Genomic DNA, 56,361 nt, shown 5'->3' with positions numbered 1-56,361 from the left:
CGTGGTCGACATGTGGCCGCCGACACCCTCGATTACCGTCATGACCATCCCCCGAAGAAGTGAGCCCTCGCCCACAGATGACTTGCTTCCCAGCAAGATCACTTCCCACACCTAGAGGGATACCCCCCCAGCGCGGAGTGTGAAGGGGTGCCGGGTGGGGCGGTGTAGGCGACGAGGCGTTGGCCTGGGGCTTGGGGGGCGTGCAGGACTTCGTAGTCGAGGGACATGCGGCCGGCCGTCGGGTGGTTCAGTTCCTTGCGGCCGCTGACCTTTCGGCGCAGTTCACGGGTGGGCCACAGGCGGCGGAACTCCGGGCTGGCCTCGTGCAGTTCGGCGACCAGTGCATTGAGTTCGGGGTCGTCCGGGCGGTGCCCGGCGGCGGCGCGCAGGTGGGCCACCGAGTCCGACGCGATGTCCGCCCAGTCGACGAAGAGCTCCTTGGCCCGCGGGTCGGTGAACACATAGCGCACGTTGTTCGGCCTGCGGGGCCCGTCGACGAGGTGGCCGAACAGGGCGGCGGCGCTGTCGTTCCAGACCAGCACGTCGCTGCGCCGGTCGATGACGTAGGCGGCGGTCGGCGGGGCGAGCAACTCCAGCATCCGGCGGGCGCCGGAGGCGAGCACCTCCGGCCCCGACTCCGGCCGAACCTCCTCGGCCAGCGCGAAAAGGTGGTCGCGTTCGGCGTCGGACAGCCGCAGCGCCCTGGCCAGTGCGCCGAGCACGCTCGGCGACGGGTGCGGCGCCCGGCCCTGCTCAAGCCGGACATAGTAGCCCTCGCTGACCCCGGCCAGCCGAGCCATCTCCTCCCGGCGCAGCCCCGACGTGCGCCGGGCGCCCTCGGCCGGCAAACCCACCTCACCGGGCCGAAGCAGCGTCCGCCGCGACCGCAGGAACGCCCCCAGCTCGGATGCCCGCGTACTCCGCCTGACCGACTCCACCCGCTCCCTGCCCCTCATTCTCGCCGATCAAGGTGGCCCTGCCAGGTGTACCCTCATCCGTTGCCGGTGAGATCACCGCCGGGGCAGGCTGGTCGGGTGACCACGAAAGTTGCCACCGAACGGTCGACCGGACCGTGGACACTGATCGCCGCCGCGACCGGGTTCCTGATGGTCAGCCTCGACGCCACCATCGTGAACGTCGCGCTGCCCACCCTAAGCCGGGAACTGGGCGCCGGGCTGACCGAACTGCAGTGGGTGGTGGACGGCTACACGCTGATGTTCGCCGCACTCCTTCTCACCGGCGGGTCGCTGGGTGACCGGCTGGGCGCACGGCGGGTCTTCGCCGGCGGACTGGGCCTGTTCGCACTCGCCTCGCTGGCCTGCGGACTGGCCGTCTCACCGGCCATGCTGATCGCCGCACGGTTCGTCCAGGGCATCGGCGCCGCCGCGCAGCTGCCCGCCTCGCTGGCGATGATCCGGCACGGCTACCCCGGTCAGGCCGAGCGGACCAGGGCTATCGCCATCTGGGCGGCGGCCGGTGGAGCCGCGGTGGCCGCCGGACCAGTCCTGGGCGGCCTGCTCATCGCCGCGCTGGGCTGGCGGTCGCTGTTCCTGGTGAACCTGGTGATCGGCGCGATCGGGCTGCTGCTGACCACGCGGGCTGCCGCTCCCTCGCCCGGTACGGGTCGCCGGTTGGACCTGCCCGGTCAACTGGCCGCCGTACTGACGCTGTGCGCGCTCACCTTCGGGCTCATCGAAGGCGGCTCACTGGGCTGGTCCTCGCTCCCGGTACAGGCCGCGCTGGCGACGGCGGTGGTCGGCGGAGCACTGTTCGTGTGGTGGGAGCGCCGGACGGCGGAGCCGATGCTGCCGATGCGGCTGTTCGCCCGTCCTGCGTCCTCCTCGGCCGGCGTGGTCGGCTTCGGGATGAACTTCGCCTACTACGGCATCGTGTTCCTGCTCAGCCTGTTCCTGCAGAACCAGCGGGGCTACTCGGCGCTGGTCACCGGTCTGATGTTCCTGCCGATGACCGCCACCGTGACGGCGGCGAACCTCCTCGGCGGGCGGCTCACCGGGCGGCTGGGGCCGAAGCCGCCGATGGTGGCAGGGCAGCTGTTGTTCGCGGCAGGCCTGCTCGGATTGCTGTGGGCCGGGCACACCGCGCCGAACTGGGTGATCTGGCTGGCCATGCTCCCCATCGGGATCGGCGGCGGCATCACGGTGCCGCCGATGACCAGCGCGCTGCTGGAGAGCGTCGAACCGGCCCACGCCGGGGTGGCCTCCGGCGCGCTGAACGGGGTGCGGCAGGTCGGCGGCGCGGTCGGCGTGGCCCTGTTCGGCATACTGGTCTCCGGCGGCTTCCTGCCAGGGCTGCGGCTGTCACTGGCGATCGCATCAAGCGTGCTGGCCCTCGGCGCCCTGACCGCCGCCCGCTGGGCCCCGGTCAAAGGGTGATCCCGTCTCTGGGAACGTCGACGGGAGAGACGGCGCTACAGGGGCGAGCCTCGCGGTGAGCGAGTCGATCACCACCTTGCTCGGACAATCGCGTTCAGGAGAGGCCGACGGCACGGTCACCTTGACCATCCGGTCGTCGGACACGGCGATTCGCATCCAGGTCCACGTGGTTCACCGGCGCTGACCGGTGCGGATGGTGATTCCTGGAAGTGGCCGCCCTAGGCTGGCCCGCGTGAACATACGCCCCAGGACCCCGGAGGATGGGGACGCCTGTGTCGAGGCACTCGCCCAGGTCCAGGCCGCCGACCGCTATCCGGTGGAGTGGCCGGACGATCCTTGGGGCTGGCTGACGCCGGTCGACCTGACAGGGGCCTGGATAGCGATCGAGGCAGGCGTCGTGCTCGGCCACGTGGGTCTGACTCACGACGGGGAGATCACCCGCCTGTTCGTGACCCCGGCAGCACGTGGGCGCGGCCTCGCCGGCCGTCTCCTCGACACGGTCCGCGCCACAGCACGACACCCGCTCAAGCTGGAGGTCTCCTCGGAGGGCGAGGCGGCCATCGCGTTCTACGAACGGTCCGGCTGGCGCAGAGTCGGTAGCAGCCGCGCCGACTGGACCAACGCAGCCGGCGAGCCGGCTCTCCTCCACCACTACATCAGCCCATAAGGTACCCAACCCGTACCGCCATGGGCGGCGGCCGATGGAGCCGTGGTGGCGGACGGACCAATACTGAACGGGCTGCTCATCGCCGGGCTGGGCCGACGGTCGCGGTTCCCGGTGAACCTTGTAAGGGTTCAGCGGGGGAGGCGGCGCCAGAGGGGGCGGGGGAGGATGCGCATGAGGGTGAAGACGGGGCGGAGCTTCGGGGGGCTCCAGACGGTTTCGGCGCCGGAGCGCAGGCCCTTGACGACGTCCTCGGCGACCTGCGCGGGAATGGTGGACATGGGGGCGGGGGGCATGCCCTTGGTCATGCGGCCGATGACGAAACCGGGGCGCACCACCATGACGCGGGCGCCGGAGCCGTGCAGGGCGTCGCCGAGGCCCTGGGCGAAGCCGTCCAGGCCCGCCTTGGCCGCGCCGTAGACGAAGTTGGCCCGCCGCGCCCGCACTCCGGCCACCGACGACAGCACCACCAGCGTGCCGTGGCCCTGCTCGCGCAGGCGCCGGGCCGCGAACAGCCCGGCGGACACGTGCCCGCCGAGGTTGACCGCGACGGACGCCGCCGCCGACACCGGGTCGGCCTCGTAGGCGGCCTGGTCACCGAGCACGCCGAACGCCGCGACGATCACGTCCAGGTCGCCGGCCAGCTTGACGGCAGCGTCGATGACCTGGCCGTGCGTCTCCGGCCGCGTCGCGTCGAAGTCGATGAGGGTCGCCTCGGCGCCCAGTTCCCGCAGCCGCGCCGCCGCCTCCTGCGCCGGGTCGTGCGGGCCGACCGCGTTCTCGGCGCCGTCGTCCGCACCCGGCACGGCCGCCAGCGTTCGTACGGCGAGGACGACGCGGCGGGCGCCGTCGCGGACGAGGCGGTCGACGATGGCCAGGCCGATCTCGCTGCGGCCACCGAGCAGCAGCACCGAGTCGACCGAGCCGAGGGCGTTCTTCACAGCGAGAGTCTCCTTGCCAGGTCTGAGCGGAAGACGCCGGTGGGGTCGACGCTGTCTCGTATCTTGCGCCATTCGTCGAGGCGTGGGTACATGGCGGGCAGCAGGTCGGCGCGCATGCGGGAGTCCTTGGCCAGGTACAGGCGGCCGCCCGCCGCGGCCACCCAGCCGTCGAACTCCCGAAGCATGTCTGCCAGGCCATCCTGACCTGCGGGGATGTCGAGCGCGAGCGTCCAGCCGGGCATCGGGAAGGACAGCATCCCCGGCGTGCCCGCCCCGAAGCGCTTGAGCACGGTCAGGAAGGACACCACTCCCCGGCCGGACAGGCGCGACACGATGCGGCGCAGCGTCGCCTCCTCACCAGCCGGGACGACGAACTGGTACTGGACGAACCCCCGCGAACCGTAGACACGGTTCCAGCCGGCCACGGAGTCCAGCGGGTGGAAGAAGGGGGCGAGGTGCTGGACGACGCGGCGCTCGCGGGACTTGGCGTACCAGGCGTCGTTGAAGGCGCGCACGGTCAGTCGGTTCAGCAGACCGTTGGGCGCCCACGGCGGGGCCGCCAGCCGCGAGGCGGGGGCGAAGGCCAGCGGATCGGCCCCTGCGGGGAGCTCGTCCCTGCGGGCGTGGTCTCCTCGGGTCAGCACGCTGCGGCCCATGCGGGGGCCGCGCGCCAGCAGGTCGATCCAGGCGACCGTGTACCGGTACCGGTCGTCGGTGGCGGCCATGACCTCCAGCGTGTGGTCCAGGTCGCGGGTGCGTCCGACGTCGACGCGGACGCGGGAGGTCTCGATCGGCACGCAGGCGAAACTCGCCTCGGCGACGAGACCGGTCAGGCCCATGCCGCCCACGGTGGCCCAGAACAGGTCGTCGTCCGGGGTGAGCACCCGGACGGTCCCGTCGGCGGTGACCAGGGTCAACGAACGGAGGTGGGCGCCGAGCGAGGAGTCCAGGTGGTGGTTCTTGCCGTGCACGTCGGCCGCGACGGCCCCGCCCACCGTGACGTACCGGGTCCCGGGGGTGACCGGGACGAACCAGCCGAGAGGGACCAGGGCACGCATCAGGGCGTCCAGGCTCATCCCGGCCGAGGCGGTGACCACGCCGGTGGCGGGGTCGAGCGACCAGCGGTCCGGCATCGCGGTGACGTCCACGACCGTGCCGCCCGCGTTCTGAGCGGCGTCGCCATAGGCCCGGCCGAGCCCGCGCGCGATCACCCCACGCGTCGGCGCCTCGGCCACCAGGGCGGCGAGGTCCTCGACCGTACGGGGCCGGACGAGCGTCGCGGGGGTGGGCGCGGTGCGCGCCCAACCGGTGAGAAAGGTCATCGGACGACCGTCTCCCTCGTGGAGGTGGAGGCGGTGCGCGCCCGGCCGGTCAGGAAGGTCATTTCACGTAGATCCCGACGACGAGGAGGATGATCAGTAGGGCGGTGTAGAGCTGGAGTGGACGGTCGTGCAGGGCCAGTTCCTCGGGTTCCTCGCCGACGCCGCGGTCCACGAGCAGGTTGTGCCGCAGGATGATCAGCACGAAGGGGACGATGCTCACCCCGTACAGGGTGTCGGCGTGGATCTGCAGCGCCCACAGGCAGTAGGTGACGATCATCGCGCCGGAGGCCATCGACCGGACGTGGGCCAGGTAGCTCGGGGTGTAGGTCACCAGGGTGGCGCGCGTGCCGGCCGTTCCCTGGTTGCGCATCTCGGCCTCGCGCTTGCCCACCACCACCTGGAGCGACCCGAGCGAGACGACGACCAGGAACCAGCTCGTCACGGGCACGTCCACGGCGAGGGCGCCGGCGAAGGCCCTGATCAGGAAGCATCCCGCGACGGCGACCAGGTCGACGACCGCCTCGTGCTTGAGCCAGTAGGTGTAGGCGAGCGTGAGCACGACGTACCCCGCCACGGCGGCGGGCAGCCGCCATCCTCCGGCCAGGACGGCCAGGGCCGGGGCGGCGGCGATGAACAGGACGCCCGCGACGCGCGCCAGGCCCACCGGCACGATGCCGGCGGCGATCGGGCGCAGCCGCTTGCGCGGGTGGCGCCGGTCGGCCTCGGCGTCGGCCGCGTCGTTCAGCAGGTACGTGCCGCTCGCGGCCAGGCAGAAGGCCACGAACGCGATGAGGGTGTCGCGCAGGCCGGCCGGGGTGGTCAGCACGCCCGCGGCGGCCGGGGCGGCGAAGACCAGGACGTTCTTCAGCCACTGGCGGGGACGGCAGGCGCGGGCGAACCCCTTGAGTCGCGCGCCGGCGCCCAGGCGTTCGGCGGCGGGTTCCGAGGAGCGCACCCCGGCGTGTCCGGTGGTCACGCCATCACTCCTCCTGGAAACGCCGCTGAGCGGGGGGCGATGACCCGGCGGCTGGGTGGGTGCACGTCCGCGGCCGTCCTGAGCTGGGCGGGGATTCGCGGGCGGTATGTTCTGAAACTTAGTTCTATTTCGGGATATGTTAGTTCGGCGAGTGACCCCACGTCACGAGGGATGCGGAAAAGTGACAGAAACAGGTTCTAGATCGCGCGACGGCGAAGACCCGGCCACCACCGGACCCGCCGAAGCCGCGCCCTCTGACCGGACCTCCGACCTGTCCCTCCGGGCTGCCACGCCTTCCACGGCCGACGCCCCTCCCCCGGCCGCCGGGTCTCGGATTCCCGCCGCCGGCTCCCGGACCGCCGTCGCGTCCGGGGCGCCATCCGCGTCCGGGGCGCCATCCGCATCCGGGGCGCCGTCCGCATCCGGGGCGCCGTCCACGGCGGGGCATCTGGATGCGTTGGACGGGATGCGGGCCGTCGCCGCGTTCGCGGTACTGACCTTTCACGTCGCCATCGAGTCGGCCACGGCGCTGCAGAACGACTTCTTCGGCGCCCTGCTGTCCCGGGGCGACGTCGCCGTGCCCATCTTCTTCGCCCTGTCCGGGCTGCTGCTGTACCGGCCGTACGCCAGGGCCGTGCTCGAAGGGACCGCGCGCCCCTCCACCGGGACGTACCTGGTCAAGCGGGCGCTGCGCATCCTGCCCGCGTACTGGCTGGTGGTGGCGGCCGCCATGCTGCTGTGGTCGCGCGACCACCTCGGCGACGTCAAGACGTGGCTGCAGCTGGTGTTCCTGGCCCAGAACTACGAGGTGCACCCTTGGTGGTTCGGCCTCGGCCCGAAGGGGCTCGCGCAGATGTGGAGCCTGTGCGTGGAGGCGGCGTTCTACCTGGTGCTGCCGCTGCTGGCCGCGCTGCTCGCGTGGTTCGCGCGCCGGGGCGGGACCGACGTCGCGAGCCGGGCACGGCGGCTGCTCATCGGCCTGGCCGCGCTGTCGGCGATCTCCTACCTGTGGACGGTGCTGAGCTACTACCCCGAGTACCGGCCCTACATGAACACCTGGCTCCCGCGCGCCTCGACCTTCTTCGCCCCCGGCATGGCCCTGGCCGTGGTGTCGGTGTGGGCGCGGCGCGAGCAGGACGGCCCGGCCGCCCGCTTCGTCCGGGCCGTCAACGCCTCGCCCGGCACCCTGTGGCTGGTCGCCGCCGTGGCCTACGCGGTCGCCGCCTCGCCGGTGACGGGCCCGCGCTTCTCCGGCGTCGACGGGGTGTGGAGCGGCGCGTTCGAGCTGGCGCTGTACAGCGTGATCGCCGCCTGCCTGGTCGCGCCGTGCGCGCTGCTCGCCCATGGGGACGCCCTGGTCGGACGGCTGCTGGGCAACCCGGTCATGCGCTTCTTCGGGCGCATCTCCTACGGGGTGTTCCTGTGGCAGTTCGTCGCGCTGTACCTGTGGTACGACCTCACCGAGCAGCGGCCGTTCTCGGGGAACTTCCTGGTCAACCTGGTCGTGGTCGGCGCGCTGACGACCGGTCTGGCGACCCTGACCTACCGGTACGTCGAGGAACCGGCGCGCGGCCTCATCCGCTTCCTGCGCCCTTCGGCGACGCCGTCGCGGACGGGCTCACGGCCTTCGTCCCCGGAGACCGCACCGGTTTCCGCGAGTCCGGAGACGGCTTCCCGGACGGCTTCGGCGACGGCGTCCGCGACGGCGCGGGAGCCCTCGTGACCGCCGGGGCGGTGGGGGTGGGCGGAGCCGAGGTGGGAGCGGGCGACGGGGTCGCCGGGACCGTAGCCGGAGGTGGGGACGCGGGCGCGTTCACCGGTACCGGGGTGCCGAAGGCGAACCCCTTGAGGCAGACTCCCGCCGAAGGGTCGTCCACGCGAAGCAGCAGGCCCTTGCCCGGCGTGCGGACGGGGAAGTGCAGCAGCCCCGCCTGGGTGGCCCGCAGGTTGAGCTGCTCGCTGCGCCCGCTGACCTCGACGGACAGCGACGTGGCCCGCTTGGCCGAGTACGCCAGCCCCGCCACCTGGTCGGGGCCGGCGAAGGCGACCGGCTCGGGCCAGTAGACCGCTCCGTCCAAGGTCGGCAGGCACTTCTTCCCGGCCGGGGGGAGCTGCGCGAACGCGGGGGCGACGCTCAACGGCACCAGCCTGCCGGCGTCGTCGAACACCATCGCCCGCTCGGTCGGTTCGGGCACGCGCATCTTCGCGCGCACCACCGGCGAGGCGAGCGGGCCGAGCAGGTGGTGGGTGAGCCGGCGGTTGCCGTTCCAGGACAGCACGATGGACTCCGGCACCGGCCGGGAGAAGATCACCGTGTCGGCCGGGGCCTTGGCGAGCGCGGCCCGCGCGTTGCCGAGGTAGGCGCGGACCCGGTCGCCCGACAGCGTCTGCCGGTAGTTCTCCACCGACACCACGGACATGACCAGGAAGGCCCCGGCGGTCAGCCCGGCGACGACCGGGACGGCGCTGCCCGGCGGCACGGCCCGCCGGTAGGGGTCGGGCTCGCCGCGCAGCGGGAGCAGCGCCGCGCCGAGGCACACCGCGAAGACCACGACCGCGTCGGCGACGTAGCGGGTCTCCGCGCCGACCAGGCCGAGCACGGTGCCCCGGGCGATCACGGTCGGGACCGCGTCGACGACCACCGCGTACGCCGCGACGATCACCCACGCTCGGGCCGCGTGACGCCGGTGGAACAGCGTGGCCAGCACCAGGGCGGCGATCACGGTCCAGGACACCGCCACGAGGAAGGTCGAGGGGTCGGCCATGCCGCCGGTGGAGGGCACCGGTCCCCACGACAGCGGTCCGCCGATCAGCCCCGAGGGCAGCGTCCGGCCGAGCAGGGTGCCGGCCAAGTCGGCGGCCACGTCGGTCTTGGGCAGGGCCGCGCCCTCGCCGGGCGCGGTGTACTGGCGGGACAGGTACAGGGCCGTGTAGCCGCCCATCAGCAGCACGTGCGCTATCCACACCTGCCAGTGCTCGCGCAGCTCGCGTCCCATGGAGCCGAGCCAGCCGTCCTGACCTCGCGGGACGTGCTGCTCGTGCCGGCGGGCCCCGGCGCGGCGCGCGACGCCGGCGCCGTCCGCGCTTTCGGGCACCCCGGCGGGCGCGCCGCCGAGGGGGCGGGCGGCGCGCAGGAAGGCGGTGGTGAACGCGAACAGCAGCAGGGGCACGAAGACGCCCTTGGTGCTGAAGGCCATGCCGAACACGACCCACGCCAGGGCCGTCCAGCCGTGACGGGAGCCCTCGCCGCGCGCGTGGCGGAGCTGGGCCGACAGGGCCAGCACCAGGGCGAGCTGGAGGGGCACCGCGTTGATGGCCGCCGACCACCAGCTGAAGGCGGGGATGGTCAGCGGGCTGAACAGGTAGACCGCGAGCGGCAGCAGGATGCCCGCGCGGGGGCCGAACATGTTCCACAGCAGCCGGAACAGCAGCACCGCGACCAGCGCGTGCAGAGCGAACGTCACCGAGGCGACCAGCGTCCAGTCGTAGGCGGCGATCCGCGACTCCGCCCACGTGAGCGCGAGCGCGCCGGGCATCAGGTGGCCCTTGTGGATGCGGAACAGGAAGTCGAAGGTCAGCTCGTGCTCGTAGGCGTCGCCGACGAACAGCAGGTCGTCCTCGATGAAGTACGCGCTTCGCAGGACGGGCACGCGCAGGGCGAGCGAGACGGCGACGAGCAGCGAGCCGAGCACCAGCACCGGGTCGGCGAGCCGGGCCATCCAGCGCGGGTAGGCGATGCGCAGGGTCGGCTGATCCGGCTGCTCGACCGAGACGGTCCGCGGCAACGGTCCCTCCGATCACGTCCCTGTGGCTACTCCTGAGTAACGGACACCCTATGAGCCTCACAAATCAGGCGCAATGCGGTGTTATGCTCCCGGGCACTCGACCACTCCGGTGAGGGGAAAGCAGACGTGGAGACCCCCAACGCGCCCTTCCGCGCCACACTGGGCCGGTCGGTCCGGCTGCTGTCGGCCTTCCGCAAGGAGCAGACCGACCCCGACTTCTTCTACGGGATGCTCGCCCGGGACACCGCCGCCCAGCTCGCCACCTACGCCGACCTGTCCGGCGCGCTGGTGGCCGACGTGGGCGGCGGCCCGGGGTACTTCACCGAGGTCCTGCGGGCGCACGGAGCGCGGACGCTGTGCGTCGACTGCGACGCCGGGGAGATGATGGCCCGCGACGGGGCCGTCCCCGAGGGGGCGATCCTCGGCAGCGCCCTGGACATCCCGTTGCGCGACGGCTCGGTGGACGTGTGCTTCTCCTCCAACGTGCTGGAGCACGTACCCGACCCCTGGCGCATGGCGGAGGAGATGGTGCGGGTGACCCGGCCGGGCGGGGTGGTGTACCTGTCGTTCACCAACTGGCTGTCCCCGTGGGGCGGGCACGAGACCTCGCCCTGGCACTACCTCGGCGGGCATCGGGCCGCGCGCCGGTACGCCCGCCGCCAGGGGCGGCGGCCGAAGAACCTGTACGGCGAGAGCCTCTACCCGGTCTCGGTGTCCGGCGCCCTGCGCTGGGCGCGGACGCGCGCCGACGCCGAGGTCCTCGCCGCCCGGCCCCGCTACCACCCGGAGTGGGCGACGGGCGTGGTGCGCCTACCCGGCGTCCGCGAGATCGTGACCTGGAACCTGCTGCTGGTCCTGCGCCGCCTCTGACGTCCCACCACCCGGCGGCGCCGCGTCCTCCCGCCCCGCTGACGTCCCCCCGCCCGCCGGCGCCTGGTCTTTTCGCCCCGCTGACGTCGCACCGCCCGGCGGCGTGGCGTCGTCCGGCCCCCGCGCCCGGTCCGGGCCGCGCGGGCGGCGGCGGGTGCGCAGGGCCACGACGATCGGCACCAGGGCCAGGACGAGGAAGGCGACCGGCATGACGTCCCTGATCACGACGGCCCAGCGGCGGAACCCGGCCGCCTCGGCCGCCTGGGCCTGCACGTCGCCCGCGTCGGTGACCAGGTCGGCCTGGAAGCTCACCACGCGGTCCACCTGGTCGGGCGTGCGGAGCGTGTCGGTGCGCCGCTCGCGCACGCGGACCGGCAGGCCGCTCTCCGGCTCGACCCACAGCGTCCTGGTGATCCGCACGTACCTGGCCACGTTGAGCGGCCGCGACGCGGGCAGCCCGAGCACCTTGCCCGGAACCTGGTCGGGCAGGTCCTCCACCTTGGCCGGACCGACGGTGTAGCCGTAGCGGCGCACCGGCAGGCCTTCGACGGTGTCCTCGCCCTCGTACCGCAGCGCGACCTCGCGCTTGAGGACGGGGTCGAAGATCGGGTAGCCGCGCGGCTCGGCCCCGTACGGCAACCGGAAGGCCAGCCCCGTCTGGCGGACCGCCGTGTCGTCGTCGATGTACTCGCCGCAGCAGGCCACGGCCATACCGGTGCGCCGGTCGAACGCGGTGCGGCGCTCGTGGTAGTCGATGCGCTGCCCGAAGGCGGTCTCCAGCGAGGAGAACTCCACCCACACGGCCGTGCGGTCGTCGCCGGCCACCGGGTCGCCGTACAGGGAGACGGTGTCGGTCACCGGCACGCCGGCGCGCAACCGGAACGTCGCGGTGTCGAGGTAGGTGGCCGCCTCCGCGCCGAGGTGGTAGACCCTGCGCTGCTCCAGGGGCAGCTTCAGGCCGTTGGGGTAGACGTAGGAGCGGAACAGCACCGCCATGGTCACCATGAAGGCCACCACGACGTAACAGGTCGTCCTGACGAGCTGGGCGCGCGTCACCCCGCCACCCCCGCCGGACGGGGCTCGCGGCGGCGCGGCACGGGCGCCGCGGGGCCGCGCAGCCGTTCGGGGGCCGGCACGGCGACCAGCAGCCGCGCGACCACCACCAGGCAGCACACCTCCGGCACCAGGCCGGTCAGCGGCTCGACGCCGAGGACGGTCCCCACGGCCGCGCTCAGCCCGGCCAGGGCCAGCGCGGCGGCGGGCAGCCAGGCGGACAGGGCCGCGCGGGCGGCGCGCCGGGCCCGGCCGCCTCCGGCGTGCTGGGCGGCGAGCACCCGCGGCAGCCACAGCCCGACGGCGGTCAGCGCGGTCACCAGCGCCGCGCCGGCCAGGCCGCCGGTCCACAGGCCGGTGAGCGGGGCCGCGGCCCAGATCCAGCGTGCGGTCACCCGGCCGGGGCCCACCGGCGGCGGGCGGCGGCGCGTCCTGCCGCGCACCCAGGCCAGCGCGAGGACGGACGCGGCCAGGACGAGGCCGCCCACCAGCGACCAGCGGTAGGCGGCGTCCGGCTCGTACCGCAGCACGACGGTTCCGGTGCCGGGGGGAAGGATCCACGCCTGCCGCCACCCGTCGAGGCGCACCGGGGTCAGCCGGGTCCCGCCGAGGTAGGCGTGCCAGCCGATGTTGTAGTTCTCGTTGACGGTCAGGTACGAGCGCCGGGCCGCGGAGACCGCCAGCCGGCGCTCCTCGGGCCCCCACGCCTCGATGCGCGCGGGCGCCGCCCGCGTGGCCCCCGCGTCGGCGTCGGCGTGCGTCTCACCCCGCGTGGCCTCGGCGTCGGCGTCCGTCTCGCCCCGCAGGACCACCGACCGGACGCGGAAGGCGTCGCGGGAGGACGCGGCGACGTAGGTCATGCCGGGGATGAGCCGCACCGGGGAGCAGCCGGCGTAGGTCAGCGGCCGGCCGTTGAGCACGTCGTTGAGTGTGCCGCCGACGATGCGGGTCGGCACGGTGGTGCCGTCGACCTCCAGGGTGGGGCCGTAGCCGCACGGCAGCCGCAGCGCGAACCCGCCGAACTGGCCGAGCGGCCTGACGCCGGGGATGGTGAGCTCGGTGACCTCGATGGCGCGGGAGGCGGGGGCGGTGAACTCGACCGAGAGCCGCCGGGTGGTGAGCGACGGGAAGGCCACCCGTCCGTCGCCGCCGACCCACGCCTGGACGGTGCGCTCCCCCGCCCTGACGGTGACCCGCACCGGCGGCTTGCCGAGGTAGGAGTCGGGGAACAGCACCTTGATCTGCGAGAACGTCCTGGGCTTGCCGAGGTCGATCGACAGGGTGGGATGCCGGTCGAACGGCTGGGCGTACCAGACGGTCCGCGGGTCGCCGTCCATCGCGGCCCGGCCGAGCACGGCGGGGTGGTCGGTGACGGTCGAGGAGGCCGTGACGTGCGGATAGACGTTCGGCAGCGTGGTGAGCAGGGCCGCCGACCCCGGGTCGGTGAGCACGGCGGTGCCGCCGACCCTGCGGGTCTGCTCCTTGCCGACGGCGAACAGCCGCTGGAAGCCGTAGCCGTCCTCGCCGAGGATCTCCAGCCGGCGTGAGCAGGTCCAGGCGGACGAGCCGCGCATGCAGGCCGGGGCGGTGTCCTGCGAGGTCAGCAGCACCGTGCCCGCGTCGCCGCCGCCCGGCAGCCCCGGCACGGCGATCGCCCTGGCCGGCGTCACCCCGGGGACGGCCACCTCGGTGATGCCGACCCGGCCGCCGAAGGGGTTGGCGGGCTGGTAGGCCAGCTTGGTGACCCGGATGCGCAGCCACGTGGTGCGCCCCGGAGGCGGGCTGAACAGCTGGGGGTCGGTGGTCTGCCGGACGGCGGCCCGCCGCGTCCCGGCGGCCGTGGACAACTCGACCTCGGCGACCGGCGGCCCGATCGGCCCCTGCTCGAAGGCGATGGTGATGTCCTTGACCGGCACCGGCTCGACGAAGCGGGCCTCCAGCCACTCGCCGAGCGCGCCGTTCCAGCCGTCCGAGCGCCACCCGGTGCGCGCGTCGCCGTCGAAGGCCGCGAACGGCAGGCGCCCGGGGTCGCGCTCGCCGGCGGCCGCGGTGATGTCGGCGTCGGAGGAGGAGGCGCGCACGTCGTCGACGCCCAGATAGCGCGCCGAGGAGGTCGCCGAGGTCCAGGCAGGGTCGAGCAGATCGGTGGTGGCGTCCTGCTTCCCGCTCTCCGGCAGGGTGGGGCCGGCGCTCCTGCGGACGTCCCCGAAGATCATTCGGCGCCGGCGCAGGCTGTCGGTGACCACGGTCCTGCGCGCGGGGACGGACGCGGCGCCGGGCTCGTCGCCGACCAGCACCGGCGCGTCGTCCTTCAGCACCCCCTGCTCGGCCATGGCCAGCACGCCCTCGGGAGCGCCGGCCATCCGCAGCGTCGCGTCCGCGGGGACCACGCCCGCGATGGGAGCCGGGTCCGGCACCGCGTACACCTCCAGCGCCGGGTAGGCCTGGTCGAACCAGTTGGAGGCCGTGGTGTTGGAGATCTGGCCCACCAGGGGGCCGAACTGGGCGACGCGCACCAGGCCGGTGGAGTCCTCCAGGGTCTGGTGGACGCGGGCCGGCCACGCCGAGCCGATGGTGTCGCGGGCCAGGTCGTTGCGGACGAGCACGTAGGTGACGCCGATGCGGCGCAGGGTGGTCGTGAGCCCCGCCGAGCCCTCGCCGTCGGAGAAGCGCTCGTCGACGGCCTGGAGCAGGCGCGCGAGCCCGGCCGAGCCCCAGGGGACGTTGGAGTGCGTGGCCCAGCGGACGGTGAGCAGCGACTGCATGGGCTCGTCCAGCGGACGGCCCCACAGGTACTCGCCGCGTTTGGAGCCGGGGACGGCCAGCACCATGCCGTGGCCGGTGGCGCGGTTCAGCCAGGCGGCGGCGTCACGCCAGTAGGAGGGCAGGTCGGCGAACGACCCGGCCGGCGTGATCCCGGCCGTGGCGACGGGCACCACGGCGAGGCCGACCAGCCCCGCCGCGGCCATCGGCACGACGGCGAGCCGTGCCAGCCCGCCGCTCGCGGCGGCCGACCGGAGCCGCACCGCGCGCGGGCGCCACGCGGGCAGGGCCGCCAGGCCGAGGGCGAGCGGCAGGCGCAGCAGCGCGTCGAACTTGTGCAGGTTGCGGAACGGCGCGAGCGGGCCGTCGAGCAGGTCCCTGACCTGCTCGGACCAGGGGAACGCCAGGGCGTCCGCGTGGCCGGCGGTGACGATCACCAGCCCGGCGAGCACGCACAGCGTCAGGAACGTCCGCTCGGGAGTGGAGCGGCGGACGAGCCCGGCCAGCCCGGCGGCGGCCACGGCGGCGGTGACCGCGATCAGCCACGGCCGCGTCGCCTGGTCGTAGGCGGCCGGCAGCCACGGCTCGCCGTCCACCGGCAGGAAGGAGATCCAGCTCGAGGTGCCGCGCAGCGTGTTGAGCAGGGACGTCACGCCGGTGGTCGCGTTCGCCGTCTCGATGAACGGCAGGAACGAGAAGATGTAGCGGCCGAGGACGACCAGGGGCACCAGCCACCACATCGACACGGCGGCCACGCAGGGCAGCCACCAGGCCAGCAGCCGCCGCCTGCGCGGGCCGCCCTCCCGCGTGAGCAGGTACAGCAGGGGCACCACCAGCACGGCCAGCTCGGCGGCGGCGTTGATGCCGCCCGCGAACAGGAACGCGACGGCCGACATCGCGGCGGCCCGGCGCGGGCCGATGCTCGCGGCCGCGCCGCGCACCAGCGGGAGCAGGATCCACGGCAGCACCGCGCTGGGCTGGAACTCCGAGGAGTTGACGCCGACCAGGGCCAGGGCGTGCGGCGCGAGCGCGTACGCCAGCCCGGCCAGCAGCCGGGTGTCCGGCGAGCCGACGCGCAGGGCGCCCGCGAGCCGTTCGACGCCGAGGAACGCCGCGCACAGCACCAGGGTGATCCACAGCCGCTGGATGTTCCACGCGGGCATGTCCAGCCAGCGGAACAGCGCGTAGAACGGCCCCATCGGGAACAGGTAGCCGTACGCCTGGTTCTGCAGGTGGCCGAAATACGCGTCGTCCCACAGGTGGCTCGCCCGCTCCAGAAACCCGACCGGGTTGACCGCCATGTCCAGCTTGGTCTCGGCGATCACCTCGCCGGGCGAGGTGTTGAACGCGATGGCCCCGAGAAGCAGGCATCCGGCCAGCAACCTGAGCCTGCGCCGCAACCGCGCCCCCGGCGTGCTCACCTCCGCCGCATCGACCCTGCCGACATCACCAACGGTCCGCGGATTGTCAGGGCGTATGGCTCTCACCTGCGGCGAGCCGGAAGGCGAGCGGCCGGACATGCCCCTTTTGCTCCAGTTCAGCGGTGATGAGTCCGGTCATCCTAGCGCCCGTCCTCCCCCACGAGAACTCCGCCGCCCAGCTCCGGCACGCCCGCTGGACCTCCGCCCGGCGCACCGGGTCCGCCAGCTCCTTCAGCGCGCGGTCCACCACGTCCGCCAGCGACTCGCCGTCCCTGACCAGCCACCCCGTGACGCCGTCCCGCACCGAGTCGCGCAGGCCCGCGACGTCGTAGGCGACGGTCGGGACGCCCAGCGCCGCCGCCTCGATCACCGTCAGGCCCCACCCCTCGAACTCCGACGCCGTGACGTTCAGGCGGGCCGCGCCGAGCACGGCGTTCTTCTCCTGCTCGGCCAGGAAGCCGTGCAGGCTCACCCGGTCCGTCACGCCCAGCGCGCGGGCGCGGCGCGCCAGCGGCTCGTACTCCGGGCCCCGGCCGACGACATGGACGCGCAGGCCGGGCCAGGTCTCCCCCAACTCGGTCACCAGCTCCACGACGCGCTCCACCCGCTTGTGGCCGACCAGACGTCCGAGATAGGCCACCACCGGGTCGCCGTCGACCTGCTCGCCGCCGACCGTCGTCGCCACCGGACGCACGGCCGGACTGCCGTTCGGGATGACCTCGATGGGCGCGAGCCAGCCCAGCCGGTCGCGCAGCTCGGCCCGCGACGACTCCGACACCGTGACGGTGGTGCGGCGCCGGTACAGCAGCCGGGCGACCGGGCCTTCGACGAAGCAGCCGACGCGGGCCGGCCAGCGCGGGAAGAAGGCGTAGAACTGGCGGTCGTGGACATGGTGCACCAGGCACACGACCGTGGTGCGCCGCGACACGACCAGGGGCGCGAAGAACGGGATGCCGTTCATGCAGTCGATGACCACGTCGAATCGGCGGCGGCGCAGCAGCATCCACAGCGGGACCAGCAGGTAGACCAGGTAGCGGTTGCCCATGCGCCGCAGCTCGATGCCCTCGCGCCGCTCGCCGCGCGCCTGCCCCGGCTCGCGACTGGTCAGGAAGTGCACCGAGGCCCCCTGGGAGACCAGATGCCGGCCGACCTGCCAGGCGTACTCCTCGGCCCCACCGGCCACCGACTGCGCGGGCTCCCGGAAGTTGCACACCGCGACCCGCACACCCGCCAACGGCTTGGGGGCGGGAAGGAGCCCGGCCGCGCTCGGGGGCGGCTCGGTGCCACCATGCGCGCCGGCTCTGGCCCTGCTGCCGGCCCTGCTCCCGGTCTCGGCCGCGGTCTCGGCCGCGCCGCGGGGGCGACGTTCAGGGTCGCGCGGGGCCCGGCCCACCTGCTGTGCGACCACGGACACTCCTTCGTGTGTGGGTCGAGCCCCCCTGGCTGTGCGCTCGCTTCCGGTTGTCGTTCATGTGCCGTCGAGGTTCATGTGTCTCGTCCGGCGTCATCGGCCACGCGTCCCCGCCGGTCCCGGACCCCGCACCGTCGCGGGTCCCACGCCGCGTTCGGACGCTCGGAGGGCCATCGCGGGCAGAGCCGCCCGGTAGGTCCGCGGGCAGAGCCACCAGCAGGTGTCCGCGGGAGATCCAGCAGGGTCTGCGGGCGCCGACCGCGGGCTCGCCTTACCGGCTTTGTCTACGGGCTTTGTCTACGGGCTTGGTCTACGGGCGACGTCTTTGGGCACGGCGAAGCCGACCCTCCGTGCCTGGTGGAGCGGTAACGGGCCGGGCTCACCGATCGCGGCGCGGGCCCCGCCCGTGACGGATCACCTGTTGCCGTAGTTGTACAGCGGCTTGTTGGGGGGCTGAGGGCTGGGGGCGACAACGTTGACGACGCCGACAGAGGCGCCGATCGCCAGAACCACCCCAACGACGAGAGCAGCGAGTACTCGCACCATTGGGCTTTCTCCCTCCAAAGTGCGGACGCGTGGGGACCTCACCGAGAGTAGAACGTGATACAGGTTACCGGCCAGGTCATTGGTCAAAACGTAATAATAAGACTTACCGTCCAGTATGCCTGTCGTCAAGGCCGCCGCGGACGTTACAAAACGCACCATTACCACCGCTGGCCGCACCGGGTGACGTCACAACCGCAACAGCTCCATCTCGAGTCCCACATAGACGGAGACGGCTCCAGGCACCCGGGATCGAAACGTGTTCTCACTCGGTCCCACAACGAGCACGTACCGTATCCCCACAGCCCTCAACGACTCCGTCAACGGCCCCGCCCCCCGCCCATCCATCCGTGGACCGGCTCCCGTCGTCCCCTGCCCGACCGCCGGCGGACCGGTCTCCGCGCGCAGCAACGCGCCGACACGCCGGGCCAGTGGGTCTTCCCCGGCGACACGCAGTACCCGTCCGTGCCCGAGCCCCACCAGGAGCGCGTCGTCCCACACCACCCGTCGCGCGAAGCTCTTGGTCGCCGGATCGAGGATGACCCGGCCCCCGTTCCACGCGAACGCCCGGTGCGCCCCCCACGGCAACGACAGCAACGCCCCCGGATGCGGGTCTCCGTTCACGATCGCCCGCACCCGCCCCCAATCCTGGGGATACTCCACCGCTTCCAGCCGCCCCAGCGCTCCCGCCGCCAACCCCGGCAACCCCAACATCGGCACCAGAACCGCCACCACCCCCACAACCCACCCGCCCTTCCACCGCCCCCCGCACGCGGCCCCCTCCACTCCCCGACGCGCAGACCCACCCACGCACGCGGCCCCCTCCACCCCCGGACCCACAGACCCGCCCGCGTACGCGGCCGCCTCCATCCCCGGACGCGCAGACCCGCCGGCATGCGCCGCCGCCTCCGGTCCCGGATCCGCCGGCTGAGTCACCCCCGCGCGGGTGGAGTCCCCCGCCTCTGTGCTGTCGGAAGATCGGCGCCGCGACGGCGCGAAGTAGGTCGGCGATGCCGGCGCCGCGATACGGCGGGCCAGGGTCGCGAACCCGACCGCCTGGAGCAGCGCCAGGGGGGCGATGTAGAGCTGGCCATCGCGCAGGGGACCGAAGCCAGACCACCACGTGATCAGCGTCTTGAGCACACCGGGCAGGTAGGCGCCGGTCAGCGCCACGGCGAGCCCGGCGCAGGCCGCGATCAGCAGGCCGATGCGGTACGGCGCCTCGCGAAGCCGGACGAAGGCGACCACGGCGAACACCGCCACGACCAGGCGCACGGAAGCGAGCCACCACGCGGACTGCCCCGGGACACCGGCGTCGGCGTTCCATATCCCGCCGAGGCTCAACAGGCTGCCGAGCGTGCCGAACGGCCCATCGGCACGGGCCGCGAACGCGTCCACCCCGGCGGGGTCGGTCACCGCCTCGCTGAGCAGCGCGGGAACGGCCCACGGCAAGCTGAGCACGGCCACCACGACGAGAACCCGCAAGGTCTCACGGATCCGCCGACCCGCCCACCGCGCTCGCTCCACGGCCTCGAAGCCGTCCTGCCACCGTCTGCCGGAACGGGTGGCAGCTACGGGCACCACCACCAGAGCGGTGACGAGCATGGCCTGGAAACCGCCCACCGCCGCCGGGAGCAGGGCCGGCACGAGCCGCCGCCATCCGCCACGCACAGCCGCCAGGAGCGCCCAGGGCAGCCCGGCGTACCCGAGGAGCAACGCCCACTGGCCGAGCAACAGCCGTTGCGCGAGGTAGGCGTTCCACACGTAGAACACCGCCGCCGCCGTCCTGGCCACGAGCAGTCCGGGATCGGCGCCCGCCCGCCCGCTCACGCACGCGACTCCGTCCTCAGAACTCGGGCGAACCAGCGCGACCACGGCGGCGGCCCCGGTACCCGCCAGGACGAAGATGCCAAGCAAGATCAGCTTTTGAAGGACCGCAGCGGGCACGACCTGCGCCAGGAGCGCGACGACGAGGTCACTCGGCACCGCTCGCGGGAAGCCGCCCCCCGGCCACGTCACCGGAGGATCCGGAACGAACACCATGTCGTAGCGCAACACGAACCCAGACCGGAGTGCAGGCCAGAGAGCGACGACGCCCAGGATCAGCGCGGCCGACGCGGGCGCCGCCCGCACGAACCAGTGATCTCGCATGGCCTCGCACTACTCCCGCTCAGCGGCACCCAGCAGACCACGCAAAACTACCCCAACCAGCCACTACACCCTCGGCGAGCACCGGCGATACCGCGTTCGGCCACCCGCCGTAAGAGGGCGCCGATTTCGCCGACCACCTTCCCACCGCTCCGGCGCCGATAAGACACAACTCGTTTGAGCCGGGGAAGGCTCAACGCGACCGAGCCGGAGGGAAGGCCCGGCCCTGACGGAGCCCGAAGAAACGACACGTTGGAGCCGCTGAGAAGACACGACGCGACCGAGGCCGGGGACAGGCACGGCACCGGCGCGCAGGAGGGGCCTGCGTGGCGGCGCCGGGGGGAGCGGCGAGGGTCGCCCCGGGAAGACAGTGCCGAAGGCACCATTTCCCAGGACGACCGAGCCCACGTTGTCTGGGTTATTTGCCGGGTTCGGGGTCTCGGGGGAGGGCGAGCATGCGTTCGGCGATGATGTTGAGCTGGACTTCGGTGGTGCCGCCGTAGATGGTCATCGCGCGGGTGGCGAGGACCGCCCGGTTCCAGTAGCCGGCGTCGCCGAGCTTCATGTCGGCGGCGACGGTGGCCGACGCGCCGAGCAGGTCGACCGCGCATTCGGACACGTGCTGGGCGTGCGAGGTGGACAGCAGCTTGCGCACCGAGGCGTCGGCGCCCGGCTCGGACCCGGCGAGCTGCTTGAGCGTGACGCGCAGGCTGAGCGCGTTGATGGAGTGCCCCTCGCAGACGACGTGCGCCAGTTCCTGCCGTTCGGCCGCGGTGAGCTCACGGCCGAGGCGGGAGACCAGGCCGAGCAGGTCGGGGACCGAGGACCCGGTGCCGCCGGATCCGGACGACAGGGACACCCGCTCGTTGGACAGGGTGTTGCGCGCGACCCGCCACCCCTCGTTGATCTCGCCGACGACCAGCTCGTCCGGGACGAAGACGTCGTCCAGGAACACCTCGTTGAACAGGTTCTCCCCGGTCATCTCGGTGAGCGGGCGAACCGTGACCCCGGGGGCCTTCATGTCGACGATGAAGTAGGTGATGCCGTCGTGCTTGGGCTTGGTGGTGTCGGTGCGGGCGATGCAGATGCCCCACTCGGCGACGTGCGCGACGGAGGTCCAGATCTTCTGGCCGTTGAGCTTCCAGCCGCCCTCGACCTTCTCGGCCTTCATCTGCAGCGACGCCAGGTCCGAGCCGGCGCCGGGCTCGGAGAACAGCTGGCACCAGATCAGCTCGCCGGCCAGGGTCGGCGGCAGGAACCGCTCCTGCTGCTCGGGGGTGCCGTAGGCGACGATGGACGGCACCACCCAGGCACCGATGATCATCTGCGGCAGCCGGACACGCGCGGTCTTGAGCTCCTGGTAGATGAGCACCTGCTCCAGCGCCGAGGCGCCCCGGCCCCACGGCTTGGGCAGGTGGGGCATGACGAAGCCCTTGGCCGCCAGGGCGCGCTTCTGCTCCTTGCCGTCCTCGACGCGGGCGATCTCGGCGATCTCCTCGCGGATGGCCGAGCGCAGCGCCTCGGTGTCCTCGGGCAGCTCGATCTCCATGTCCCGGGTGACGCCGGACAGGGCGTGGGCGGCGACCGCGTCGGCCCACTCGGCGGAGGCGCCGAGCAGCGCCCGGAGCGTCAGCGCGCGGCGGTAGTACAGGTGGGCGTCGTGCTCGAAGGTGTAGCCGATGCCGCCGAAGATCTGGATGGCGTCCTTGGCGCACTGCACGGCGGCGTCGGGGGCCATGACACCGGCGATCGCGGCGGCGTAGCGCAGCTCGTCACCGCTCGCGCGGGTGGCGTCCCAGACGGTGGCGCGGGCCTGCTCGAGGGCGACGAGCATGCGGGACGCCTTGTGCTTGACGCCCTGGAACTGGCCGATCGGCCGGCCGAACTGCACGCGCACCTTGGCGTAGTCGGCGGCGGCGCGCACGCACCAGGCGGCGACGCCCGCCGCCTCCGCGCCGAGCAGGATCGCGGCCAGGTCGCGGACGCGCGCACGGTCGAGCCCGTCGAGGACGCGCTCGGCCGGCACGGCGACCGCGTCGACCTCGACCTTGGCCACCGCGCGGGTGAGGTCGAGGCTCCTGACGGGGGTGACGGTGACGTCGGAGGCGGACAGGGCGATCCACTCCTCGCCCTGTCCGGTGCTCACCGGCAGGACGAGCACGTCGGCGAGCGCGGCGCCGAGCACGGACTCGGCGGCGCCGCCGACGGTGAGCACGCCGTCGTCGCCGCGGGTGCCGGTCAGCGTGCCGCCGAGGGCGACGGCGCCGGTCAGCGTGCCGTCGGCCAGGCCGGGGAGCAGTTCGGCGCGGGCCTTGCCGTCGGAGGCCAGGACGGCGGCGGAGGCGAGGACGGTCGGGACGTACGGGCCGGGCGCGACGCGTTCTCCGAGCGCCTCGACGGCCACGGCGGTCTCCAGCAGGCCGAAGCCGCTGCCGCCGTACTCCTCGGGCAGGTGCAGGCCCAGCAGGCCCTGGTCGGCCAGGCCGCTCCAGAACGCGGGCCGCTGCTCGTCCTGCGCGCCGACGGCCGCGCGCACGACGTCCGCGGGGACGTTGCGCTCCGCCCAGCCGCTGACGGACTCGCGGAGCGCCTCGTGCTCCTCGCTCAACCCGATCGCCATAACACCCTCCGTGCCGCTCGGCCTCCAGACGTCCCAGAATCATATTCTAGAAGATGCTTCCAAGGCCAACGGCTGAACGAGATCGGCCGCTGAGCGAGATGAACGGCTGAGCGAGATCGCGGCTCAGGACGCGCGTGCCGTCCAGAACAGCATGTTGAGATCGTGGTAGAGCGCCTTGCGGGCGTCGGTGACGCCGGCGAACAGCATGGCGGGCTTCTTCTTCGCCGGCGAGGAGACGACGAAGACGTACGCCTGCGAGGAGTGCTTCTTGCCCCCCTGCACATAACCGACCTTGTAGCCGAGCACCCACCCGAGGTTGTAACGGGCCCGCTGCGACACCGTCCAGGTGAACGTGGAACCGGCGGGCTGGTAGCGCAGCGTCCACTTGGCGGCTTTGGCCGCCAGTTTGCGGTAGCCGTCGTAGGTGACCGGCGCCTTCGGCACGGCGAACGGAACCGGCCCGGAGGCGATCAGCGCCTGCGGCCGCTTGGCCGGCCCGACCTTCTGCGCCGCCGAGAACGGGGCCTTGGCCGTCTTCGCCCACGGCGCACCGTACTGGGCGTAGCTGATGCCCGCGGTCTGGTCCACCACGTACGACAGCACCGGCGTGCCCGTTCCGGGGAAGACGGTCATGGCCCTGGCCGCGGGGACGGCCGGCACGGCGATCGTGGGCGTGGGCTTCACCGGGGCGCCGGAGGCCGCCGGTCCACCGGCCTGCGCCGGGTCCACCCGCACCGGGTCGCCGGGCCGGTCCTCCGCGAACACCATGAAGATCAGGATCACGACGACCACGGTGACGAGCAGCGCGCCGATGCCGTAGACCGCCTTGATCGGAATGTCGCCGGCGCGGAGGATCGCCGCGGAGAGCGCACCCCGGCGCTCGCGCCCCGCTCCGGACGGCGTCCCGACGGCAGCGGTGACCGACCCCTTCTGAGACGGGCGACCGGCAGGGGCGGCGACCGGTCCCTTCTGAGACGGGCGACCGGCAGGGGCGGCGACCGGCCCCTTCCGAGATGGGCGATCGGCAGGGGCGGCGACCGATCCCATGTGGAACGGCCGCCCGGCGGGGGCGGCCGGACCGCCGGTGCGGGGGAACGGTCCACCCGGCCTGCGGACATCGGCGGTGACCTCGCCGTCGGGGCGCCGCGTCCCGTCGGTGCTCTCGTCCTGTCCGGCCTCCCGGAGCGGCCTTCTCGCCTGCAGGGGGATCTCCACGGTGTCGGAGGCGGTCGCGCCGTCCGCGCCGGAGACCTCCTCGGACACCTGTTCGGACGCCTGCTCTGACGCCGTGTCGGACACCTGCTCTGACGCGGTGTCGGCCGTGGGCGGGGCCTTGGCGGCGGCCTGCGCGGCCTCCACCATCGCGAGCGCCTGCTCCGGGCTCACCCGGGGCATCGGCGTGGTCGGAGCGTCATAGGAAGGAACGTACGTCGGAGGCCGCCCGGACCCAGGGCGGCTTGGGGAGTTACCAGCGCCGTCCGCCATGTCGGCAGACTACGTCACAAATCGTGATCCGTGCGGCCCAGCAGCCTCACTTCTCCGCCAACGCCCACATTGCCACAGGTCAGCGGAGCTTCGGCGCCCATTCCGGAATCCCGTCGCCGACCACCCGGCGCCGCACGTCCGACTATTACCAAGATCACGTCATTGGTGGTATATGGCGAGTATCTTCCGTCTGGTCGGGAATGACGTGTTCCATGGCGACTACACCAGGTAACCGAACGACCGGACGTGCGCTGCGGCACGCGCTGTGCGCCGGGATGGCCGGTGGCCTGGTGGTGCTCAGCGGGTGCGGCCTCACCGGCGCACCGGCCTCGACGAGCACCGCCACCACACGCGGCGGCGGCGACAGCCCGTCGGCGAACACCGCGGTGATCACCGAGGAGCAGGCGTACGAGCGGGTCATCGCCCAGGTGCTCCCGTCGATCGTGCAGATCACCACCTCCAAGGGGCTCGGCTCGGGCATCGTGTACGACACCCAGGGCCACATCGTGACCAACGCCCATGTCGTGGGCAAGTCCAAGACCTTCGAGGTCACGCTGGCCACCGGCGGCAAGCCGCGCAAGGCCGACCTGGTCGCCTCCTATCCCCTGGGCGACCTCGCGGTCATCCGCGTCGCCGACCGCAACGGCCTGACCCCCGCGAACTTCGGCGACTCGGGCAGGCTCAAGGTCGGTCAGATCGTCCTGGCCATGGGCAACCCGCTGGGCCTGTCGGGCAGCGTGACCAACGGCATCATCTCCGCGCTGGGCCGCACGGTGACCGAACCGCAGGGCGAGGGCTCGCCGGGAGCCACGATCACCAACGCCATCCAGACATCCGCGTCGATCAACCCCGGCAACAGCGGCGGGGCGCTCACCAACCTCCACGGCGAGGTGATCGGCGTCCCGACGCTGGCCGCCATCAACCCCGACCTCGGCGGAGGCGCCGCACCCGGCATCGGGTTCGCGATCCCGAGCAGCACCGCCAAGGACGTGGCCGAGCAGATCATCCGGTACGGCAAGGTCACCAACACGCGGCGGGCCGCGCTCGGCGTCCGGGTCAACACCGTCGTGGACGCCGACGGCCGGCCGGTCGGCGTCGGCGTCGCCCACGTGGACGCGGGCAGCGGCGCGGCCCACGCCGGGATCAAGCCCGGGGACATCATCACCAGCGTCAACGGCAAGCCCACGCCGACGGCGGCGTCCCTGTCGGAGGTGCTGGCCGGGCTGCGTCCGGGCACGCAGGCGAAGGTCGGGGTCCTGCACCCGAACGGCAAGACGACGACCGTCACCGTCACACTCGGCACCCTCTCGGGCACCTGACCCGCGGCCGCCGGCCGGTAGAGCCGGGATGAGGTGAGCGGGCATCCCGTGTCACGCCAATGGATCAAGTAGGGCTAAAGTCCTAACGGTCACAGGCGAGACGACGAGGGACAGCAGCCGATGACGACCACCGAGACCGCCTCCGCCCGCCAGATGATCGAACAGGCGGCGCGCGGGCACTACCGCACCATCTACACCGCCTCCGCGCTGGACGCGGCCGTACGACTGCTGGCCGAGGTGCACGAGGCCGGCGAGCGTCACGGCCTGGCCACCGCCGACTGGACCGGCGAGCACGGCACCGACCACCGCCTGGCCGAGGCCGTGCTGCACGCCCGGTCCACCGCCTACCGGCGTGCCTCCCTGGCCGGCCTGGACGACCCGCACGGCCTGCTCACCGGGGCCGCCGAGCGCGCCGGTCTGGCGACGCTGGACCACCCGGACACCGCCCCTTGCGACCCGCGCTCCCCCGCGCTGGACCAGCACGCGTCATCCCCCGACCCGCGCACCGCTTCCCTCGACCCCCGTGCGGCATCGCTGGACCCGCGCGAGGCCGGGACGGACGCGCGGCGGGCGGCCGGCGACGGACCGGCGCCGCGTGCCCGCATCCGCCTGGCGCGGCTGCCGCAGACCCCGCCCTGGGGGTGGGACGGCTCGGCGCCCCTCGTGGTGAGCCTCGAACGCTTCGACAGCCTGACCAGCCCCGGGTGGAAGTGGGAGCTGTTCCCCGACGTCGGCGAGCCGAGCACGCAGATGGTGCAGGTCGTCGCCCCGCCCCCGTCCCCCGCCACGGCCGACGAGGTCCTCGCCGTGGCCCGTCAGGTCCTCACCGGCGCCATCCGCCTCTACCGCTGACGCGGCACGGGCAGGGTCACCGTCCGAGGAACGCCGTCAGCGCGTCGTTGAACTCCGCGGGGCGGGTGGCGTGCACCTCGTGCCCGGCCTCGATCGTCATCAGCCGGGCGCCGGGGATGCGGCGGGCCAGGTCGGCGACCTGGTCCTGCGGCAGGTGGCTGGGCGCGCCGCCCGCGATGACCAGCGTCGGCGCGGTGACCTTGGCCAGGCCGTCCAGCCACGCCGGGTCGGGATGGTTGCGCTGGTGGGCGGTCTGCTCGACCATGGCCCAGTCGAAGGGCAGCTCGCCGTCGGGCCGCCCGGGCAGGGACAGGCGGGCGGGGTGCGGCGCGGGGACGTCCTCCAGCACCATGCGCTCGACCCGGCCCGGATGGTCCTGCGCGACCAGGAAGGCGACCATGCCGCCCATGGAGTGCCCGACGATGGTCACGCGGGGCAGTTCGAGGTGGTCGAGCAGGGCGACCACGTCGTCGCGCATGAGCTCCAGCGAGTAGACCCGGGGCCAGTCGCTGGCGCCGTGCCCGCGGGCGTCGGGCGCGTAGACGCGCCAGGACCCCGCCAGGTGCTCGATGACTCCGGCCCAGGTGGTGTGGTCGCTCCCCCGCCCGTGCAGCAGCAGCACCGGCGGCGCGCCGGCGTCCCCCGCCACCTCGTAGACCAGCCGTACCCGGTTCACCACGGCGGACCGAAGATCTGTCATGCGGCAACGCTACAGAGCCGCGACCGCCGCCGGAACAGCGTTCACATCGGGCGAAACCGGCATACCCCACGCACGACAAAGGGCGGCCGGCGGGCCTGTGGGGCCCGCCGACCGCCCTCGGGCGATCAGCTCCGCAGCGCGGGGGCGCGCGCGGGAGTGTGGAGGTGGCGGGAATCGAACCCGCGTCCTTCAACACCGCGTCAGGGCTTCTCCGGGTGCAGCCTGCTGCGATTTTCTCAGCCCCGGTGATCACGCAGGCGTGTCACCGACGGGCTCAGTCACTGTTAGGTTTCCCTATCGGCCCCGTGACCGGGTCGATCGGTTGAGCCTCCTAGCGATGCCAGATCCGGGCCGGAGGCACTCCCGGGCTGACAAGGGCCTAGACCTCGCTCAGGCGGCGAGGGCCATGTGGCCCTGAGTGCGCGTGTTATTGGCACTTATTGTTTTGCGGTCACAGGATTAACGAGGTTATGTCCGCAGTCCTCGACCCGCTTCCCCTGGCACGACATGCCGAAGTCGAAACCAGTCACCCCCTGTGGAGTTGTCAACACGACCTCCGGAGAGGCCGATCGACATGAAGATACTCCACTCAACACCGGCGGTGCCAACTTGATTCCCCGCGGCGGCCCTCCGCCGGCGACCGCGGACGCCGAAACCCCCGGGGACGTGGCACGTGGCACACGCCCCCGGGGGCCGACCGGCAGGGTCGAGCCGGTCCGGACGGCAGGGCTTCCCCCGAGATGAAGCCCTGGTCTCATCACGGCGACCAGGCCCGCAACCCCCAAGCGGTGCCCGGTCACCCAGAAAGACGCCGGGAGACGCCCCGATGGTTGCTCGGCCCGGCGAGATTTTTCCGGAAGCCGTTCGACCGTCGTTCGGCGCCGGGCGGCGGCGTTCCGGCAGGCGCGCCGGCCCTCGCGCAGAGGCCCGTTCAGGCCGCGTTCAGGGCGCCGTTCAGGGTGGCGTTCACGCGGCCGTGCGGGCGCTGCGGAAGAACTGGCCGGCCACGCGGGCCGAGGCCGCCGGGTCGGCGCTCTCGGTGAGCACGGCGACGGCCAGGTCGCCCTGCCAGCCCACGAACCACGACAGGTGCCGCTCGCGCTTCTTCTCGGTGTAGGTCACGGCCGAGGCCAGCCCGTAGACCTTGTCCCCCGGCGCCGAGGCGGCGGCGGCCGTGCCCGAGACCACGCCCGCGCGCATCAGCGCGCGAAGCTCGGTCAGGGTCGCCGGGTCGAGGGTGACCGGACGCGGCGGCGTGGCGGGCGCGGGGTCGGAGGAGGTGTCGGCGGCGGCGTCCGGCGATGACGGCGAGGTGACCAGCGTGGGCGGGCGCCAGGTGCCCGAGCCCAGGGCCGCGGCGACCAGGGCCATCGACAACGGGCTGACCCGCACCGTCTGCCCGGCGATGATCTTCGCCTTGGCGGCGTCGGTCGCCGCCGCCGGCATGCTCCCGGTGAACGAGCGCAGCGGCAGCCGCCAGTCGCCGCCGATGCCGAAGCGGGCGGCCGCCCGGTTGAGGGCCCCGGCGTCGATGCGGCGCGACAGGGACGCCAGCGCGGTGACGCACCCCTGAGCGAAGTCGGCGGTGACACTCGGCGTCGTACCGGCCGGCGGCGCGGTGGAGATCGCGGTCGGCGTCGGGGTCGGGGTGGGCGTCGGCTGCTGAGGCTGGGGCCGCGCCTCGGTCTGCTGGAAGCGGGCGCCCCCGACCGTGCGGTCGGCCGGGCACGGCAGCTTCTGGTCGGGGTCCAGCCCCGCGCCGAGCAGGCCGTCCGCGGCCACGATCGAGAACGTCGTCCCGGGCGGGAAGCGCCCGGCGAGCCCGTCGGTCTGCTGGTCGAACTCTTTGGACGCCACGGCGCGGATCTGCCCGGACGGGGCGTCCACCGCGACCAGCAGCGCGGCCGGCCCGCCGCCGACGGACAGGTCGGCGGACTGCTGCACGCCCTTGTCGATGGTGGTGCGCACCGAGGTGGTGTTCGTCCTGCCGGGCCAGCGCGCCAGCTCGGCGACCTGCTCGCCGGTCTTGAGGTCGTAGGTCATGACCTCGGTGCCGGTGGAACCGGTGAGCTGGTCCTGGTAGGCCTTCTGCAGTCCGCCCTGGCCGATGGTGTCGCCGCCGGCGCGCTGCGGGCCGCCGAGCTGCTGCATGGTCTCGGCGGTGATCGCGCCGACCTTGCCGATGATGTCGACCGGCTGGGCGGGCGCGACCGGCTGCGACTGCTTCTCGATCTTCAGGTCGGGGCCGATCTCCTCCAGCCGGTCCAGCAGCTGGGCGTACTTCTTGGCGCCGAAGGTCACCAGCGGCACGAAGTCCTGCGGCGGCGCCGAGCGGATGCGGGCGAGCAGGCGATCTTGGGCGAAGCCGGTGAGCTGGAACAGCCGCTCGCACACCCCCACCGGGTCCTTCACCCGGTCGGGGTAGACGCCGGCGAGGTACAGCGTGGTGTCCTGCTGGAGCGGGTCGCCGTTGCGGTCCTCGATGGGCTGGCGGATCGGCTGGTCGCCCTCGGGGGCGACCTTGACCGCGAAGCGCTGGCCCTCGCGCAGCTGCGGGTGGATGACGCTGGGCGACCAGCGGACCTTCCACCTGCCGTCGACCACGTGCAGCGGCAGGTCGTTGTCGTACTGCCAGATCGGGTTGTTGTCGCCGAGGTCGATCTGGACGTGGAACCTGGCGTCCGCGCTGTCGCCGTTGGTGGTCAGGCTTCTCAGCGCGAAGCGGATGGAGGCGGCGTCGAGCTGCACCCCGGCGTCCTCCAGCGCCTTGCGCACGGCCTTCGGGTCGCCGTCGACGCGCTCGGCCGCGGCGGCGTAGTCGCCGGACTGCCAGCCCACCAGGAACTGGCTGACCGCCTCGTGCGGCGACGGCTCGGAGAAGCAGGCCGACAGCATGGGCACGGCGACGGCCAGCGACAGCCCAGCCGACAGGGCTCTTCTCAGACGTACGGCTAGCACCACTGCTGCTCGGACCTCATCGGTTGCGGTGACGGAGGGCGCGGGCCATCTCCCTGTTCGCCTGCTTCTCGGCGAGGTCGTGCCGCTTGTCCCAGGTCTTCTTACCGCGGGCGACGCCGATCTCGACCTTGGCCCTGCCGTCACTGAAGTACAGCGAGAGCGGGACCAGCGTCAGGCCCGTCTCCTTGGTCTTGCTGATGATCTTCCCGATCTCCTTGCGGTGGAGCAGGAGCTTGCGGGGGCGCCGCGCGGCGTGGTTGGTCCAGGTGCCCATGTGGTACTCGGGGATGTGGATGTTCATCAGCCACACCTCGTCGTCCTTGACCTGGGCGTACCCGTCCGAGAGGCTCGCCCGGCCGGCACGGAGGGATTTCACCTCCGTGCCCATCAGGACGAGCCCGGCCTCGTAGGTGTCCTCGATCTGGTAATCGTGCCGGGCACGCTTGTTCTGGGCGATCAGCTTGCGCCCGGTCTCACGTGGCATACAGCGAGCCTACCGGGGAGCGTCACACCCGCAGGTACCGGCGGAGCGTCACGAACGAGGCGAGGATACAGATGAGCACGCCGACCACGGTCGTGAGCGTGATCACCTGTGCGACGTCGCTCCAGGTGAGCTGTGTCGCCAGCGCGAAGAACTTCTGCATGCTGTCGAAGATCACGATCTTGGCGAACATCAGCAGCACCGCCGAGATCACCCCGCCGACCAGGCCGGCGATGGTTCCCTCCATGACGAAGGGCAGCTGGATGTACAGGTTGGAGGCCCCGACCAGGCGCATGATGCCGGTCTCGCGCCTGCGGTTGTACGCCGACAGCCGCACGGTGTTGCCGATCAGCAGGATGGCGGCGAACACCTGGATCAGCGCCACGACGAGCGCCGCGCTGCGCAGCCGGTTCATCAGGCCGAAGAACCGGTCGAGGAGTTGCTGGTCGTTGACCACGTTCGCCACGCCGGGCGCGCCGCTGAGCGCGTCGAAGACGGACTTGTAGTCGTCGGGGTTCTTCAGCTTGACCCGGAACGACTCGGGCATGTCCTCGACCTTGACCGCGTTCAGGAAGACGCTGTTGCTGCTGTAGGAGGCCTTGAAGTTCTCGTAGGCCTTCTCCTGGGTCTCGAAGGTGACCCGGTCGACCTGCGGCAGGCTCTCGATCTGCTTCTGCAGCGCGACCTTCTCCTGCGCGCTGACCGTGCCGCGGCCCTTGCAGGCGTCGAACGGGCTGTTCTTCATGCACAGGAAGGCCGAGAGCTGGACCTTGTCGGACCAGTAGCTGCTCATGCTGCCGACCTGCGCGTTGATCATGAGCCCAATGCCGAGCAGGGCCATGCCGATGGCCACGGTCACGATGACCGCGATGGTCATCGTGAGGTTGCGGCGAAGGCCGATCCAGACCTCAGAGAAGATGAAGTTTGCCCGCATGCTTTGGGTGTCCCCTGTCGCTATCTCGCTTGGTGATCAGTACGCCTGGCCGTAGACGCCGCGCGACTGATCTCGGACGATCTTGCCGTCCTCCAGCTCGACCACGCGTTTGCGCATGGAGTCGACGATGGCGGCGTCATGGGTGGCCATGACGACGGTGGTGCCGGTCCGGTTGATCCGGTCGAGCACCTTCATGATCCCGATGCTGGTCGCGGGGTCGATGTTGCCCGTGGGCTCGTCCGCGAGCAGGATCATCGGCCGGTTGACGAACGCGCGGGCCATCGCGACCCGCTGCTGCTCGCCGCCGGACAGCTCGTCGGGCATGCGGTGGGCCTTGCCCTCCAGGCCGACGAGCTCGACGACCTCGGGCACGACCTTGCGGATGAACCGCCGGGGCTTGCCGATGACCTCCAGCGCGAACGCCACGTTCTCGTAGACGTTCTTGTTGGGCAGCAGCCGGAAGTCCTGGAACACGCAGCCGATGCGGCGGCGCAGGTGCGGCACCTTGAAGTTCGACAGGCGCGCCAGATCCTTTCCGGCGACGTGGATGGCGCCCGAGTTCGGGCGCTCTTCCTTCAGGACCAGCCGGAGAAAGGTCGACTTCCCCGACCCCGAAGGACCGACCAGGAACACGAACTCCCCCTTGTCGACGTCCACGCTGACGTGGTCGAGGGCGGGGCGGTTCTGGTTAACGTAGACCTTGGTGACATTATCGAAATGGATCACAGGCGCATCACGGCATGCCAGTCTAGGGGTTAGGACGGTCGCGGAGGTGGCCGCGTCGGCCACATCGCATTGCTCGCCGGCCGGGGGGCGCCGCTCTTTACCGACGATCGACGTTCCGGTTGGCCGAGGCTCAGTCTAGGGGTAACACTGGCATGGAACGTCCATAACGGAAACAAAACGATTCCACACTCGCTAACAGGGTGGTAAAGCGATCACCGTGGAGAGGGAGATATCCCGTGAGCTGCGAACATCTCATCTGCGCCAACTGCGCCGGCCCGGTGGTCGAGGGGCGGTGCCCGGCCTGCCGGGCCAGCAGGGCAAGGGTTCACCACCATGGGCTGGGCGGTCTTTCGCCCATGCTCATCGCGATCGTGCTGCTCATCGTGCTGGCGTGCACGCTCGCGCTGAACCACCTCTACGGCGCCTGAGCGACGCCGCAGGGGTGGTGCGGGAAGGTCTGGGGCGGCCCAGGGGCCGGCGCGGCGGTCAGCCGCTCGCGGCGCCCGACTCCTGGCGGCGCATCCAGCGGATCTCGCCCTCGATGAACTCGTCGAGGTCACCGTCGAGCACCGCGGTGGGGTTGCCCGCCTCGACCGACGTGCGCAGGTCCTTCACGATCTGGTACGGGTGCAGCACGTAGTTGCGGATCTGCGTGCCCCACGAGGTGGTGGACTCGCCGCGCAGCTCCGACATCTTCGCGGCCTCCTCCTGCCGCTTGCGCTCGAGCAGCTTGGCCTGCAGCACCGTCATCGCCGAGGCGCGGTTCTGCAGCTGTGAGCGCTCGTTCTGGCAGGAGACCACGATGCCGGTGGGCAGGTGGGTGATGCGCACCGCCGAGTCGGTGGTGTTGACGCCCTGGCCGCCCGGGCCGGAGGACCGGTAGACGTCGATGCGCAGGTCGTCCTCGTTGATGTCGATGTGGTCGGTCTGCTCGACGACCGGCACGATGTCAACGCCCGCGAAGGAGGTCTGGCGGCGCCCCTGGTTGTCGAAGGGGCTGATGCGGACCAGCCGGTGGGTGCCGTGCTCGCCCCTCAGCGTGCCGTAGGCGTAGGGGGCCTTGACGACGAAGGTCGCCGACTTGATGCCGGCCTCTTCGGCGTAGGAGGTGTCGTAGATCTCGGTGGAGTAGCCCTTGCGCTCGGCCCACCGGATGTACATGCGCAGGAGCATCTGGGCCCAGTCGGCCGCGTCCACGCCGCCGGCCTGGGAGTTGATCGTGACGAGCGCCTCGCGGGCGTCGTAGGGACCCGCCAGGAGCGTGCGCACCTCGAGGGCGTTGACGTCGGTGCGCAGGGAGCCCAGCTCGCGGTCGGCCTCCTCGCGGGTGTCGGCGTCGTCCTCGGCCTCGGCCAGCTCGTACAGGACGGAGATGTCGTCCAGCCGCCGGATCAGGGTCTCGACGCGGTTGAGCTCGCCCTGCATGTGGGAGAGCTTGCTGGTGACCTTCTGCGCCTGCTCAGGGTCGTTCCACAGGTCGGGCGCGGCAGCCTGCTCCTCCAACTCGGCGATCTGCTTGCGCATGACGTCGAGATCCAGCACATCCTGAATGCCCTTCAGTGTGCCGGTAAGCTCGCTGATCTCTTCTGCGGGATCGATGGCTGCCACATCTGCCAAGGGTACGCGAAGCCGGAGCCACCTCGCGCGTGGCTAGCATGGGCGTTCTGCGGGGACTCATCGGGAGGCGAGCGTGACCAGGACCATGCGTGCCGCCCTCGCGCCGTCCCTGCTGGCCGCGGCGATGGTCACGTTGGTCGCCTGCTCCACGCCTCCCGCCCCGACCAGCCGCGGCGCGGTGCCCGCTTCCGCCTCTCCGAGCGCCCCGGCCGGGTCGGCCTCCCCCACGTCCACCGCCGCGGAGGCTCCGGCGGTCACGCTGCAGGAGGCCGGCAGGGTGACGCGCGAGATCCTCGCCGCCGACGACGCCGCCCGCGCCGCCGGCGCCGAGTTCTACGCCGTCGACCAGAGCCGGGACGCCCAGGCGCCGATCACGGTGGCGGCGTTCGAGTCCACCGGGCTGCGCTCCGCCCGCTACACCTGGGGCGGGCCGGCGCTGCTGGTGCCGCGCCTGCGGCCGGGCCGTTATCCCTACTGGTTCGCGGCGATCGTCGAGCGCAGAGACGCCAAGGGGCAGGGCCGCACGGCTGTGCTGGCCTTCATGAAGCAGTACGAGGCCGCCGACTGGCGGCTCAGCTTCGCCTCGCTGCTCTACCCGGGCGCCGAGCCTCCCGCCGTCGCGCTGGACGAGGACGGCTACGCGACCCCGCTGGCCACCCGCGACGACTCGATCGCGATCAGCCCGCACCTGATGGCGCCGCTGCACGCGACCATCGCCGAGGAGGGGCCCAAGGGGTACGCGGCGAGCCTGATCGGGCCCGGGCCGCAGACCACCGGCTACTTCGACGAGGTCGAGAAGACCCAGCCCGAGTACAAGCTGCGCGGGTTCCTGTACGACTCGCTGTTCGCCGCGACCGCCTATCCGATCTACGCGCTGCGCACGACCGACGGCGGGGCGGCCATCCTGTACTCGCTGACCCGCACCACGCTCCGGCAGGCCAAGACGGCCTCCGCCGCGGGCCTGGTTCCGGTGCCCAAGGACGTCCGCTGGTCGGTGGGCAGCGTCGTCGTGCCGTCCATGGTGCGCATGGTGGAGACCCAGCAGTACGTCAGCCAGGTGGCCCGCAGGGGCTCCCCCGAGCGGGCGCGGATCATCGGCTTCGACGGGGCCGCCACGAGCGTCACCAGCCGCTGACGCCGCAGGCCCGGACGGCTCGACGGACGGCTCGACAGGGGTTCGGAGGGCCGAAGGGCGCCCGGCAGGGGTCCGCAAGGTTGAAGGGCGCCCGGCGGCGGTCGCGCCGCCGGGCGGCGGGCTCAGCGCTCGGCGTGCGGCAGGTTGCTGGTGGCCACCAGGGTGCGCACGGCTCTCAGCGCCACCGAGAGGGTGGCCAGGTCGAAGTGGTCGCTCTCCCAGATCTCCGACAGCGTCTGGCGCGCCCGCGCGACGGCGGCCGAGTTGACCTCCGACCAGCGTGCCAGGCGCTCCTCCGGGGACGGCCCCGGCTCGCTGTGCACCAGCACGTCCCTGGTCAGCGTCGCGTGCGCGGCGTACAGGTCGTCGCGCAGCGCGGCCCTGGCCATGGAGTTCCACCGGTTGTCGCGGGGCAGGGCGATGACCCGCTCGCGCAGCCGGGCGAGCTGGAGCCGGTCGGCCAGGTCGAAGTAGACCTCCGCGACGTCGTTCACCGGGCGTCCGGTGCGCGAGGAGATCTCCACCAGGTCGAACGTCGAGTACGCCGGCACCATCACCGCCGCGCGCTCGGCCAGGTCGGCCGGGACGCCCCGCGACAGGTACCCGTCGCGGCGCTCCTCGAAGGCCGCGAGGTCGGGGCCGGTGAGCAGCTTGGGCAGGTGGGGCAGCAGCCCCTCGGCGCCCTCCACGAAGAACCTCACCGCTCCCGCCAGGTCGAGCGGCGGCCTGCGGTTGCCGAGCAGCCACCGCGCGCCGCGCTCGGCGAGCTTGCGGCCCTCCAGCAGCATGGCGAGCTGGGTGGCGGTGTCGACCTTGTTGTCCAGCGCCTCAACGGCCCGCCAGAAGCCCGGCAGCTCGAACACCTCGCGCGACACCAGGTAGGCCCGGGCGATGTCGGGGGTGGAGGCGCCGGTCTCCTCACCGAAGCGGAACATGAACGTCGTGCCGCTGGCGTTCACCAGGTCGTTGACCACGCAGGTGGTGATGATCTCGCGGCGCAGCGGGTGGGTGTCCATGGCGGCGCGGAACCGCTCGCGCAGCGCCGAGGGGAAGTACGACACCAGCCACGACGTCAGGTACGGGTCGTCGGGCAGGTCGGAGGCGAGCAGCTCGTGGTCGGCCACGAGCTTGGTGTAGGCGAGCAGCACCGAGAACTCCGGCGCGGTGAGCCCGAGGTGGGCCTGGCGCCGCTCGGCGAGCGTCTTGTCGGACGGCAGCGCCTCCAGCTCACGGTTGATCAGGCCGTCGCGTTCCAGCCTGCGCAGGTAGCGGGCGTGGATGTGCAGCATCTCCTGCGCCTGCGCGCGCGCGGCGGCCAGGACGATGTTCTGCGCCTTGTTGTCGCGCAGGACCAGCCCGGAGACCTCGTCGGTCATGTCCAGGAAGAGCTGGTCGCGGTCGTTCTCGCTCAGCTCGCCGTCCCGCACCAGCCGGTCCAGGAGGATCTTGATGTTCACCTCGTGGTCGGAGGTGTCCACACCGGCCGAGTTGTCGATGAAGTCGGTGTTGACGTACCCGCCGTTGAGCGCGAACTCGATGCGGGCGAGCTGGGTGAGCCCGAGGTTGCCGCCCTCGCCGATCACCTTGCAGCGCAGGTCGGCGGCGTTGACGCGCAGGGCGTCGTTGGCCTTGTCGCCGGCGTCGGCGTGGCTCTCGGCGGAGGACTTGACGTAGGTGCCGATGCCGCCGTTCCACAGCAGGTCGACCGGGGCCCGCAGGATGGCGCTGATCAGGTCGCTCGGCGTCATCGCCGACACGCCCTCGCGGATGCCGAGGGCGGCGCGCATCTGCGGCGACACCGGCACCGACTTGGCCGTGCGCGGCCACACGCCGCCGCCGGCCGAGATGGCGCCGGAGTCGTAGTCGGCCCAGGAGCTGCGCGGCAGCGCGAACAGGCGGGACCGCTCCTCGAAGCCCCCGGCCGAGTCGGGCGAGGGGTCGACGAAGATGTGCCGGTGGTCGAAGGCCGCGACCAGTTTGATGTGCCGGGACAGCAGCATGCCGTTGCCGAACACGTCGCCGGACATGTCGCCGACGCCCACCACCGTGAAGTCGGTGCTCTGGACGTCGACGCCCATGGAGCGGAAGTGGTAGGCGACCGACTCCCAGGCGCCGCGCGCGGTGATGCCCATGGCCTTGTGGTCGTACCCGACCGAGCCGCCGGAGGCGAAGGCGTCGCCGAGCCAGAAGCCGTACTCCTTGGCGACGCTGTTGGCGATGTCGGAGAAGGTGGCGGTGCCCTTGTCGGCCGCGACGACCAGGTAGGTGTCGTCGCCGTCGTGCCGGACGACGCCGTGCGGGGGGACCACCTGGTTGTCGACGAGGTTGTCGGTGATGTCCAGCAGTCCGGAGATGAACTGCCGGTAGCAGGCCACGCCCTCGGCCATCACCTCGTCCCGCCCGCCGCCGACCGGCGGCCGCTTGACGACGAAGCCGCCCTTGGAGCCGGTGGGCACGATGACGGTGTTCTTCACCATCTGGGCCTTGACCAGGCCGAGCACCTCGGTGCGGAAGTCCTCCATGCGGTCGGACCAGCGCAGGCCGCCGCGGGCGACCTTGCCGAAGCGCAGGTGGACGCCCTCGACGCGCGGCGAGTACACGAAGATCTCGTACTTCGGGCGGGGCAGCGGCAGCACGCTGATCGCCGAGGAGTCGAACTTGAGTGAGATGTACGGCTTGCGCCTGCCCTCCGCCCGCTGGAAGGCGTTGGTGCGCAGCGTCGCGGAGATCATCTCCAGGTAGGCCCGCAGGATGCGGTCCTCGTCCAGCGAGGCCACCTCGTCCAGGGCCGCCAGGATCTCCTCGCGGAGCGCGTCGGCCATGTCGTCGCGCAGGTCGTCCGCCCGGCGCGGGTCGAGCCGGGCCTCGAACAGCCGTACCAGCAGCTTGGCCAGCCGGATGTTGCCGAGCAGCACCTTCTCGATGTAGCGCTGGCTGAAGGCGGTGCCGGCCTGGCGCAGGTACTTGGCGTACACGCGCAGGTACAGCGCCTGCTCCCAGGTGAGGCCGGCGGCGATGACCAGGCCGTTGAAGCCGTCGCTCTCGATCTCGGCGCGCCACAGCGCCCCGGCGACGTCCTCGAACAGCCGCTTGAACCGCTCGTCCCCGGCCTCCGCCGAGGAGGGGCAGCGCAGGCCGAAGTCGTAGATCCATGCGGCCGGCCCGCCGGGCCTGCCGATCTGGTACGGCCGCTCGTCCACGACCTCGACGCCCATGCGCGACAGCAGCGGCAGCACGTCCGACAGCGAGACCGGGGCGCCGATGCGGAAGAGCTTGAACCGCCACTCGCACTGGGCGCGGTCCTGCGGCCGGTAGAGGTCCATGGCGACCTCGCCGGGGGTGGCGGCGAGCCGCTCCAGGCGGCACAGGTCCTCGACGGCCGCGTGGGGGGAGAAGTCGGCCTTGTAGCCCTCGGGGAACGCCTCGGCGTACCTGCCGGACAGCGCCGCGCTCGTCGGCCCGCCGGGCAGCTTGGCGACCCGGTCCTCGGGAAGCCCCGCGATCGCGTCGGCGAGGTCGTCCTCCCAGGTGCGGGTGGTGGCGGCGATGCGGGCCTCCAGCGCGGGCAGGTCGAACTCGCGCGGCCCGAGGGCCTTGCCGCGCTCGCCGCGCACGACGATGTGCAGGCGGGCCAGCGGCGACTCGCCGAGCATCGTGCTGTAGTCGAGGGTCGCGCCGTCGAGCGCCTCCAGCAGGATGTCCTGCATGCGGACGCGCACATCGGTGTTGTACCGGTCGCGGGGCAGGTAGATCAGGCAGGAGATGTAGCGGTTGTAGTCGTCGCGGCGCAGGAACAGCTTGACCCGCTTGCGCTCGCGCAGCCGCAGCACCTCCAGCGCCATCGGCGCCAGCTCGTCGGCGGGCACCTGGAACAGCTCGGCGCGCGGGTAGCTTTCGAGGATCTCGATGAGGTCCTTGCCGTCGTGGCTGTCGGGGCTGAGGCCGGCCTTGTCCAGCACCTCGGAAACGCGGCGGCGCAGCACCGGGATGTGCGAGATCGACTCGCTGTAGGCGACGTGCGAGAACAGGCCGAGGAAGCGGCGCTCGCCGACGACGTCGCCCTCGGGGGAGAAGACCTTGACGCCGATGTAGTCCAGGTAGGCGGGACGGTGCACGGTGGCCCGGCTGTTGGCCTTGGTCACCACGAACTGCTGTCTCTCGCGCGCCTTCGCCCGCAGCTCGGGGGACATGGCGGCGAAGCTCGCCGACCCGGCCTTGTCGGCCCGCAGGATGCCGAGGCCGGTGCCGGGGAGAGCGCGCAGCCCGTCTCCGTCCGGCGCCTCCTCCAGACGGTACTCGCGGTAGCCGAGGAAGGTGAAGTGGCCGTCGGCGAGCCAGCGGAGCAGCTCGACGCTGTCGGCGACGTCGCCCGACGGGAGGCCCGGCGGCACGGCCTCCAGCTCGGCGGCGATGCCCTCGGCCAGGGCCCGCATCTTGGGCGAGTCCTCGACGGCGGCGCGGACGTCCTGCAGCACCCGCTGCAGGTCGCCCTCGATCTCCGCGAGCGCCTCGGGGGCGGGCAGGCGGTCGGTCTCGATGTGCATCCACGACTCGACGAGGAACTGCCCGGTGAGGTCGGTCTGGTCGTCGCCGAGCATGCGCCCGGTCATGTCGCGGCGCACCTTGATCTGCGGGTGCACGACGAGCTGGACGCCGATGCCGTGGCGCTCCAGCTCCATGGTGACCGAGTCGACCAGGTAGGGCATGTCGTCGGTGACGACCTCGACGACCGCCCCGTGGCCGTGGCCGTCCTCCGGCGGCGGGGGCGCGTAGGCCCGTACCAGCGCCCGCCCCTGGGGGCGGTTGGCGGCGAAGCGCCGCTGGGCCAGGGCGGCGGCGCCGATCTGGGCGGGGTCGCGGTCGATCACGTCCTCGGGCGCGACATGCCGGTAGTAGAGCCGGAGGAAGGCCAGGACGCCGTCACCGTCGAGGTGGTCGGCCTCCGTGGTGTCGGCACACAGTTCAGCAGCGGACCGGAGCAACCGGTCCTTTGCCTCGTCGAGCGGCATGTCGCTTCTCACTCCTTTGTGAGCGTTCGCCTTGTACGCAGTGATCTTGCCGGGTCGGGGTCATGACAGGGGCATGCCACGCTCCCGGTCGCGCGACACCTCCGCGGCGGGACGGGGTGCTCGATCGCCGTTGACCAAGTCCCCTCCGCCGTACCCGATATCAGCCCATCACACCTGAAACGTCAACTTGTCCGATATCGTGCGCAATTCCCCTGGCAGTGCGAGTCTTCCACGGCCGCCACGTGCACCGTGACCGATCCGTGATAAACCATGGACCTTCTGGGGACGTCTCTTAGGACGGGCGATACCTTTCGTCGTCGATGACCGTTCCCAGAGATGAGTGATCATGCAACCCGCGCTCGACCGGCGGACCTTCCTGCGGGCCTCCGCCGTCACCGCGGCGGCCGCGGCCACCGCCTGCGCCCCGACCGGCACCCTTGCGAGGGCCACGGCGGCCACGGCGGGCACGGCGGGCGCCGCGAGCGCCTCGGGCGCGGCTTCCGCGGCTTCCGCGGCGGGCTCGGCGGGCTCGGCGCCGTCCGCCGCGTCCGCCGGGGGCACCCTGGCGCGCACCGGCGCGCGCGGCGGGCCCTCCCCCTCCGACTGGTCCTCCCTGGGCAGGGGCCTGGCGGGCCGGATGATCCGTCCCGGCGACGCCTCCTACGACGCGGCGCGCCGCCTCTACAACCCCTCCTTCGACGGCATCCGGCCGGGCGGCGTCGCCTACTGCGCCAACCCCTCCGACGTGGCCGAGTGCCTGGCCTTCGCCCGGCGGTTCGGGGTGCCGGTGACCTCGCGTTCGGGCGGCCACAGCTACGCGGGCTGGTCCACCGGCACCGGCCTGGTGATCGACGTCTCGCGCATGAGCTCCGTACGGGCCTCCGGAGGGCGCGCGGTCGTGGGCGCGGGCGCTCAGCTCGTCGACATCTACGACCGGCTGGCGGCGCACGGCGTCGGGATCCCGGGGGGCTCGTGCCCCACTGTGGGCATCGCCGGCCTGACGCTCGGCGGCGGCATCGGCGTCCTGTCGAGAAAGTACGGCCTCACCTGCGACGCTCTGGAGTCGCTGCAGATCGTCACGGCCGACGGGCGGGTGCGCACCTGCGACTCCCGCCACGACCCCGAGCTCTACTGGGCGTCACGCGGCGGCGGTGGGGGCAACTTCGGCGTCGCGGTGTCGTTCACCTTCCGCACCCACCGTACGCAGGACCTCACGCTGTTCTTCCTGCACTGGCCCTGGTCGCGGGCGCGCAAGGCGGTCGCGGCCTGGCAGGCGTGGGCGCCGTCGGTCCCCGACGCGCTGTGGAGCAACCTCCACCTGTCCCAGGACCCCGGCCTGGACGTGCAGATCGGCGGGGTCTACGTGGGTCCGCGCGACCAGTGCGAGCGGCTGCTCGACCCGCTGATCGCCAAGGTCGGGTCCCAGCCGTCCAGCCGCTTCATCACCCGCACGTCCTACCAGCACGCCATGATGATCGAGGCCGGCTGCTCCTCGCGCACCGTGTCCCAGTGCCATCGGCAGGGCGACCTGCCCGGGCGGACGGCCGACGGCCGCTTCCCGCGCGACGCCTTCAGCGCCAAGTCCCACATGGCCTACCGCCCGCTGTCGGCCTCCGGCATCGCCACCCTGGTCGACCGGATCTCCCGCCCCGGCCGGCACGCCGTGCTCCTGGACGCCCTCGGCGGAGCCGTCGGGCGCGTCGGCCCCGGCGCCACGGCCTTCCCGCACCGGGCGGCGCTGTTCAGCGTCCAGTACTACGCGCACATGGCGGGCGCGGCGACCTGGCTGCGCGGCGCGCATGACGCGATGGCCCCCCACTTCGGCGACCACGCCTACGTCAACTACATCGACCCGGCGCTGAGCGGCTGGCGTCAGGCCTACTACGGCCCCAACGCCGCCCGCCTCGCCAAGACCAAGGCCACCTACGACCCCGCCCGCCTGTTCCGCTTCCCCCAAGCCATCTAACCGACTTCCCCCAGCCGTCCGACCTCCGTATACCCCAGGCCGTCTGACCTCCGAGTACCCCCGGGCCGTCCGACCTGCGCGGCCTTAGGCGACACGCCACGAGGTCATGGCACGGCTTTGGAGTGATGGATGACCACACCCTTTACCCGACGCGGCCCCTCCACACCCCGGCACGCCTAACCCGACACAACTCCACACCAGCACGCGCCGGCCCGACACGGCCTCCCACCCGGGACGCGCTGCCCCGCACGATCTCCCACACCAGGCACGTGCTGAACCCGGCGCCGCTCTCTATCCCCGGTCTGTGCTGGATGTGATCGGCGCCGGGGCGGCGGGTCGTGGGACGGTGATGCCGGCGCCGCTTACGGCGTCCGAGCCGGTGAACCTGTGTGGAGGGTGCACTAGGTGTGCTCGGCGTATCGCCGGCGCGCGGCGGTCAGTTCGGCCTCGTGGGTGACCGCCCAGCGCCCGAGGGCGTTCAGTTGCTCCCGCAGCGAACGGCCGAGGTCGGTCAGGGCGTACTCGCTGCGCGGCGGCACGCCCGCGTGCACGGTCCGGCTCACCAGGCCGTCGCGTTCCAGCGACCGCAGGGTGCGTATCAGCATGCGGCGGCTGAGCCCTTCGACCGACCGGTCGAGTTCGTTGAACCCGTAGCCGCCCCGCGCCAGGAGCGACAGCAGCACCGGGCTCCACTTGTCGCCGACGCGGCGCAGTACCGCCGTCGCCGGACAGCCGTGATGGTCGTCGACCGTGACCGGCGCTGTGAGGCCGTCCATCAGTCCCTCCGACGACACCTCCGTAACCGACGCATCCGTGACCTGCGCCTCCGCGGCCGGCGCCTCCGCGACAGGCACCTCCGCGGCCGACGACTCCGGTGCTGCTGGACCGGGTGGGGGTGACATCAATGTGCCTTCTTTCGAGGGCGACGTGTGATCCACGAGCATCAGGCTACGCAAACGGAAAGGAACCAGCATGATCGTGGTAAGCGGGGCGTCGGGGAACCTGGGCCGCAGGACTGTCCAGCATCTCCTTACGCGCACTGACGCCTCTCGCGTCCTGGCCCTGTCGCGGACCCCGGACACGGTCGCCGATCTCGGCGTCCAGACCCGTCACGCCGACTTCGACGAGCCGGACGCGCTGACCCGAGCGCTGGACGGCGCGGAACGGCTGTTGATCATCAGCATCGCCACCGCCGACCGGCTGCCGAAGCACGCCCGCGCCATCGACGCCGCCGCGAAGGCGGGAGTCGGCCACGTCATCTTCACCTCCCTCACCCGTGCGGGTGACCCCGGCCACCCGAACCCCCTGATTCCCGACTACGCGGCCACCGAGCGGATGCTGGCCGGGTCCGGGGTGCCGTTCACCGTGCTGCGCTTCAACATCTGGACCGAGATGCTGACCCTGGTCGGAATCGCCTCCAGGGCCGTGGCCACCGGGGTGCTTCCCAGCAACGCCGGAAGCGGGCGGACCGGCCACCTGACCCGTGACGACAGCGCGGCGGTGGCCGCCGCCGTCCTCGCCGAGGGCGGCTGCCAGGGAGAATTCCTCGAGGTCACCGGGCCCGAGGCGGTGACCGACGCCGACATCGCCGCCGCACTGACGCAGGCCACCGGCCGCCCCGTGCGCCATCAGGAGGTCGGCGACGACGAACAGCCCCGGCGGCTCGTCGAGCAGGGCGTCCCCGAGCACTTCGCCCACGCCTGGAGCGCGTCGGGCGTCACCAAGCGCGACGGCTGGTACGACGTCACCACCCACGCCGTCGAACGACTCACGGGCCGGCCCGCCACCTCGATCGCCGACCACTTCACGGCGCACCGCGCGGAGCTGATCACGGCCCCCTAGCTCCCCCGCGCGTGCCGGGTGCGGGATCTGACGGAAGATGGTCCTGCCCGATCCGCCGGGGCCGTCCGGCGGAGCACGCCGGACTTCAGGAGAGACCCGCATGGCTTCGCCCGTTCCTTCCATCCCCCGCTTCCACCTGGCCGTCCCCGTCGACGACCTCGCGGCCGCCCGGGCCTTCTACGGCGAGGTGCTCGGGTGCGAGCAGGGCCGCAGCTCCGACCGCTGGATCGACTGGAACCTGCACGGGCACCAGTTCGTCACGCACCTGGCCGCGCGTCCGCCGGCGGCGGCGCACAACCCGGTGGACGGTCACGACGTGCCCGTGCCGCACTTCGGGCTGATCCTGGACATCCCGGGGTTCCACCGGCTGGCCGAGCGCATGCGCGAGGCGGGCACCCGCTTCGTGATCGAGCCGTACCTGCGCTTCGCGGGGCAGCCGGGAGAGCAGTGGACGATGTTCCTGCTCGATCCCGCCGGCAACGCCCTGGAGTTCAAGGCCTTCGCCGACGACGCCCAGGTGTTCGCCATCTGAACCGGACGTGTTAGCGCGTTGACCGAAATGTTTAAAAGTCTATTACCGCCCAGTAGCGCCGCTACGCTCATACGCCGTGATCAATCAGCAGATCCCGGTAGAACATACCTCTAACGGGACAAATACCAGCGTCGCCGTCCCGGCCGCCGAGGCGGACGACGAGAAGCCAAGCGCCCTGGCGCTGCTCGAACGGATCGCCTCGGTGGTCCTGCCGATCGGCGTCGGGCTCTACGCGGTGCTCTACCTCGGTGTCGAGGCGATGTACAACTTCTTCGGCATCACGCCGCAGCAGGCGGGCATCGACCAGGCCGTCCTGTTCGGCCGGCTCTCCGGCACCCTGATCCTGATACTGCTCATCGCCCTGCCCGTGCTGGGGCTCCTGGTCGCGTTGTACTGGCTGCTCGACAAGGTGACCTTCGGTGGCCTGTCGCGGCTGGTGCGGTTCTTCCGTCAGCACCCCTGGCTGGCCGCGACTCTCGCGGCGCTGTGGAGCGGCGCCACCTACTGGGGCGTCTTCAGCGTCCTGGGCGAGGTCACGGCCGCGACCATGGTCCCCATCGCGGTGGGCCTCGGCGTGCTGACGTTCCTGGTGCCGTTCCGTCTGATGCGTCGCAAGCCGGTAGGCCGCTCCGGGATGCGACTGATCGTCGGCGGCCTCACCGGCATCGGCCTGGGCTGGCTGCTCATCTGGCAGATGGTCCTCGGAGCCGCGGACGTGTACCAGTACGGCAAGACCCATCCGCTGCCGGGCCTCGCGGGCACGACTCTGCTGGACCTTGTGGGCTTCCAGGACCAGTGGGCCGTGCTCAAGGACGGGGACGACAAGCCGCTCTACGACGGTCGCTCGATGCTGCTCCTCGGCGAGTCGGACGGCGTCTACGCCTTCTACGACTGCGAGAAGCAGATCACGCTCCGGCGGGCCGCCGAGGGCACCAACCTGGGCGACATCGTGATGGCCCCCGAGATGCCCAAGGGGTACACCTGCGGCTCGAAGGCGGATGACCAGAACGGCGAGACGGCGCAGTAAGCCGCTTCGCTCCTTCGGGGCCGCCGTCCGCCGGGCGGCCCCGCGATCTCACCTCTCCGGCCGCCGTCCCCCCGGCGGCCTCGTTCCACTTCCCGATCCCCGGCGCGGCGGCCATGTACGTTCGCCGGGCGCGGCTGCACACCCTGACCATGAACCGGAGGGCGATCGGCGCCAGGTCGGCGGGGCGTGGGGCGGCAATGCCGGCGCCGGCCGCGGGCCCGAGCCGGTCAACGCCGCGGGCCCGCCTCCACCTCCGCGGCCGCCCCTATGGGACGAAGTGCTTCAGGACCTCCGGGTTGGCCATGGCGCCGGTGTTGGCGGCCTTGTCCACCGGCGTGCCCAGCAGGATCTTGCGCACCGGGACCTCCAGCTTCTTGCCGCTCAGCGTGCGCGGAATGCCGGGCACCTCGATGACCTCGTTCGGCACGTGGCGCGGCGACAGCTCGGTCCTCAGCGCGTCCTTCAGCTCCGAGACCAGCGCCGGCGACAGCTCCTCGCCCTCGGCCATCGTCACGTACAGCAGCAGCCGGCCCTCCTGGCCGAGCTGACCGGTGTCGATGACCAGGCTGTCCTCGATGGCGGGGAACCGCTCGACGACGCGGTAGAACTCGCTGGTGCCCATGCGCACCCCGCCGCGGTTCAGCGTCGAGTCGGACCGGCCGTAGATCACGCACCCGCCGTCCGGCAGGATCTTGATCCAGTCGCCGTGCCGCCAGACCCCCGGGTAGTCGGCGAAGTAGCTCTCCTCGTACCGGGCGCCGTCCGGGTCGTTCCAGAACATGACCGGCATGGAGGGCATGGGCCTGGTGACCACCAGCTCGCCGACCTCCCCGATCAGCGGCTTGCCGTCGGGATCGTAGGACTCCACCAGGGCCCCCAGGCACCGGCAGGAGATCACCCCGGCCCGGACGGGCAGCAGCGGCACCGCGCCCACGAAGCCGGTGCACACGTCCGTGCCACCGGAGAAGGACCCGAGCTGCACCCGCGGCAGCACGTCCGACAGCCACGCGAAGCCCTCGGGCGGCAGCGGCGAGCCGGTCGAGCCGACCCCGCGCAGCCGCTCCAGGCCGTCAGGGCGCAGCTCCGCCCGCATGGAGGCGATGATGTACGGCGCGCCCGTGCCGAAGTAGGTCACCCCCTCCTCCGCCGAGAGCCGCCAGAGCGCGTCGGCGCCGGGGTGGGTGGCGCTGCCGTCGTACAGCACGACGGTCGCGCCGACCAGCAGGCCGCCGACCAGGAAGTTCCACATCATCCAGCCGGTGGTGGTGTACCAGAAGAACACGTCCTGCTCGCCGAGGTCCTGATGGAAGCTCAGCGCCTTCAGGTGCTCCAGCACGATGCCGCCGTGCCCGTGGACGATCGGCTTGGGCAGGCCGGTGGTGCCGGAGGAGTAGACGACCCACAGCGGGTGGGCGAAGGGCACCGGCTCGAACTCCAGCGGGCCCGCCTCCGACCGCAGTTCCTCCCACGACTCCGCGCCGACGACCACGGTGGCGGCCAGGCCGGGCAGCCGGGCGGTGATGTCGGCGACGACGTCCGAACGGTCGAACGCGCGGCCGTTGTACCGGTAGCCGTCCACCGCGATCAGCACCTTCGGGGTGATCTGAGTGAAGCGGTCGACGACGCTGGAGGCGCCGAAGTCGGGCGAGCAGGACGACCAGATGGCGCCGAGGCTGGCGGTGGCGAGGAAGGCGATCAGCGCCTCGGGGGTGTTGGGCAGGTAGGCCGCCACCCGGTCGCCGCGGGTGACGCCGTGGCGCACCAGCCCGGCCCTGACCCGGGCGACCTCCTCGGCCAGCTCACCGTAGGTCAGGGTGCGCCGGCCGCCGGCCTCGTCGCGGGCGATGACCGCCACCCGCCCGGGGTCGCCGCGCAGCGCGTTCGCCGCGTAGTTCACGGTTGCTCCCGCGAACCATTCGGCGCCCGGCATCGTTCCACTTACGACGGGCCCGTCACCACGCTCCCCCACGACCGCGAAATAGTCCCAGACCGCAGGCCAGAACTCCTCCGGGAAGTCGACCGACCATCGCCACAGAGCGTCGTAAGAATGCTCGGAACGTCCCAGCCATGCGGCGAACCGGGTGATCTTCGCATCGCGGACCACCTCGGGGGACGGCTCCCAGAGCAGCGCACCTTCCTCAACCATGGCCCCATCCTGCCCCGGCCCCGTCCCCCGCGCCATCCAGGCCGCCCACACACCCACGGCCCCCGGCCTGGTCCGCTCTACCGCCCGCCGACTCGTCGCGCCGTCCCAGAGCACGGGCGCGATCATCACGCCGTCTCTGAGCCGGCGATCGACACGCCGCCCTGGAGCCCGCCCGCGATCGACACGCCGCCCTGGAGCCCGCCCGCGATCGACACGCCGCCCTGGTGCGGTGACCACCTACGTTCACCGGGTGCGGCTCTCCGTCCTCCACGCGCTGTAGTGATCGGCGCCGGGTCGGCGGGTCGTGGTACGGCGATGCCGGCGCCTGCTACGGCGCCCGAGCCGGCGCACGTCCGCGGACAGCGCACTAGAGTCTGCGGGCGATCGTCACGCCGTCCCGCACCGAAAGCATCACCGACTCCACCCGGTCGTCGGCCACGATGGCGTCGTTCAGGGCCCGCACCGCCACGTGGTGCTCCTCCTCGTACGCCGGATCGACGACCCGCCCGCCGAGGAACACGTTGTCCAGGACCACCAGCCCGCCGGGGCGCAGCCGCCGCACGATCTCCTCGTAGTACACCGGGTAGCTCACCTTGTCGGCGTCGATGAACGCGAAGTCGATGGACCGCTCTTCGGGCAGCGCGCGGAGCGTCTCGGCCGCCGGGGCGATCTTCAGGTCGATGCGGTCGGCGACGCCGGCGCGCTCCCAGTACGAGCGGGCGACCGAGGTCCACTCCTCGCTGACGTCGCAGGCCAGCAGCCGCCCGCCCTCGGCCAGGCCCCGGGCGATGCAGATGGAGGAGTACCCGGTGAACACGCCGACCTCGACCGCCTGCCGCGCGCCGACCATGCGGGCGAGCATCGTGAGGAACGCGCCCTCGTCGTGCGAGACCTGCATGGTCCACGAGCCGCCGGTCGTCTCACGCGTCTTCGCGGTCAGCTCCTGCAGCACCTCGTCGGCCGGGGTGCACTGGGTGGTGACGTAGTCGCCGATGAGCGGGTCGACGATGACCATCTCCTCGGCCCCCACGGGCGCCGACCACTTGACGGCCAGCTCCTCCTGGGTGGCGAAGCGCAGCAGGTGGCGGGTCACCACCTCCTGCACCTGCTCCAGCGACTCGGCGTCCCCGGCGGTGGCGATCATCTCGATCGCGACCCCGGTCGGCGTCAGCACGCAACGGCCGCGTTTCAACGTGATCACGCCACGACCGTCACCGGAGATCTCCGTGGTCGTCTTGTGCCCCATATGGGACACCAACTGCTTGATGTACCGCCCGGGCCGCTCGGTCGCGACGGAGGCCGTCGAGTAAGGCATGCAAATCCTTCGTGGTGTGGACGGGACACGACCCGCGCAGGACGGGCCGTGGCACCGGCGTCCGGTCACCCCGGCCGCCGATGCGGACTCATAGCCAACAAGGTAGGCGGTATCCGACATCGTCACCTCCTACACCGTGCTGACCCCCACCCCGTCGTTTCTCCAAGGCCACCCGGAACTCGACTCCTCACGCCAGACGCTCGCCACCCGCGGCCTCACCATGAGTCCAAGCGATCAGGCCCCGGCTGACCGCCAATAGCTCGACCGTTCACTCACCGAGAAAGTCGAACTCACCACTGCGGACTCCGGATACGAAGGCGTTCCACTCGGCACGCGTGTAGACGATCACAGAGCCATCGGGATCATGGCTGTGCCGGACGGCGACGCGCCCACTGCCGTCAAGAACAGGGCCCGCCTCGACACAATCCCCTCCCCCACCATCGGCGCTGAAAGTACTGATGTGCCATGCGACAGGAAGCTTCTCTTGAGCGGACATTGGCGCCTCCATCCAGGACGTCAGCCGAGTTCCTCGGCGACCGCCACAATGAGATCCAACGACTCTTCGCTGCCAAGCGAATCTCGACAGATCGCATCGAACTTGAGCATAAGCCTTTCCGCCTCTTCCGCCTCGACGTAGATCACACCCGCAGGACTGGAGACGTAGGCGATCGCCGGATACGGCTCGGGCAGTTCGTAGATCTTGAATGCCCCGTCTGGACTGGCATGGGCTCCGCTGGCCTGCGGGAGCACCCTGATCTCTACGTGCGACTGCTTGGCGGTTTCGGTCAGCCGGCCGAGCTGGGCACGCATCACCTCGCGGCCACCCACCGTCCGGCGCAGCACGGCTTCATCCAGTACGACCACGAGCCCCGGCACACTTGCGGCCAAAACCTGCTGCCGGATAAGGCGGAACTCGATCCAGCGTGCGATCTGCTCCTCGGAGGACCGCCAGTCCGCCGCACGCATGACAGCGTCCATGTAGTCCCGCGTCTGCAGCAGACCAGGGATGACCAACGCATCGAATGATCGAATCTGCTTGGCGCGAGACTCCAACCAGGCGTTGTCCACGATGCCGTGGCCGACGTCGCCCGCGTACGCGTCCCACCATCCGTTCTGCCAGGCCTCCCGGCTCAGCCGTACCAGCCCATCACGCTGCCGCTCGTGCGATATGCCGTACAAACCGAGAAGAGCCTCCACGTCACCAGGGCGTGCCGGGTATATCCCTGCTTCGAGACGGCTGATCGTCGACGCGTCTCGCTGCAGAAAATCCCCCGCCTCTTTCAGAGTGAGACCAGCCGCTTCGCGTAGTTCGCGTAGCTGCTTGCCCAGCCACTGGGACCGAAGGGTCACACCACGCTTGGCACTCATCGTCACCACTCCCTCACCATTCGCATCGGGCAGACGCTACAGCCCCAAGGGCGGGCCATGAAGAGAATCTGAATTTCTCCTGCAAGCTTGCTTCGACCATGCCATCCTGCACGTATTCGATCGGTAACTCTCCGAAGTCACGTGGCCTTAGGAGGACGAACCACATGCGTGCCTGCAAGTTCGGTTACAGCGAAGCCCGTAAAGGCGGCACTGGATGAACGGGATCTCCTGGCGCCGGGAGTTCGCTGGAAGACCCGCCGAGATCCGCGAGGTCCGCCGGTTCATCAGCGGCGTCCTGCTCGACAATCCGGTACATGACGACGCCCTCTCGTGCGCCGTGGAACTCGCGTCGAACGCCGTGCGCCACACTCGATCCGGGCAGGGTGGGGTCTTCGCCGTTGAGCTGCTCCTCCGTCACGAGATCATTCGAATCGCCGTGACCGACGCCGGTGGCCCCACCATCCCCTCGGAACGAAGCGCAACAGGGGAAGATCTCCTGGAGGGGGGACGGGGTCTCACCATGGTCGCGGCCTTGGGCGCACGGCTATGGGTCGAGGGCGACGAAACAGGACGCACCGTGTGGGTCGAACTCGCCTGGACGGCACCAATCGGACAGGTGTCCATTGAGTCCGGCACCTGGCTCACCGAGTTCCTCGGGTGGAAAGTCTGGTACGGGCAGGCGACAGGCAACTGGTGGGCCGTACCATCGCAGCGCCTACCTCTTCTGCTGGAAGCCTCTTCGCCGGTCGACCTGGCCCGCGGCATCAGTGTCATGGAAGGCTCGTCTCATCCAGTTAGCTGGCATGCCGACGATCGACACTGACCAACCGGTATGAGCTGAGGTGGTGGACCCACCCGTTGCCCATGCCGCCGGTTGCCATTGCCGCGCCCACCCGAAAACCCCCCGGCACTGATCGAGGTGCCTACGCAGGCCGGTTACGGCGGCGGTTACAGGCGGTTCACGTGCCCACCCCGCCACCCTGCGCCAGGCGATCGCCGACCACGGCCTCGCCTTCGCCGGCAAGAGCTGACCGCCCCCGCGCGGGCCGTGCCCGCGCCCGGCACTCAGCCCGCTTTGCGGTCCATGGGGGTGGTGAGGTGGGCCACGGCGGCGACCAGGGCGGGGGCGTCGGTCAGGTCGGGGAGCACGATGTCGGCGCCGGCCTCGTGCAGTTCGGTCGCCGTCGAACGGCCGGAGGCGACGGCGATCATGGACGCCCCGGCGATGCGCGCCGCCTGGACATCCCTGGCCGAGTCGCCGATCAGCACGGTGTTCGCGCCGTCGCACCGGAAGCCGTACAACGCCTTGACCCTGCCCTGGGCCACCTGCAGCAGGGTGGCCTTGGGGTAGACCTCCTCGCCGTAGCCGCCGACCTCGACGTCGACGTACTTGTCCAGGCCGAAGGCGTTCAGCTTGAGCGCGGCGTTGCTCTTGATGGTGCCGGTGAGCACCGACTGGACGACGCCGTCGAGGCGGGCCACCGCCTTGAGCGCCTCCTTGGCGCCGGGCATGACCTGCCCGTCCTTGTTCAGCCGCTTGCGCCGCGCGGCGAACGACCGGGCCAGGGCGTCGATGAACCGGGGCAGGTGATCGTCGCCGGTCACGATGCCGTTGATGGCGAGCGTCTCGAAGATGATCTCAGAGTCGGGACGGCCCATCGCGGGCGCGAGCTTGACCAGCGGGCGCCCGGTGACCTGCCGGAAGGCGTCGGCGTACGCGTCGCGGGTGACGATCGTCACGTCGACCAGGGTGAGGTCGATGTTCCAGAGCACGAGACGGTTAATGGGGGGCCTCCGAACGCACGCGAACCAGGTGCGCTCAGGGTACGACGACCGCGCACCCACCACGGCGAGAGATGCCCAACTCGTCACCCTCACCCGGCATATGTCCGCTTCTCCGTCCACCGGCGGCGGCGACGGAACGGCGGATCAGCGGGCGTGGGCGAAGGCCGCCGACAGGGAGTCGACCACCGGGAAGCCGGAAGCGGCCAGGTCGGCCCGGCTGGTCATGCCGCCTGCGTAGAGCACGGCCGAGGCGCCCACGTGCTCGGCCGCGTGCGCGTCGTCCAGGCTGTCGCCGATCACCAGGATGCGCGACGGCTTGACCTCCAGCGACTCGATGTGGGCCACCATGTGCTCGGCCTTGCCGCCGCCCGGCGCGCCGGCGCCCAGGCCGTCGATGCGGGAGAAGTAGCGGTCGATGCCGAGCTCGGCGGCCTTGCGCACCAGCCGGTCGTGCGCCCACATCGACAACAGCGACTGGGTGCGCCCGGACTCCGACCAGGTGTTCAGGCAGTCGATCGCGTCGGCGGCCAGCTCGGAGGCGTGCATCAGCTCGTGGTAGTTGTCGTGGAACGCCTGGTCGAGCCGCTCCCACTCGCCCTCGTGCAGCGGCCGGCCGAGCATGCGCTCGTAGGCCACCCAGATGGGCCGGGTGTAGGCCGCGCGGAACGCCTCGGCGTCCATGGGCGCCAGCCCGTAGGGCGCGAACACCTTGTTCGTGGCGCCGACCACCGCGTCGATGTCGTGGAACAGCGTGCCGTTCCAGTCCCAGATGATGTGCTCCATGGTGACCACAGCCTAATAGGCGCCCCCGACAGCCTCCATCGGGTTTCCAGGGCCGCCGGCCTCAAACGGGCTCACCGGGCCCGCCTACCTCCGAACGGGTTCACCGGAGCCCGGAGGCCTCCGAACGGTTCACCGGGGCCGGGAGCCGGCCTTCATCGGGTTCACCCGGCCGGCCACGGGCCCGGGGAGACGGTCAGGTCAGCAGGTCGGGGATCTCCTGGGTCGCGAACCACATCAGCTCGTGGTCCTCCACGCCGTCCACCACGAACCGCGCGTCGTCGTCTCCCGCGTCGGCGGCGAACACGGCGGCGATGGCCGCCTCGACGTCGGGCACGGCCCCCAGGTCGTCGACGTGGACCGCGGCGATCTGGTTCATCCGCACCACGACCGGGACGCGCACCCGGGATCGCTCCTCGAGGTCGGGACCGGCGGCGACGACGTCGTCGGGCACCTCGGCCGCGACGACCACCCGCCGCGCGGCGACCTCCACGCCGTCCGCTCGGTCGGCCGCGAGCATCCGCAGGGACGCCCTGGCCGCGTCCGTCAGGGCGACGTACTCCAGTTCCTCGGTGTCACCCGAGACGTACCACTCGACCAGCGCGGGCGTCACCGCGTAGCCGGTCAGCGGGGCGGGCCCGACCTCGCCGGCGCCGGCCACCCGCGCCAGGGAAGGGAGGGTGCACGGCAGGTACACGCGCATGCGTTCGTTCCTCGAATCACGATGGTGCCGGACACCGGCGCCACAGCGGCGCCGGTCACCCGAACGAGTGTGCCACCCCCCGCGGCACGGACCGTACACCACCGCACCGCGCCCCGGCCGGATGCCTCGTCGTTCACTCGCGCAGAGGCAGGGGATCGAGCGGGGGACCGCCGCGCCGCCACCGGTACTTCGAGTCCCCCGCCGACGCCACGTCGTATCCGGGCAGGTCTTTGACGCCCACGGTGCGGAAGAGCCGGCCGCCGGCGTCGATCACCGCAGTGCCCTTTTTGTCCTGGCTGCTCCAGTCGAGCAGGATCCGCCAGCGGCAGTCGCAGGTGCGGGTGGCGCCGTAGACGTGGAAGACCTCGGGGTCGCCGTCCGAGACGCGAAAGGGGAACCGGACGGCGGACTGTTCGTCGCCGTTGTCGTCCACACCCGCGAACGGGCGCGAGTGAGGCTCCCGCTCATCGAGGTCCACGACGAAGTTGCGGGGGGTGATGGCGCCGCACTGACGATTCTTGGGCACCGCCACCCCGGCGGGCGCGCCGCGCTGGACCACCTCCACCCGCAGGGCGTGGAGCACGACGGCGACACCGCTCTTGCCCTGGACGGTGACGACGGCGTCGGTGTAGCCGCCGTCCAGGGCGTCGCGCTCCTGCGACTCCGAGATGCCCCCCTCCTCAGCCGGGCGTCGGGGCAGGATGGGAAGCACGTACCGGCTGGTCGCGTTTTCGCACGGGTCACGATTCACCGTCGTGGTCCAGGTCAGGGGCGGTGCGGCGTCGGCTCCGGTGACCGTGGAGAGCGTCTTGTCGAATGCCGTGGTCAGGTAGCCGGTCACCGCCGCGGTGGCGGCGGCGGCCACGACGCCGGCCACCCATAGACGCGAACGCCTCAGCCTGCCCTGCCACCACGGCTGCGCGGGCTTGTGCGAGCGGACGGGCCCGTGGCGCCTGTTCATGGTCACCGGCCGTCGACCACCGCGGACGGCGTGCCCGGGCGGGCCGGAACGCGGTACCTGCCGGGCCGTCCCCGGCGGTGTTCGGAGGATGACACCAACGCACCAGCGGACACCGATGAACTCCTCGCCGAATTCGCACGGTCACCGTAAGCCTAGGGCCGCTCGGCGCGGCGCCGGGGGACATGGCGCCCATTGACCGCGTCCACCGAGAAACGGTGAAGAGCCCTGAAAACGCGCCGGACAAGTGTGCTCGTGGGAGGGCTCGGTGGCGCTCGGTGCCTCCGAGGAGGTCACAGGTCAGACGGGTGCGCTCGTGGTGGGAGGCGGGGACGGGCGGAGGGTCAGCTCGCAGAGGGTCTCCAGTGCGGCGATCGTGGCGTCGGTGTCGCGGTGGTGCAGGCCGACGAGGCCGAGGGCGCGGGCGGCGTCGATGTTGGCCTCGATGTCGTCGATGAACACGCACTCCTGCGGGCGCAGCCCCACCAGGCCGAGGGCATGGTGGAAGATGCGCGGCTCGGGCTTGCGCATGCCGACCTCGCCGGAGATGACGACCTGGTCGAAGTAGTGCTCCCAGCCGTCCCGCGTGTAGTGGTTGCCCCAGGAGTTGGAGACCAGGCAGGTGGCCATGCCCGCCTCGCGTGCGGCGCGCAGCATGTCGTACATCGGCTGCACCGGCCGGAACCCGGCGAACATGCGGGTGAGCAGCCCGTCGGCCACCGGCGGCACGCCGTGCAGCGTCACCAGGCGAGCCGCCAGGTCGCGCTCGAAGGTCGCGACGTCGACCTCCCCCCGCTCCAGCGCGTGGATCGGATTCTCGCCGAGGACGGCGCCCTGCTCGTAGGCGTGCCGGATGAGCTCTTCCATGAGTTCCCGGTAGTGCTCGGCGTCGATGCCGTCGGCGTCGAGCCACTCGGCGATCGCCTCGTGGAGGCCGGTGGTCAGCACACCACCCCAGTCGATGAGTACGCCTTTCACCATGTTCACTCCCTCATGTCCCTGCCGGGCCTTTCAGGGTAAGCCGAGCAACGCCCGAACCCACTGCCGGGGCCCTCCATCCCAGCCCCGCCCGTACCCGCCGCGTCTGAGAGGGCTACGGGACTCGTAGGGCGACGGGGAGGGTGCCCTTGGGGGTGAGGGCGCCGGTGAGCGCCTTGGCGGCGGCTCTGAGCGAGGCGTCGCCGTCGGAATAGACGGCGAGGGCCGCGTCGTACCCGCGCAGCCGTGCCAGCTCGTACGGGGCGCCCATGGACACCACGACGACCTTCTTGCCGGTGCCGCCCATCGCCGAGACCAGGTTCGCCTGCGCCGGCCCGGCGTCGCGCGTGGTGACCACGACCGTGTCGGCCCGCGCGGCGGCCGACCGGGCGCTCGCGATCTGCGACGACGTCGGGGTGTCGCCGGTGGGCGCGGCCGACGCGCCGTCGAGCATGCCCGCCAGGCGGCGCCCGGCGGGACCGGTGACCAGGACGTGACCCTTGACCGGGAGGCTTTTGGCGCCCTTGACCGGCGTCACGGAACGATCGGCGATGCGCTGGGCTGTGGTGCGGTGCGCCTTGGACCGCACGGCCTGGTCGTCGCCGCCGGGGTCGGTCTGCGAGCCGTCGAGGATGCCCCGGGCGGCCTTGAGCGTCAGCAGCCGGGTGACCGACCGGTCGAGCCGCTCGCGGGAGATGCGGCCCGACTTCACGGCCCCGAGCACCGCGTCGTAGGCCTTGCGGAAGTTCGGCGGCATGAGCAGCAGGTCGACGCCGGCCAGGACGGCGCGGACGGCCACCTCGGCGTCGCCGTACTTCTCGCGCACGCCCTGCAT

At 71.8% G+C, this 56,361-nt stretch carries 41 protein-coding genes and 1 other RNA gene (1 of these 42 running past the window's edge); 13 read left to right on the top strand and 29 right to left on the bottom strand.

Going from position 1 to position 56,361, the window contains the following annotated elements:
* Positions 1 to 98: 98 nt before the first annotated feature.
* Positions 99 to 956, bottom strand: coding sequence for a helix-turn-helix transcriptional regulator (locus tag ACFQSB_RS32180; protein WP_380830610.1), 858 nt, complete (start codon positions 954 to 956; stop codon positions 99 to 101).
* Between the two features lie 78 nt (positions 957 to 1,034).
* On the opposite strand from ACFQSB_RS32180, the gene ACFQSB_RS32175 reads away from it, so the two are divergent.
* A complete protein-coding gene (locus ACFQSB_RS32175) occupies positions 1,035 to 2,393 on the top strand; it encodes an MFS transporter (RefSeq protein ID WP_380830609.1) in 1,359 nt (452 codons plus the stop codon).
* Between the two features lie 232 nt (positions 2,394 to 2,625).
* Positions 2,626 to 3,060 (top strand): GNAT family N-acetyltransferase, encoded by a 435-nt coding sequence (locus ACFQSB_RS32170; protein WP_380830608.1) that lies wholly within the window; start codon positions 2,626 to 2,628, stop codon positions 3,058 to 3,060.
* A gap of 128 nt (positions 3,061 to 3,188) precedes the next feature.
* Here the strand turns inward: ACFQSB_RS32170 and ACFQSB_RS32165 are convergent, their stop codons facing one another.
* Genes ACFQSB_RS32165 through ACFQSB_RS32155 form a run of 3 tightly spaced genes read right to left on the bottom strand, consistent with a single transcriptional unit; the run spans position 3,189 to position 6,296 of the window.
* Positions 3,189 to 3,998, bottom strand: coding sequence for an SDR family NAD(P)-dependent oxidoreductase (locus ACFQSB_RS32165; RefSeq protein WP_380830607.1), 810 nt, complete (start codon positions 3,996 to 3,998; stop codon positions 3,189 to 3,191).
* A complete protein-coding gene (locus ACFQSB_RS32160) occupies positions 3,995 to 5,320 on the bottom strand; it encodes an FAD-binding oxidoreductase (protein ID WP_380830606.1) in 1,326 nt (441 codons plus the stop codon). The genes ACFQSB_RS32165 and ACFQSB_RS32160 overlap by 4 nt, the downstream gene beginning before the upstream one ends.
* A 58-nt stretch (positions 5,321 to 5,378) precedes the next feature.
* On the bottom strand, positions 5,379 to 6,296 hold the full coding sequence (locus tag ACFQSB_RS32155; protein WP_380830605.1) for a decaprenyl-phosphate phosphoribosyltransferase: 918 nt from the start codon (positions 6,294 to 6,296) through the stop codon (positions 5,379 to 5,381).
* Between the two features lie 334 nt (positions 6,297 to 6,630).
* Here ACFQSB_RS32155 and ACFQSB_RS32150 point away from each other — a divergent pair, with 334 nt between their 5' ends.
* Together ACFQSB_RS32150 and ACFQSB_RS32145 are read left to right on the top strand one after the other, a co-directional pair.
* Positions 6,631 to 8,019: an acyltransferase family protein gene (locus ACFQSB_RS32150; RefSeq protein WP_380830612.1), complete on the top strand. Its 1,389-nt coding sequence runs from the start codon at positions 6,631 to 6,633 to the stop codon at positions 8,017 to 8,019.
* Positions 8,020 to 10,207: 2,188 nt separating this feature from the next.
* Positions 10,208 to 10,951, top strand: coding sequence for a class I SAM-dependent methyltransferase (locus ACFQSB_RS32145; RefSeq protein WP_380830604.1), 744 nt, complete (start codon positions 10,208 to 10,210; stop codon positions 10,949 to 10,951).
* Here ACFQSB_RS32145 and ACFQSB_RS32140 read toward each other — a convergent pair.
* From ACFQSB_RS32140 to ACFQSB_RS32115, 6 genes are all read right to left on the bottom strand, one after another.
* On the bottom strand, positions 10,892 to 12,007 hold the full coding sequence (locus tag ACFQSB_RS32140) for a PorA family protein (protein ID WP_380830603.1): 1,116 nt from the start codon (positions 12,005 to 12,007) through the stop codon (positions 10,892 to 10,894). The genes ACFQSB_RS32145 and ACFQSB_RS32140 overlap by 60 nt on opposite strands.
* Positions 12,004 to 16,188, bottom strand: a complete 4,185-nt coding sequence (locus ACFQSB_RS32135) for an alpha-(1->3)-arabinofuranosyltransferase domain-containing protein (RefSeq protein ID WP_380830602.1) — start codon at positions 16,186 to 16,188, stop codon at positions 12,004 to 12,006. Before ACFQSB_RS32135 ends, ACFQSB_RS32140 begins: the two co-directional genes overlap by 4 nt.
* A gap of 46 nt (positions 16,189 to 16,234) precedes the next feature.
* The gene (locus ACFQSB_RS32130; RefSeq protein WP_380830601.1) at positions 16,235 to 17,596 is read right to left on the bottom strand and encodes a glycosyltransferase family 4 protein; all 1,362 of its coding nucleotides are present in this window, start codon (positions 17,594 to 17,596) and stop codon (positions 16,235 to 16,237) included.
* Positions 17,597 to 18,331: 735 nt separating this feature from the next.
* Positions 18,332 to 20,293 carry a hypothetical protein gene (locus ACFQSB_RS32125; RefSeq protein ID WP_380830600.1) on the bottom strand — a complete coding sequence of 654 codons (1,962 nt, stop codon included), beginning with the start codon at positions 20,291 to 20,293 and terminating at the stop codon, positions 18,332 to 18,334.
* 415 nt (positions 20,294 to 20,708) lie between these two features.
* Positions 20,709 to 22,910, bottom strand: a complete 2,202-nt coding sequence (locus tag ACFQSB_RS32120) for an acyl-CoA dehydrogenase (protein WP_380830599.1) — start codon at positions 22,908 to 22,910, stop codon at positions 20,709 to 20,711.
* Positions 22,911 to 23,033: 123 nt separating this feature from the next.
* On the bottom strand, positions 23,034 to 24,296 hold the full coding sequence (locus ACFQSB_RS32115; RefSeq protein ID WP_380830598.1) for a hypothetical protein: 1,263 nt from the start codon (positions 24,294 to 24,296) through the stop codon (positions 23,034 to 23,036).
* Positions 24,297 to 24,607: 311 nt separating this feature from the next.
* Here ACFQSB_RS32115 and ACFQSB_RS32110 point away from each other — a divergent pair, with 311 nt between their 5' ends.
* Positions 24,608 to 25,714, top strand: a complete 1,107-nt coding sequence (locus ACFQSB_RS32110; RefSeq protein WP_380830597.1) for a S1C family serine protease — start codon at positions 24,608 to 24,610, stop codon at positions 25,712 to 25,714.
* A 120-nt stretch (positions 25,715 to 25,834) separates the two neighbouring features.
* Complete coding sequence (locus tag ACFQSB_RS32105; RefSeq protein WP_380830596.1) at positions 25,835 to 26,566, top strand: hypothetical protein; 732 nt, start codon at positions 25,835 to 25,837, stop codon at positions 26,564 to 26,566.
* Positions 26,567 to 26,582: 16 nt separating this feature from the next.
* Here the strand turns inward: ACFQSB_RS32105 and ACFQSB_RS32100 are convergent, their stop codons facing one another.
* The 6 genes from ACFQSB_RS32100 to ftsE all read right to left on the bottom strand — a co-directional run bounded on the left by ACFQSB_RS32100 (position 26,583) and on the right by ftsE (position 32,365).
* Complete coding sequence (locus ACFQSB_RS32100; RefSeq protein WP_354836852.1) at positions 26,583 to 27,266, bottom strand: alpha/beta fold hydrolase; 684 nt, start codon at positions 27,264 to 27,266, stop codon at positions 26,583 to 26,585.
* Between the two features lie 156 nt (positions 27,267 to 27,422).
* Positions 27,423 to 27,800: a transfer-messenger RNA gene (ssrA, locus tag ACFQSB_RS32095) on the bottom strand.
* A 432-nt stretch (positions 27,801 to 28,232) separates the two neighbouring features.
* Positions 28,233 to 30,224, bottom strand: a complete 1,992-nt coding sequence (locus ACFQSB_RS32090) for an NTF2-like N-terminal transpeptidase domain-containing protein (RefSeq protein ID WP_380830595.1) — start codon at positions 30,222 to 30,224, stop codon at positions 28,233 to 28,235.
* A gap of 16 nt (positions 30,225 to 30,240) precedes the next feature.
* Positions 30,241 to 30,708 carry an SsrA-binding protein SmpB gene (gene smpB / locus ACFQSB_RS32085; RefSeq protein ID WP_354836856.1) on the bottom strand — a complete coding sequence of 156 codons (468 nt, stop codon included), beginning with the start codon at positions 30,706 to 30,708 and terminating at the stop codon, positions 30,241 to 30,243.
* 22 nt (positions 30,709 to 30,730) lie between these two features.
* Positions 30,731 to 31,639 carry a permease-like cell division protein FtsX gene (gene ftsX / locus ACFQSB_RS32080; protein ID WP_354836858.1) on the bottom strand — a complete coding sequence of 303 codons (909 nt, stop codon included), beginning with the start codon at positions 31,637 to 31,639 and terminating at the stop codon, positions 30,731 to 30,733.
* A gap of 36 nt (positions 31,640 to 31,675) precedes the next feature.
* Complete coding sequence (ftsE, locus tag ACFQSB_RS32075; RefSeq protein WP_114029179.1) at positions 31,676 to 32,365, bottom strand: cell division ATP-binding protein FtsE; 690 nt, start codon at positions 32,363 to 32,365, stop codon at positions 31,676 to 31,678.
* A gap of 236 nt (positions 32,366 to 32,601) precedes the next feature.
* Between ftsE and ACFQSB_RS32070 the strand changes: the two genes are divergently transcribed.
* The gene (locus tag ACFQSB_RS32070) at positions 32,602 to 32,793 is read left to right on the top strand and encodes a hypothetical protein (RefSeq protein ID WP_354836861.1); all 192 of its coding nucleotides are present in this window, start codon (positions 32,602 to 32,604) and stop codon (positions 32,791 to 32,793) included.
* A gap of 58 nt (positions 32,794 to 32,851) precedes the next feature.
* On the opposite strand, the gene prfB is transcribed toward ACFQSB_RS32070, so the two are convergent.
* A complete protein-coding gene (gene prfB / locus ACFQSB_RS32065; protein WP_354836863.1) occupies positions 32,852 to 33,973 on the bottom strand; it encodes a peptide chain release factor 2 in 1,122 nt (373 codons plus the stop codon).
* Between the two features lie 82 nt (positions 33,974 to 34,055).
* Here prfB and ACFQSB_RS32060 point away from each other — a divergent pair, with 82 nt between their 5' ends.
* On the top strand, positions 34,056 to 35,117 hold the full coding sequence (locus tag ACFQSB_RS32060) for a hypothetical protein (protein WP_380830594.1): 1,062 nt from the start codon (positions 34,056 to 34,058) through the stop codon (positions 35,115 to 35,117).
* A gap of 122 nt (positions 35,118 to 35,239) precedes the next feature.
* Here the strand turns inward: ACFQSB_RS32060 and ACFQSB_RS32055 are convergent, their stop codons facing one another.
* Entirely contained in the window at positions 35,240 to 40,126 is a 4,887-nt protein-coding gene (locus tag ACFQSB_RS32055; protein WP_380830593.1) for an NAD-glutamate dehydrogenase, read from the bottom strand.
* Positions 40,127 to 40,472: 346 nt separating this feature from the next.
* Between ACFQSB_RS32055 and ACFQSB_RS32050 the strand changes: the two genes are divergently transcribed.
* Positions 40,473 to 42,092, top strand: a complete 1,620-nt coding sequence (locus ACFQSB_RS32050; RefSeq protein ID WP_380830592.1) for an FAD-binding oxidoreductase — start codon at positions 40,473 to 40,475, stop codon at positions 42,090 to 42,092.
* A 401-nt stretch (positions 42,093 to 42,493) separates the two neighbouring features.
* Here ACFQSB_RS32050 and ACFQSB_RS32045 read toward each other — a convergent pair whose 3' ends face one another.
* Entirely contained in the window at positions 42,494 to 42,868 is a 375-nt protein-coding gene (locus tag ACFQSB_RS32045; protein WP_380830591.1) for a winged helix-turn-helix transcriptional regulator, read from the bottom strand.
* Positions 42,869 to 43,064: 196 nt separating this feature from the next.
* Here ACFQSB_RS32045 and ACFQSB_RS32040 point away from each other — a divergent pair, with 196 nt between their 5' ends.
* The 3 genes from ACFQSB_RS32040 to ACFQSB_RS32030 all read left to right on the top strand — a co-directional run bounded on the left by ACFQSB_RS32040 (position 43,065) and on the right by ACFQSB_RS32030 (position 45,493).
* Positions 43,065 to 43,934, top strand: coding sequence for an NAD(P)H-binding protein (locus ACFQSB_RS32040; protein WP_380830590.1), 870 nt, complete (start codon positions 43,065 to 43,067; stop codon positions 43,932 to 43,934).
* Positions 43,935 to 44,034: 100 nt separating this feature from the next.
* Positions 44,035 to 44,466 carry a VOC family protein gene (locus tag ACFQSB_RS32035; protein ID WP_380830589.1) on the top strand — a complete coding sequence of 144 codons (432 nt, stop codon included), beginning with the start codon at positions 44,035 to 44,037 and terminating at the stop codon, positions 44,464 to 44,466.
* 76 nt (positions 44,467 to 44,542) lie between these two features.
* Complete coding sequence (locus ACFQSB_RS32030; protein ID WP_380830587.1) at positions 44,543 to 45,493, top strand: hypothetical protein; 951 nt, start codon at positions 44,543 to 44,545, stop codon at positions 45,491 to 45,493.
* Between the two features lie 265 nt (positions 45,494 to 45,758).
* Here ACFQSB_RS32030 and ACFQSB_RS32025 read toward each other — a convergent pair whose 3' ends face one another.
* The 4 genes from ACFQSB_RS32025 to ACFQSB_RS32010 form a co-directional block, all read right to left on the bottom strand.
* On the bottom strand, positions 45,759 to 47,639 hold the full coding sequence (locus ACFQSB_RS32025) for an acetoacetate--CoA ligase (protein ID WP_380830586.1): 1,881 nt from the start codon (positions 47,637 to 47,639) through the stop codon (positions 45,759 to 45,761).
* Between the two features lie 367 nt (positions 47,640 to 48,006).
* Complete coding sequence (locus ACFQSB_RS32020) at positions 48,007 to 48,954, bottom strand: DUF2218 domain-containing protein (RefSeq protein ID WP_380830585.1); 948 nt, start codon at positions 48,952 to 48,954, stop codon at positions 48,007 to 48,009.
* A 268-nt stretch (positions 48,955 to 49,222) separates the two neighbouring features.
* Positions 49,223 to 49,450 (bottom strand): DUF397 domain-containing protein, encoded by a 228-nt coding sequence (locus ACFQSB_RS32015; protein ID WP_380830584.1) that lies wholly within the window; start codon positions 49,448 to 49,450, stop codon positions 49,223 to 49,225.
* A gap of 20 nt (positions 49,451 to 49,470) precedes the next feature.
* Positions 49,471 to 50,322, bottom strand: coding sequence for a helix-turn-helix domain-containing protein (locus ACFQSB_RS32010; protein ID WP_380830583.1), 852 nt, complete (start codon positions 50,320 to 50,322; stop codon positions 49,471 to 49,473).
* Between the two features lie 214 nt (positions 50,323 to 50,536).
* On the opposite strand from ACFQSB_RS32010, the gene ACFQSB_RS32005 reads away from it, so the two are divergent.
* Positions 50,537 to 51,145: an ATP-binding protein gene (locus tag ACFQSB_RS32005; protein WP_380830582.1), complete on the top strand. Its 609-nt coding sequence runs from the start codon at positions 50,537 to 50,539 to the stop codon at positions 51,143 to 51,145.
* A gap of 242 nt (positions 51,146 to 51,387) precedes the next feature.
* Here the strand turns inward: ACFQSB_RS32005 and ACFQSB_RS32000 are convergent, their stop codons facing one another.
* The 6 genes from ACFQSB_RS32000 to ACFQSB_RS31975 all read right to left on the bottom strand — a co-directional run.
* Entirely contained in the window at positions 51,388 to 52,095 is a 708-nt protein-coding gene (locus tag ACFQSB_RS32000; RefSeq protein ID WP_380830581.1) for an HAD family hydrolase, read from the bottom strand.
* A gap of 156 nt (positions 52,096 to 52,251) precedes the next feature.
* Entirely contained in the window at positions 52,252 to 52,890 is a 639-nt protein-coding gene (locus ACFQSB_RS31995) for an HAD family hydrolase (protein WP_380830580.1), read from the bottom strand.
* Positions 52,891 to 53,083: 193 nt separating this feature from the next.
* Positions 53,084 to 53,590 (bottom strand): DUF6912 family protein, encoded by a 507-nt coding sequence (locus ACFQSB_RS31990; RefSeq protein WP_380830579.1) that lies wholly within the window; start codon positions 53,588 to 53,590, stop codon positions 53,084 to 53,086.
* A 133-nt stretch (positions 53,591 to 53,723) separates the two neighbouring features.
* Positions 53,724 to 54,467: a hypothetical protein gene (locus tag ACFQSB_RS31985; RefSeq protein WP_380830578.1), complete on the bottom strand. Its 744-nt coding sequence runs from the start codon at positions 54,465 to 54,467 to the stop codon at positions 53,724 to 53,726.
* 381 nt (positions 54,468 to 54,848) lie between these two features.
* Entirely contained in the window at positions 54,849 to 55,529 is a 681-nt protein-coding gene (locus ACFQSB_RS31980; protein WP_380830577.1) for an HAD family hydrolase, read from the bottom strand.
* Positions 55,530 to 55,641: 112 nt separating this feature from the next.
* On the bottom strand, positions 55,642 to 56,361 hold the final stretch of the coding sequence (locus ACFQSB_RS31975) for a glycoside hydrolase family 3 protein (protein WP_380830576.1). 1,032 nt of this gene lie beyond the right edge of the window; 720 of the gene's 1,752 nt are visible here — the last part of the coding sequence; its start codon lies beyond the right edge, outside the window; it ends in the stop codon at positions 55,642 to 55,644.

Source organism: Sphaerisporangium rhizosphaerae (assembly GCF_042665155.1).
Lineage (GTDB): Bacteria > Actinomycetota > Actinomycetes > Streptosporangiales > Streptosporangiaceae > Sphaerisporangium > Sphaerisporangium rhizosphaerae.
Note: the sequence above shows the minus strand (reverse complement) of the source record. Positions and strands in the feature narration are given on the sequence as shown.

Coding starts and splice junctions, on each gene's coding strand:
- ACFQSB_RS32180 (WP_380830610.1), bottom strand. CDS start 956: ATGAGGGGCAGGGAGCGGGTGGAGTCGGTCAGGCGGAGTACGCGGGCA.
- ACFQSB_RS32160 (WP_380830606.1), bottom strand. CDS start 5,320: ATGACCTTTCTCACCGGTTGGGCGCGCACCGCGCCCACCCCCGCGACG.
- ACFQSB_RS32125 (WP_380830600.1), bottom strand. CDS start 20,293: ATGCGAGATCACTGGTTCGTGCGGGCGGCGCCCGCGTCGGCCGCGCTG.
- ACFQSB_RS32120 (WP_380830599.1), bottom strand. CDS start 22,910: ATGGCGATCGGGTTGAGCGAGGAGCACGAGGCGCTCCGCGAGTCCGTC.
- ACFQSB_RS32110 (WP_380830597.1), top strand. CDS start 24,608: ATGGCGACTACACCAGGTAACCGAACGACCGGACGTGCGCTGCGGCAC.
- ACFQSB_RS32105 (WP_380830596.1), top strand. CDS start 25,835: ATGACGACCACCGAGACCGCCTCCGCCCGCCAGATGATCGAACAGGCG.
- ACFQSB_RS32100 (WP_354836852.1), bottom strand. CDS start 27,266: ATGACAGATCTTCGGTCCGCCGTGGTGAACCGGGTACGGCTGGTCTAC.
- smpB (WP_354836856.1), bottom strand. CDS start 30,708: ATGCCACGTGAGACCGGGCGCAAGCTGATCGCCCAGAACAAGCGTGCC.
- ftsX (WP_354836858.1), bottom strand. CDS start 31,639: ATGCGGGCAAACTTCATCTTCTCTGAGGTCTGGATCGGCCTTCGCCGC.
- ACFQSB_RS32055 (WP_380830593.1), bottom strand. CDS start 40,126: ATGCCGCTCGACGAGGCAAAGGACCGGTTGCTCCGGTCCGCTGCTGAA.
- ACFQSB_RS32050 (WP_380830592.1), top strand. CDS start 40,473: ATGCAACCCGCGCTCGACCGGCGGACCTTCCTGCGGGCCTCCGCCGTC.
- ACFQSB_RS32045 (WP_380830591.1), bottom strand. CDS start 42,868: ATGGACGGCCTCACAGCGCCGGTCACGGTCGACGACCATCACGGCTGT.
- ACFQSB_RS32040 (WP_380830590.1), top strand. CDS start 43,065: ATGATCGTGGTAAGCGGGGCGTCGGGGAACCTGGGCCGCAGGACTGTC.
- ACFQSB_RS32035 (WP_380830589.1), top strand. CDS start 44,035: ATGGCTTCGCCCGTTCCTTCCATCCCCCGCTTCCACCTGGCCGTCCCC.
- ACFQSB_RS32025 (WP_380830586.1), bottom strand. CDS start 47,639: ATGGTTGAGGAAGGTGCGCTGCTCTGGGAGCCGTCCCCCGAGGTGGTC.
- ACFQSB_RS32020 (WP_380830585.1), bottom strand. CDS start 48,954: ATGCCTTACTCGACGGCCTCCGTCGCGACCGAGCGGCCCGGGCGGTAC.
- ACFQSB_RS32015 (WP_380830584.1), bottom strand. CDS start 49,450: ATGTCCGCTCAAGAGAAGCTTCCTGTCGCATGGCACATCAGTACTTTC.
- ACFQSB_RS32010 (WP_380830583.1), bottom strand. CDS start 50,322: ATGAGTGCCAAGCGTGGTGTGACCCTTCGGTCCCAGTGGCTGGGCAAG.
- ACFQSB_RS32005 (WP_380830582.1), top strand. CDS start 50,537: ATGAACGGGATCTCCTGGCGCCGGGAGTTCGCTGGAAGACCCGCCGAG.
- ACFQSB_RS31995 (WP_380830580.1), bottom strand. CDS start 52,890: ATGGAGCACATCATCTGGGACTGGAACGGCACGCTGTTCCACGACATC.
- ACFQSB_RS31990 (WP_380830579.1), bottom strand. CDS start 53,590: ATGCGCGTGTACCTGCCGTGCACCCTCCCTTCCCTGGCGCGGGTGGCC.
- ACFQSB_RS31980 (WP_380830577.1), bottom strand. CDS start 55,529: ATGGTGAAAGGCGTACTCATCGACTGGGGTGGTGTGCTGACCACCGGC.